This window comes from Nonomuraea aurantiaca (genome assembly GCF_020215705.1).
GTDB lineage: Bacteria > Actinomycetota > Actinomycetes > Streptosporangiales > Streptosporangiaceae > Nonomuraea > Nonomuraea aurantiaca.
The window spans coordinates 1-55,282 of sequence record NZ_JAIWNB010000040.1 but is presented as its reverse complement, the minus strand read 5'-3'; the positions used below and the strand labels follow the sequence as shown (position 1 = coordinate 55,282).

The window sequence follows — 55,282 nt, the reverse complement described above, 5'->3', positions numbered from 1 at the left end:
TTCACGGGCCTTCCGGTCGGCAGCCGCGTGAGAATCGTCAACCGGCTGGGCTCCGGGCGTACCCGCGACGTGATGGCCTTCCGCATCGCGCGCAAGGCCACCGACGACAGCCGCATCCCTGGCACCCTTTCCGCTGACCTACCGGACTGGCACCGCTCGGAGGCCGTCAGGACGCGCGAGTTCTCCTTCCGCACCGGGCGAATGCACGGCGACCACGGATGGCTGATCGGCGGGCTGCCGTTCGACCCCGCCCGCTCCGATGTCACCGTGCGTCTTGGCGATGTCGAGGTGTGGCGGCTGGTCGCCGACGTTCATCACCCCGTCCACCTGCACCTGGTCGGCTTCCGGGTGCTCTCGCGCAGCGGCCGGCCGCCGCTGCCGCACGACGCGGGTCTCAAAGACACCGTCTCACTTCGGCCGGGCGAATCGGTGGAGATCATCACCCGTTTCGACGGCTACCGCGGCCGGTACCTCTTTCACTGCCACAACGCCGAACACGAGGACATGGGCATGATGGCCAACCTCGAGGTCATCTGACTTCGCCACCGGCGGAGATGTCCCGCTGGAGAAGCCGCGGCCCTGCGTCATCATCGCCACCGCCGTACGCCCGGCGAGCGGCCGCGCGAGCCACACCGGGATCCGCATCGGCGGCTTCGCCCCCGCGCACGCCGCCAGGTAGGGCAGCCACTCGCGGGCCGGGGCCGGCTCGTCGTCGACGATGTTGAACACGCCCTTCACCCCGTGCTCCACGGCCAGGAGGGTGGCGCTCGCCGCGTCGTCGAGATGCACCCACGAGCTGTAGCCGGCGCCGTTCCCGACGACCGGGTACTGCCGCTTGCGCACGAGCTCGACCTGATCGTCGGTGGCGCCCGGCCCGTAGAACGCGCCGTAGCGCAGGACCGCGCCGCCGGCCTTGACGACCGCGTCCTCCAGGTGGCGGATCGCCTCCGCCCCCTTGCCCGTGCTGGTCGGGTCCAGCGGGTCTTCCTCGGTCTTCACCCATCCGCCTTCGCGGATGCCGTTCCAAGAGCCATAGCTCTGCGCGACGAATTGGGAGACACCGGTCGCTTCGGCGGCGGCCAGCAGGTGGTCCGTACCCTCGGTACGCAGCCGGTTGGTGGTGGCGAACCAGCGGTCGAAGTGCTTGATATCCGGCTTGCCGGAGATAGCCGTCATCTGGTGCACGATCACGTCCGGCCGGGCCTGGGCCACCGCCTCACCGACCGACACCGCATCCAGCCCGTCCATCACGACCGCCTCGGCGCCCAGCTGCTCCAGCAAGCCCCGCTTGGCCGTGCTCGTCGTCGTCGCCGTCACGGCGTGGCCACGCGCCACCAGCAGCGGCACCAGCCGCCGCCCCAGCACTCCGGCCCCGCCCGCCACGAACACCCGCATGACCATCACCTTCCAGATCCCAGAGCGTGTCTCCGGACCCGAGACGAGACAGCCCCTCCATCTGTGACATGCGGCCAGAAAACAGCGGGGAGCCTAGGACCCCGAGGTCCGCACCCGGCTCGCCCGGGACTCCAGGTAGCGCTGCTCGGCGATACTGGCGGTGGACTTGGCGGCGCGCCGGTAGTCCTCGTACGCCCCCGCCGTGTCGCCGGCCTTCTCCAGCAGATGCGCCCGTACGGACAGCAGCCGGTGATGCCCGGCCATCCGCTCATCACTGTCCAGCGTGGCCAGCAGGGCCAGCCCGGCCGGCGGGCCCTCGGTCTCAGCGAGCGCGATGGCCCGGTTGAGGGTGACCATCGGGTTGGGCGCGATCCGTTCGAGGATCAGGTACAGCGCGTGCACCTGCGCCCAGTCGGTCGCCGCGGCCGTGGCCGCGTCGTCGTGCGTGGCGGCGATGGCGGCCTGCAGCTGGTAGGGCCCCAGCGCCGGGCCGGCCAGTGACGCCTTGACCAGCTCGATGCCCTCGTCGATCAGCGCGCGGTCCCACTTCGTACGATCCTGCTCGTCCAGCGGCACCAGGTCACCGGTCGCCGTCGTACGTGCCTCCCGGCGGGCGTCGGTAAGCAGCATCAGTGCGAGCAGCCCGGTCACCTCGTCGTCCTCGGGCAGCTGCGCGTGCACCATCCTGGCCAGCCGGATCGCCTCGTGCGCGAGGTCGGTGCGGTGCAGCTCGCTGCCCGAGGAGGCGGTGTAGCCCTCGTTGAAAATCAGATAGAGCACATGCAGGACGACCCGCAGCCGCTCCTCGCGCTCCGCGCCCTCCGGCAGGCTGAAGGAGCTGCCGGCGGCCTTGATGCGCTGCTTGGCCCGGCTGATCCTGGCCGCCATCGTGGCCTCCGGCACCAGGAAGGCGCGGGCGATCTCAGCGGTCGTCAGGCCGCCGACCGCACGCAGCGTCAGGGCGGTCTGAGAGGCCGCGGTCAGCGTCGGATGGCAGCACAGGAACAGCAGGACGAGCGTGTCGTCGGTGTCCGGCACGTCCTCCGGCACTACCTCGGTGGCCGTCGCCGACTCGCGTTCGCGGCGCGCGTGGTCGCTGCGCATCTGGTCGATGAGCCGCCGGGACGCGACGGTCATCAGCCAGCCGCGCGGGTTGTCCGGCAGTCCCTCGGCCGGCCACTGCACGGTGGCGGCGAGGACGGCCTCCTGCACGGCGTCCTCGCCGGCTTCCCACTGCCCGTACCGCCGTACCAACGTGCCGAGGACCTGCGGCGTGAGCTCACGCAGCAGGTCCTCGATGGCTGATGTCGTCATGCCTCCAATTGTCCGTCAGCGAACATCACCTGCCGCACCTCTACCCCCAGACCCTCGATCGCGGTGTCCGGGATCTGCGTCGCCAGCTCGATCGCCCGCTCCTTGCTCTCGCAGTCGATCAGGTAGAAGCCGCCCAGATACTCCTTCGCCTCCAGGAAAGGGCCGTCGGTCACCACCGGCTGGCCGTTGCGTACGGACACCACGGCCGCCTGCGACGGATCGACCAGCGCCTGCGTGGTGATCAGCTCGCCGGACTTCTTCAGCGCCTCGATGAACGCGCCGTGGCCGTCGCCGATCGCCGCCTTCTCCTCGTCGGTCAGCGCGTCCAGCACGGCCGGGTTGATGTGCATGCTGATCAGGAACTTCATCTCGTACTCCTCGTGGTCGCGAGCCCCGGCCGGGGGCCCTTCGACCGGTTGGTCGGAGCCGCCGCCGTCGTCTTGACATCCCCCGCCAAAACTTACCCGCGAGTTTTTCACGGTCGCAGCCGCGAGATCCCTTCCGCGGCGATGTCAAGAAGCTCGGGAGCGCTCCGACCAACCGGCGAAACATCGACCGAACAAACAGGGAGTTTCGGATATGCGAGTCAACCGGGCATGGCTGGGACTGCTCGTCCTGGTGCTGCCGACCCTGCTCGTCGCGATGGACATGACGGCGCTGCTCCTCGCGCTCCCACAGCTGAGCGCCGGCCTGGGCGCCACCAACGTGGAGCAGTTGTGGATCAGTGACAGCTACGGATTCATGGTGGCCGGCCTGGTCATCACGATGGGTACGCTCGGCGACCGGATCGGCCGCCGGCGGCTGCTGATGATCGGGGGAGCGGCGTTCGCGGTGCTGTCGGTCGTCGCCGCCTTCTCGGTCAGCCCGCTGATGCTGATCGTGGCGCGGGCGCTGCTGGGCGTCGCTGGCGCGACCCTGATGCCGTCCACACTCGCCTTGATCACCAACATGTTCGATGACCGGCGGCAGCGCGGGCAGGCCATCGCGATCTGGGCGACCTGCCAGTTCACCGGCGGCGCGCTCGGGCCCGTACTCGCCGGCTTCCTGCTCCAGCACTTCTGGTGGGGATCGGTGTTCATGGTCGCCGTGCCGGCGATGGCGTTGCTGCTGCTCGCCGGGCCGGTCCTGCTGCCCGAGTTCCGCACCGAGCGGGCCGGCCGGCTGGACCTGGCCGGCGTCGGGCTGTCGCTCGTGGCGGTGCTGCTGATGGTGTACGGCATCAAACAGCTGCCGGTCGAGAGCGTGCCGGTCGTGCCGGCGGTGGCCCTCGTCGTCGGCGCGGCCATCGGAGTGCTGTTCGTGCGCCGGCAACTGCGGCTGGAGACGCCGCTGCTGGACCTGCGGCTGCTCCGCAACCGCCCGTTCACGGCCGTGCTCGTCGCGCTGGTCTTCGCCGGCATCGCCATGGCGGGTACGGGCCTGCTGGTGACCCAGTACCTGCAGAGCGTGCTGGGCTTCTCGCCGGTCGCCTCGGCGCTGCTGTTCGCGCCCATGGGCCTGGGCACGGCGGTCGGCACCATGGCCGCGCCGGCGCTGGCCCGGCGGATGAGGCAGCCGACCGCCATCGCCGGCGGGCTGGTGGGGTCGGCGCTGGGCGGCCTGCTGCTGGTCGGCGTCGGCGGAGCGAGCGCCCTGCCGCTGGTGATGATCGGCATCACCGTACTGGCGCTGGGCACCGGCCCGCTGTTCGCGCTCGGCACGGGGCTGGTCGTCGGGGCCGTACCGCCGGAGCGCGCCGGTTCGGCGGCGTCGATGTCGGAGACCAGCAACTACTTCGGCGGTTCGCTCGGCTTCGCGCTGCTCGGTGTGGTGGCCGGGGTGGTCTACCGCGCCCGGATGGACGGCACGTCCGACTCCCTGGCCGGCGCGGTCGCCGCCAGCCGGCACCTGCCCGCCGGCCAGGGCGCGGAACTGCTGCACACCGCGCGGGAGGCGTTCACCGCCGCCCTGCACGTCACCGGCGTCATCGCCGCGGTCATCTTCGCCGGGCTGGCGGTGCTGATCCTGGCCATGCGGCCGGCCGCCCGGACCACCCCGGCCGCGCTTCCCGAGTACGAGGCGGCTCGCTCCTAGCGGTAGTTCGTCTCACGAAATTTGTTAGCCTGGGACAGTGAGCAAAAATGTCGAAGGCCAGATCGGGACGGTGGCCGCACTGGTGCGGTCCACGTTCCTGGTGAATGCCGTGTACGCGAATTCCGCCCGCGAGTACGGTCTCACCCAGCAGCAGGGCCAGTTGTTGTGCGTCTTGATGGCGCAGCCGTACGGCATGGGCGAACTGGGCGCGATGCTCGGCCTGGCCAAGTCGAGCCTGACCGGCCTGGTGGACCGCAGCGAGCGCAACGGCCTGGTCCAGCGCCGGCCCGACCCGCAGGACTCCCGCGCGGTGCGAGTGGCGCTCACCCCGCGGGGCGCCAAGCTGGTCGATGAGTTCTACGCCGAGACCTGCCGCCGCGTCGAGGATCTGACCTCGGGATTCGCCCCGGCCGACCGCGAGACGCTCGCCGCGCTGCTCGGCCGGATCGTGGACGACAACAAGGTGCCCACCGTCTTCGTCGAACCGGATCGCACGCGCTGAACCGTGAGAGGAGTTGCAGTTCGTACTACGAACTAATATTGTTCGTGGCACGAACTCAACTCGCTTCGCGGCACCACCACGGTGACTCCGCGTTGACGATCATTCGCAGGGAAAGGCAGCACGTTGTCCGCACATGACATCGTCTTCGGTTTCGGCGCGCATTCCAGCATCGACGACATGCCTGAGCTGTTGCGCATGGTCCAGCAGGCCGACCAGGACGGGCTGGACATCTTCACCTTGTCCGACCATCCCTACATCGGCCAGCGCCTGGACGCCTACGCCGCGCTCGGCTTCATCCTCGGGCGTACGCGGCACATCGCCGGCTTCGCCAACGTCACCAACCTGCCGACCCGGCCGCCCGCCATGCTGGCCAGGACGGTGACCTCGCTGTCGGCGCTGTCGGGCGGCCGGATCGTGCTCGGCATGGGCGCGGGCGGGCTGTGGGATCGCATCGCCGACATGGGAGTGCCGCGGCTGACGCCCGGAGCGGCCGTGGACGCCTTCGAGGAGGCGATCGTCCTGGTCAAGCTGCTGTCGGGCGGCGGCCCTCCGGTCACCTACGAGGGCAAGCACTACCAGGTGCACCAGATCGAGCCCGCCCCCGTCGCCGCGCCGCCCGTTTGGACCGGATCGGTCGGTGCGAAGTCCCTGGCCGCCACCGGCCGGGTGGCCGACGGCTGGATCCCCGGCCACGCGGCCGACTGGCTCAGCGAACGCTACCGGACCTCCCGGCCGATCATCGACGAGGCGGCGGCATCCGTCGGCCGCGATCCGAGCGAGATCCGTACGGTCTTCAACTTCCCCGGACGCATCACCGACCGGCCGCTGCCCGCCACCCGCGACCGCGACGGCCGCTGGCTCGGCGGCTCGGTCGGCCAGTGGGTCGAGGAGCTGACCGGAGCCGTGCTGGAGCACGGCGCCTCGGGCTTCACGCTCTTCTCCGACGGCCACGGCGCCCCTGACCTCACCGTACTGGCCCGCTGGACCCAGGAGATCGTCCCGTCCGTCCGCGAGGCGATCGCGAAGTAGGGGCGCCGTCAACCAATGGTCGCGGGGTCCTCGATCTCGACGCCGACATGGCCGTCCCTCCTCGCCGCCATCTGACGCGGCGCTGAGATCACTGGCCGCCCATGTCGTTGATCCTGGCCCGCATGTCGGCTGTGGTGTTCTCGTGGGGGAACGGCTCGTCCGGGATCGGGAGGTCGAGTGCGGCGCACAAGGGCTGCCAGCCGTCGGCCGGCTGCCATTCCAGCAGCCGGTGCGCGGGTACGGTGGCACGGACCTCGGCGAGGTGCCGCTCGTAGGCCGCGATGACCTTGTCGCGGTCGCGGGGGTCGCCGAACGCACCGCCGAACAGGGCCTGCATTATCTCCCCCATGGCGCGGCCCTGCTCAGGGGTGAGAGTGGCGGGCGTCGGAGGCCGCGTGGAGTCCCCGCCCATCATGCGGCGCGCCCCTTCCAGCACCGTCTGGTCCATGCTCTGGTACCAGCGCTCGACGCTTTCCCGCCGCGACAGCAGCACCAGCGCGTCCGGGAACTCGGCGGACAGTTCCCGCCAGAACCACGACACCGGCCAGTCCACCCCGGCGGCGTATCCGGCGAGGAACCGGTCCCAGTCCGGCATGACGCCGGCGCAGGCGTCGCGCCAGACCACGGCGTCGTCCGGCCGCCCGAACATCTCCCGCATGTGGTAGCAAGGCGCCCCGAGCAGCCGCTCCAACGCCGCCTTCAGCGACGTCGTCCCCGTACGCGGAAACCCCGCCCCTACAACTCGCAACCCCATACCGGCCCTCCTCTCTCGAATCGGCGATCCGAGTCGCCTGCGGCCATGCCTGGTCGTCAAACGCTCAGCGACACGCGGATGACCCCGATCGGTTGCCTCGCAACAGGCGACCGCCCAGGCTCGCGATCCCGAATGCCTTGCTTACCTGTCGGTTGGCAAGATACTTGCCGACCGACAGGTAAGCAAGGGGTTTCAGCCTTCGAGGGTGCTGAGGCTGGGAGCAAGGAAGAACGATGGGGAAGAAGTGAGTCGCGGCCGAGCCGGGCCACCTCACTCGGCCAGGGCGCGGCGGAGGACCGCGCCGAGTTCGGCGATCTGCCGCTGCGACACCTCGGCGGACAGGATCGCCTGTGACCCGTGGAAGGTGCCGGGCCACTGGTGCAGCTCGACCGACACGCCCGCCTGCAGCAGTCGCAGCGCGTACGTGATGTCTTCGTCGCGGTTCGGGCAGAATTCCGCGGTGGCGATGTAGGCCGGTGGCAGGCCGGACAGGTCGTCGGCCCGCGCCGGGGCGGCGTACGGCGTGGCGGGCGTGGAGCCCAGGTAGTGCTGCCAAATTGCGGTGACTTTGTCGCGATTCATCCACGGCGTGTCAGTGAAGTGCCGCGCCGACCAGGTCTCCTGCCGGTCGTCGAGACCGGGCTGGTTGAGCAGCTGGAAGCGGATCGGCGGCCCTTGCTCATCACGCGCCCGCAGCGCCACCGCGGTCGCGAGTCCGGCGCCGGCGCTGTGGCCTCCGACCGCGATCCGTTCCAGGTCGACGCCGAGCTCGGTGGCGTGCTTGGCCGTCCAGGCCAGCGTGGCGTAGACGTCGTCCAGGGCGGCCGGGAACCGGTTCTCGGGGGCCAGACGGTAACCCACCGAGACCACCACCGCCCCGGAGACGTCCGCGAGCCGGGCGGCCCAGGGGTGTTCGGTGTTCAGATCACCCATGACGAATCCGCCGCCGTGCATCCAGACGATGGCGCCCTGCGGATGGTGCGGGCGGTAGATCCGTACCGGCACGTCCGGATCGGCGGGCACGGTGCGGTCCTCGATCCGCAGGTCAGCGGTGTCGGGCGGCGGCAGCGCGGCGGCCAGCTCGGCGAAGTTCTTGCGTTCGGCGACCGGGTCGGTCAGGTCGGCCCGGGGGAACAAAGGGATGAATGCTTCGAGTTCGGGATCCATGTCAGCCATCTTCACGGTCGCCACTCACGGCATCATCCGCCATCCGTCGGATATTTTGCCCGGATTACGCACCGCTCGGCGCGCCTTTTGCCCCACCCGCGCGTACCTGCGGAAAACCGCAGGTACGGGCGGGTGGGCGCCTCATTCCGCGGGGCCATTGGCCCGGCTTAACCTTCGTGGCCATGATCGGAAAGTTGTTCGACGTCCCACGGCGGCTGCTGGCCGGGCCGGCGGCCCTGGTCATCCTGATGGCGGTGATCATGCTGTCCGCCATGGCCGACAGCACCATGCAACCCCTGCCGGCCAACGCGCCGAGCGCGCAGTTCAGCGCCGAACGCGCGCTCGCGCACCTGAAAAGGTTCGCCGCTGAACCGCGGCCCATCGGCAGCCCGGCGAGCGGCCGGGCCAGGGACTACCTGGCCGGGCAGTTGCGCGCGGCAGGGCTTCAGGTCGAGATCCAGCGTTCGGTCGGTGCCCGGTCTGCCGCGGGGCTGGCGACGTTCGGCCAGGTCGACAACATCGTGGGCCGGCTGCCGGGAACGGGCTCGACCGGCACCGTGCTCATCGCCGCGCACTACGACTCCGCGGCCATGGGACCGGGCGCCTCCGACGACGGCGCCGCGGTGGCCGCGATGATCGAGACCGTCCGGGCACTGCGCACCGGTCCCGGCTCACGTAACGACATCGTGCTGCTCATGTCGGACGGCGAGGAGGATGGCGTGCTCGGCGCCGAGGCCTTCATCCGCGACCACCCCCTGGGCAAGGCCGGCGGCGTGCTGCTGAACTGGGAGGCCCGCGGAGTCAGCGGCCCCTCGTTGATGTTCGAGACCACCGTCGGCAACGCCCGCCTGGTCGAGACCTTCGTCAACGCCGTCCCCGCGCCGCGCGGTCACTCCGCCATGGTGGAGCTGTACCGGCTGCTGCCCAACAACACCGACTTCACCCCGCTGGCCAAGGCCGGCTTCACCGGCATGAACTTCGCCTACATCCAGCGTTCCTCGCTCTATCACACCGCCGGTGACTCCATCGCCAACCTCAACCGGGGCAGCCTGCAGCATCACGGCACCAACATGCTGGCGCTGACGCGCGCCCTCGGCGACGCGGACCTGCGGACGCTGACCTCCGATCACGACGTCACCTACTTCCGCGCGTTCGGCACCATGATCACCTACCCGGGCCGGCTCGTCTGGCCGCTGGCGGCGCTGGCCGTCGTCGCGGTGGCGGGCCTGGCGCTGCTGGCCCGCCTCAGGCGACTGCTGAGCCTGCCCCGGCTGATCGCTGCCACGGTCTCGGCCGTGGTGCCGCTGGTGCTGTCGGCCGCCCTGGCGCAGGGATTGTGGGAGCTGCTGGTGGCCTGGCGACCCGCCTACGATCTGATGGGCGGGCTGCTGCACCGCCCTCGGCCGTACCAGGCGGCGATCGCGGTCCTGTGCGCGCTGGCGGTACTCGGCTGGTATCTGGTGCTGCGGCGCCGGCTCGGTCCGGCGGCGCTGGCCGTCGGGGCGCTGACCTGGCTCGCCGGGCTGGGCGTGCTGTGCGCGCAGGTCGCTCCCGGCGCGTCCTTCCTGTTCGCCCTGCCGGCGCTGCTGGGCGCGCTCGGCTACCTGGCCGCCGCCTTGCTGCGCGCCCCCGCGTGGGCGCGGCGGGCCGCGGCGATGCTGGGCCCGATCACGGCCGCGATGCTGCTGCCGTCCCTGGCCGGGGACGTCTTCGACGGGATGGGGCTGGCACTCGGCGGGGTGAGCGCGCTGGTCCTGGCATTGTTCGGACTGATCGCGGTGCCGATCGCGGAAATGTTCCTGCCCGACCCCGCCACCCAGCCGAAGCGGGCCGCCGTCCTGCCCGACCCCGCCATCCGGCCGACACGCGCCGTCGTCCTCCCCGTGTCCCTGACGGCTCTTCTCCTGGCGACGGGACTGGTCGCTACCGGGCTCATGGTGGACGACTTCGACGCCGGCCAGCCGCAGCGTACGCACCTGGCCTACGTCATGGACGCCGACACCCGCACCGCCCACTGGGTCAGCGCCGACACGGACCCGGCACAGTGGACCAGACAGTACGTGTCCGGCCACGACACCGCCGCCCTGCCCGCCGGGTACGCACGAGGCACGCTGTGGACCGGTCCCGCACCGGTGATCGCCGCCGCCAGCCCGCGAGCTGCCGTCCTGGCCCACAGCGAGGGCACGCTCAAACTGCACGTGACAGCGGGGAAGGGCGCGCGCTCGGTGACGCTGAGGCTCGACCAGCCGATCACCCACGTCACCGCGTCGGCCGGCCGGTTCGGGTCGGCGAGCGTGCCCGTGACCGGTACGCGCGCCGGAACCTGGCCTTCAGAGATCCGCTTCCGCGGCATCCCCGCTCAGGGAGTCCAGATCACCCTGCGGATACCGGAAGCGGACCGGATCCGCCTCACCGTCATCGGTGAGACCGACGGGCTGACCGGGGTGCCGGGCTTCGCCCCCAGACCTCCTCACCTGGTCGCGGCCACCAGGGAGGACGGCGACCTCATCGCGGTCACCCGCGGCTACACCTTGACCCCCGAGCGCCTGCCGTCCGGGCCGGGCACGGGCGCGCGATGATCACGGGTCGGATGTCGCGTGTTCGGAACCGTCCATGTCGAGCAGCACCAGTCAAGGGCGGGATGCGGTGACGGCCCAGTCCAGTCACGGTCCTGGGGGATGACCCGGGCCAGATTCTCGCCCTTGTTCGCCCTGCCGCTGACCCCGCCGGACTCGCGCGCTCCTCAACGGTCTGACTCCGCGCCCGTCGCTCACGGGCGCGGAGTCAGACCGTGGAAGATCAGGTCGAGCATGGCGGCCGCCTGCCCCGACGCGTCCGGCTCCGTCTCGGTGACCAGCGCGATGGCGTTCACCAGCTTGAACAGCTGCTCGACCGGTACGCCCGTCCGGACGTCGCCCGCTTCCTGTGCCCGCGCCAGCAGCGCCCGCGCCGCCCCGAACACCGCCGCGCGGCACGACGAGCCGTCCTCACCGAGCGCTGCCAGCAGCGATGCGGCCAGCCCGCGCTCCGTACTGCCCTGCGCGATCACTGCGCCCAGCCACTCTTTTAGCGCCGCGCCCGGCGACGGCGCGGACATCAGGTCTCCGGCCCGGCGGCACAGGGCGTCGATGTGGTCGCGGAAGACCGCCTCCAGCAGCGCCTGCCGGGTGGGGAAGTGCCGGTAGAGCGTGGCGTTGCCGACTCCCGCCCGCTGTGCGATGTCGTCCAGCGGCGCATCGGCCCCTAGCTCGGCGAAGGCGGCCCGAGCACAGGCCACCAGCCGGTCGTAGTTGCGCCGGGCGTCGGCCCGCATCGTCGCCTCCCGGGTTTGCCTAAGTGGGGACTATCCCCGTATCGTACCCGAACAGAAACCGGGGATACTCCCCGGTTAGGAGATGTCATGAACTCCCAACCACCGAAGTACGCCGCCCGGCACGCCGAGCATTTCGCGATGGAGCGCCGCGACGGAGTGCTCCTGCTGCGCACGCACACCGGCGGCGGCCCGGCTGTCATGTCACTCGCGCTGCACTATGCGTGGGGCGAGGTGCTGCGGGAAGCGGGCGCAGACCCGGACAACGAGGTGCTGATCCTCACCGGCACCGGCGGCGCGTGGACCGGCGGGCTCGACCCCGCCCTGCGCGAGCGGCCGCCGGCGCAGCGGGGCGAGGACCGCTACAACCTCTACCGCGACGGCATCGCGCTACTACGCAGCCTCGTCTTCTCCGTTGACGTGCCGACGATCGGCGCGCTCAACGGGCCCGGCTACCACCAGGAGCTGGCCCTGGCCTGCGACCTGACGCTGTGCACCCCCGGCACCGTGTTCGACGACACCCACTTCCGCTCCGGCGCCGTGCCCGGCGATGGCCAGCACCTGGTCTACCAGGAGCTGCTCGGCCTCAAGCGGACCGCGCGGATGCTCTACACCGGGGCCGGCGTCGGCGCCGCCGAGGCGCTGGAGCTGGGCTTGGTCAACGAGGTCGTGCCAGACGAGCGGCTGCAGCCGCGCGCCTGGGAGCTGGCCGCCGAGATCATGGCCGCTCCGCGCGCCACCCGCCGGCTCACCCACGCCATCATCCAGCGCCCCTGGCAGCGCCGCCTGGTCGACGATCTGGCCTTCGGCCGTACCCACCACCTGCTCAACACCTGACCCCGTTCTCGACACCCCGCCATCTGGAGGAAACATGATCACCGTTCTCGTGACCGGCGCCACCGGCACCCAGGGCAGCGCCACGGCCCGCGGCCTGCTGGCCGCCGGGCAGCGGGTCCGCGCTCTCGTCCGCGACCCCGGCACCCCTGCCGCGCGGGCGCTTGCCGCCGCCGGCGCCGAGTTGGTCCGTGGCGACATGGGCGACCGCGCCTCGCTCGACGCGGCCATCCGCGGCGTCGACGGCGTCTTCAGCGTCCAGCCCACCCTCGGCTACCCCGGCACGCCGCCCGGCTTCACCATCGACGACGAGCTCCGCTACGGCCGCAACGTCGCCGACGCCACCGCGGCGGCCGGCGTCCGCAGCTTCGTGTACGCCTCCGTCGGCGCGGCCGACGCCTCGCACGGCATCGCGCGCTGGCAGACCAAGGACACCCTGGAGCGGTACGCCCGCGACCTGGGCCTGCCCCTGACCGCGCTGCGGCCAGTCCGGTTCATGGAGAACCAGGTTCATCCGCAGATTGGCGTGCGCGACGGCGTCCTGGCCGACGTCTTCCTGCCGGACGTGCCGGTCCAGCTCATCGCGGCCACCGACATCGGCGCGTTCGCCACGCTAGCCTTCACCCGTCCGGCCGAATACGCTGGCCGGACGATCGAACTGGCCGGCGACGAACTGACCATGCCGCAGATCGTCCGAGCCATGGAGCGGGCGCTGCGGCAGCCCATCACCTACCGGCATATCCCGCGCGAGGCGCTGGTCGGCCGCGACGCCGACGCCGTGACCGGCTACGACTTCGCCAACCACGGCGGCGGCTGGCACGCCGACATCGACGCGCTGCGCAAGGAGCACCCGGGCCTGATGGACTTCGCCACCTGGCTCGACCGCGAGAGCGCCGCTGCCTTCACGACGGCCCGCGCCTGACGGCCGCAGGCCGCACAACCACGCGGAACCTGGCGTCGCCCGCCTGCACGTCGCTGATCGGGTCCAGTCAGAGCGGGTAGTTGCTGTGCCGGATGTACAGGTCGGGAAGTTGTAGGACTGGGACGATATCCATGAGCTGCTGGCCAGTCCTGCGGCCGGCCGGAACATCGCGGTGCCGTCTCAGCCGCCCGAGGGATGGGGTTTCGCTGTTGCTGCCGTCCGACGCCCTTCCAGGGCTCAGACGTGGAGGTTCCGGTAGATGGTTGCGCGGCCGACGCCCAGCCGGTCCGCGATCTGCTGGACGGTGTACTTGCGTTTTCAGTCCTGGCCCTTCACCTCATACAGCGCCCGGGCCATCTCGACTCCATCGGCGTCCAGTGCCCGCGGCCGCCCACCGACTCGGCCACGAGCTCGCGCGGAGGCGAGGCCTTCGAGCGTGCCCTCGACGATGAGCTCGCGAAGAAACTCATCGAACGCGCCGAACATGTGGAACTGCAGCCTCCCGCTCGGGCGTCGGAGTCGCGCTCGTTTGGGGCTCATGACACGTTTCTTACCGGCACCCCAGATACGATCCGAGCCCACTCTCGACGCCGGGCACCGCGTCGTGCGACTCCGCGACTCACGTCCCATATGTCCAGGTTGCCGCCTATGGCGAAGTGACGTCACCTTGGCGGGGGGCTGGGGGAGCCTTAAGTGACGGCGATGGCGGGAGCCACGCGCGCCGATCCGATGCCGCGGTCGGGCTTGCCGAGCCGGAAACGCACCTTGCCCTTGAGCACGGTGCCCGATTCGGCCTGACCGTCGGTGAGGCCCTCACCGGGGAACAACGTGAACGTCCACCTCGCGTTTGATTCGCAGTCAGGCAGGTCACGCCCGCTTTGCAGGACTCGCGCACCCCAGAGTTGCCGGATCATCAGCGCCCTGGTGTCCGTACCGGCCACCGTGAACGACGCCGCCGGCCCGTCCACGATCTGGTGGTGGCTGCCCAGAGACGGCCCATAAACACCAGTGACCGTGGCGACCATGGTCCACGGCCTGCCGGGCCGGACGCCGAGGGCACCTGCGGGCAACCGCTCGTCGAACACGTCCTTGGTGGGCGCGCCGAGCTGATCCGCTCGCACGGCCGCCGTCATCGGGCGACGGGTGTCCAGCCGGCCAGGGTCGGGTATCAGCAGGATCCCGTACGTCGTCTCCTTCGCGAAGCGAGCCGAGGCGAAGTGGTTCCGAAGCGCGAGCACCGCGCGCTCGGCGACCTCCCACAGATCGTCGGAGAACGTGGCAGCCAGATAGTCAGGCGTCACCGCCGGTAGCCCGGCCCGCGCCACCGCTTCGGCCACGGACTCGCAGCACGACCACCCGGAATCGGCCAGCCTCGCGATCTGCTCGGCCTTGAACGACATCACTCACCCGCAATCATCACAGATCCCCCTCATCGAATACATCCTCATACAGGCCCTGCAGGTCGGTCGTCTCCACGATCTCGGCGAGCCGCTCCAGTGCGTCCGGACGGGTCAGCGCCGCACGCTTGTCCTCAAACTCGGCCAGGGACATGTCCAGCTCAAGTACCGTGATCACCTGCCGGTCGTCGGCGACATTGCGTGAGACGCTGACCTTCGCGGGGTAGCCGTCGGTCTCCTCCGGAACCCAAGCCTCCTTGAACTGGTCATAGGTCACGCCAGCCTTCAAGGTTCGTACGAACACAGCACGCAGCATCGCTACCCCTCGACAAGAGAAATGGGCCGCCGAACGCGCCCGACGCTCACGATACTGACATCGAACTGAAGGTGCCGATCGGCCCAGGATGGGGCATCTGCTACCCCTCCGGTCACAGCGGCACTGTTCGGCGCCTCCGTGGTCGGAACGGCTCGGCGTGCAGTGGGTGCGGTCGTGGAAGTCGTCGGCGGGCTCAAGACGACCATCGTGTTCAAGGGAGCGCCCTGGGGCGGATCACTCCGGCGGGCCGACGAGTCAGAGCGTGATCACGACCTTGCCGTGGACGTGCCGTCCGGCCTGCAGTGCCACGGCGTCACGGATCTGCTCGATGGGGAAGGTCGCGGCGATGGGCACGGTGAGCCTGCCGGCCAGGATCGCGTCGGTGATCCGCGCCAGCTCGGCCGGCCCGGCTTCGCTGCCTCCGGTCGCGCGTGCGCCGCCGGGAGGGTTCGGGCCGGCGGCGATCGTGGAGATCCGCTCAGGCGGTACGCCGAGCGCGAGCGCGGCCTCGGCCGTCTCGGTACCGAACAGATCCGTCGAGGCGGTCACGCCATCGGGAGCCAGCGTCCTCACCCGGTCCGCCAGCCCCGGGCCGTACGTCACGGGCTCGGCGCCCAGCTGCCGCAGGAACTCGAACGTGCTCTCCGAGGCGGTCCCGATCACTCTGGCACCGGCGAGCTTCGCGAGCTGGACGGCGAACACGCCTACGCCGCCGGCGGCCCCGCCGACCAGGACGGTGTCACCGGGCCGCGGGCCGATCGCCTCCAGAGCGGCGGCGGCGGTCAGGCCGGCCACCGGAAGCGTGGCCGCCACCTCGTCGCTGATGCCGTCCGGTGTGTGGAACAGCGCGTCGAGCGCCGACGTCGGCGTCTTCATCACCAGGAAGTCGGCGGCGGCCTTCGCCATCGCGCCTCCGAAGACGCGATCACCCACGGCGAAACCGTCGGCGCCGGCGCCGACCTCGTCGACGACACCGGCGAAGTCGTACCCGAAGCCGGACGGCACGGTGATGCCGAACGTCGCCGCCGTCTCGGGGATCGAGGAGATGGCCCAGTCCATCGGGTTCAGGCCGGCGGCTGTCACCCGGACGCGCACCTCGCCGAGGCCGGCGTGCGGCTCCGAAACGTCTCGCATCTCCAGTACTTCGGGACCTCCGAACGTCTGATAGACGACGGCTCGGCTCATGAGGGGACCTCCAATGTGATGGCACTTGGTCCCATCACCCTACACGAGTGATGGGACCAAGTGCCGTACACTGTTCTCATGGCCCGCTGGCAACCCAACGCATCGGAGCGACTCGTTGCCGCCGCCCTTGAACTGTTCGAGGAGCGGGGCTACGAGCACACGACGGTGATCGAGATCGCGGAGCGCGCCGGGCTGACGAAGAGCACCTTCTTCCGGCACTTCCCGGACAAGCGGGAAGTGCTCTTCGGCGGCGACACGATGGCCGGACTGCTCGCCAAGGGGATCGCCGCGGCGCCGGCGACCGCCACGCCGTTCGAAGCGGTGGCTCACGCCATGGACGCGGTCAGCAGGGAGGCCTTCACACCCGCTCGCCGCGAATTCGGCGCCCGCAGACGGGCAGTGATCGCCGCCCACCCGGAACTGCGGGAACGCGAGGCGCTGAAGGGCCTCGGTCTCACCGCATCGATGACCGAGGCGCTCAAGCGGCGCGGCGTTCCCGATCTGGCCGCGTGCGTGGCCGCGGAACTGGGCGCGCTCGCCCTGAAGATCGCCTACGAGTGCTGGAGCGACACGACCGATGGCGACGACTTCGGCGAAGTCGCGCGGCGAACACTCGGCGATCTGCAGGCGGCGAGTCAGACTCTGGGTCTCAGCGGCAGGTCGGCGCCCTGAAGTACGGCGCCGGGTCGGTAGGTCAGCGCTCCAGCATCCGCGGGCCGGCCTCGGTGTGGGTGTCGCCGGCGGCCGGGGGCAGGCTGCTGAGCGCCGCGAACCGCTCATCCGACAGCTGGATGCTACAGGTCGATGTAGTCGGTGCCCAGCCGCTTCAGCGCCCCCTCGACCGAGGCGCGGATGTTGGCCGGGCTGCCGTCCAGGTTCCAGGGGGCCGCGCCGGCGTGTGCGATCAGGCCGAACTCCCGGCCAAGCGAGAAGGGTCATCACGCTGCTGGCAAAATGATCAAATGCCAGTTGAGAACCGCAGGCGATGGAACCACAACATTCATTACCATCCGCGCATCCTCCACGCGGTCCCCGATGGCGCCCGGCGCGCTCTCGACGTCGGCTGCGGCGAAGGCATGCTCGCCCGCGAACTGCGTCGGACCGTGCCGCAGGTCATCGGTATAGATCTCGACCCGCCCAGCATCGACCAAGCCCGTGAGCAGTCGGACGACGTCGACTACATCCTCGGCGACTTCCTCACCCACCCGTTCGAGCCCGCCTCGTTCGATGTCGTCGCGTCGGTGGCCACCCTGCATCACATGGACGCCGCCAGTGGGCTGGCCCGGATGCGCGATCTGCTGCGCCCCGGTGGCGTTTTGGCCGTCGTCGGCCTCGCCCGCAGCACCATGCCCAAGGACCTGCCGCGCGCCCTCGCCGGCGTCGCGGCCGGCACCTTCCACCGCGCCAGGAAGGGCCTCTGGAGGCATTCGTCCCCTACCGTGTGGCCGCCGCCGGTGACGTATCCGCAGATGCGGGCGTTGGCCGCGGAGATCCTGCCCGGCTCCCAGTTTCGCCGCCACCTCCTGCTGCGTTACAGCATCGTCTGGCGCAAGCCGCAGGGCTGAGCAGGGACCGGGCCCCCTACGGCCTTTCCCGCCGCGCGACGGCGGGCATCAGGGTGAAGGCGAACACCAAGCACAGGATGCCCGTCGCGGCACAGGCCCACCACAGCATCCCCGCCTGGAACAGCACGGCGCCGACGGCCGGCCCGGCGAAGCGGGCGATGGCGGTGGTCCAGCCGTACAGGGCCTGGTAGGTGCCGTGGGCGCCGTCCGGGGTGAGGTCGGCGATCAGCGCCGCCTCGAAGCCCGCCATGCCGATCTCGCCGATCGACCACAGCACCACCGTGAGCACGTAGTGCCAGGGCTGGCTCGCCATCCCGGTCAGGGCCAGGCCGAGGCCCACCACGGTCATGGAGACGCCGAGGACCGGCAGCCGGGGCAGGCGTGACAGCCAGGAGATGAACAGCGGCTGGAAGATCACGACGATCGCGCCGTTGACGGTGATGAGCAGCCCGTACAGGGAGGCCGGGAGCCCGTCGGCGGCCAGGGCCAGGGGCAGCGCGTACGAGGCCTGCGCGTACAGGATCAGGCCGAGCAGCAGGAAGGCCAGCGCGGCCAGCAGCACCCGGTCACGTGCCGCGATCGCGTAGCCGTTGCGCGCGGGTCTGGCGGCGGCCCTGTCGTGACCGCGGGGGATGCCTACGGCCACGATCACGGCGAAGGCGACGCTGGTGGTCACGTCCAGGATGACCAGGAGCCAGAAGCCGTGGGCGAGCAGGAGCCCGGCGACGGCCCCGGCCGCGGCGGTGCCCACGTTGACCGCCCAGTGCATGAGCCCGAAGGCTTTCGCGCGCAGGTGCGGCGGGGTGGTCTCGGCGACCAGCGCCGAGGCGGCCGGCCGGTAGACGTCGCCCGCCAGCCCCATGGCCAGGGCCGCGGTCATCAGCCAGGTCAGGCTGCCGGCCGCCGCGATGAGGATCAGGCAGGCCGCGGTGGCGAGCAGCCCGCCGATGAGGGTGACGCGGCGGCCGAACCGGTCGGCCAGGTAGCCGCCCAGCGGCTGCCCGCCCAGGCCGCCCAGCCCGTACGCGGAGATGACGGCGGCGATCTGCGCGGCCGCGTACCCCCGCCCGGTCAGGTAGAACACGAGGAACGGCAGCACGACCCCGCCGAACCTGTTGACCAGCTGGCCGGAGAACAGCAGCCAGAACACCTTGGGCAGCCCCTGGAACACGGGGGTCGGGGCGGGAGCCGTGATCGTCATGAGTGCATGGTGCGGGCGCCCCCTGTGCGGGGCGACACATTCGGCCTGCGCCGAATCAGTCGTCCAGCAGGGCCTGGGCGCGCGGGGTTCGGACGTACAGCATGGCCCTGCCGACGCGGTGCTTGGTGACCAGGCCCGCGGACAGCAGCAGGGTGAGCTGCTCGGAGACGTTGGCGGGGGACAGCCCGGTGCGCCGGGACAGGTCCGTGGTGGAGGCGGGAGTGTCGAGCTCGGCCAGCAGCAGCGCGCGGGAGCGACCGATGACGGCGGCCAGGGCGTCGGGGGAGGGCGCGGTGCCGCGTTCCCACAATGTGGCGACGGCGCGTACGGGGTAGGTGATGACCGCCTGGCCGGGGGGAGTCGGTGCGGTAGAGCAGTCTGGGCCAGACGAAGATGGAGGGGGCCAGCAGCAGGCCCTCGCCGTTCAGCGTCCGGGACAGCTCCTCCGGACGCTCGTCCAGATAGAGGGTGCGATCTTCCCAGCGGATGGCCGGGTGCAGGTCCGCGAACACGCCGGCGGGGCCGCGTTCGGCGTACTGGCGGGCGCGGTGGAGCAGGTCGCCTTCGAGGAGGTTGCGCATGCGCGGCCAGTGCGGTGCCATGGCGAGCTGCCAGAAGGCCTCGATGGCGTGCGCCAGCCGGTCGAGGCCCTGGGCCGGATCCTGGTACAGCTCCATGGCACAGCCGGTCAGCGAGCCGGGGGCCTCGGCGGCCATGCGGTCGAGGTCCGTACGCCGGGGGCGTACCTGCTTGAACCACGGCAGATGCAGGGGACGTCCGGCGGGGGTGCGCAGCGCTTGGATGCCGGCGGAGACCTCCCTGAGCGGGGAGTACGCGAACCTGATGGAGGTCAGGTCGTAGGCGGAGAACGCCACCGTGAGCATGCCAGAGACCCGTTGGATTCGGCTACGGCCGAATGTACCTCTTCACTCCTCGATCCACGAGGCAGGCGCGGTGGCCGCGTAGCCCTCCAGCATGTCCGCCACCTCTTTGGGGCGGCTGAGCGCGACGCAGTGGCTGCCCGCGATCTCGTCGGGGACGATGCCCAGACGGTCGGGCACCAGCCGGCGAAAGAAGTCGGGCGGGAAGCAACGGTCCTCGGTGCAGAGCACGAACCTCGTCGGCACGTTCGGCCACGCCTCCAACGGCCATGGAGCGGCCATCGCGGTGCTCGACGGATGCGCGCGCTCCTTGCTCATCGCCTCCGCGGCCAGCTCCCGCGGTACATCGTGGTAGAAGCTCACGTAGGGATCGGCGTTGCCGGTCAAGCCGCCATCGCGCTCGGCCTGCTCCGCCACCGCGCTCTGGTAGCCGGTGTTGGCCCACCACTCCTCCGGCGGCTCACCCGGGGACGAGACCATCCCGGCCAGCAGGATCAGCGCATCGACGGGTAGCCGGTCGGCGACCAGGGGTGCGGTGAAGGCACCGAACGAGTGGCCCACGACGACCAGGTTCTGCTTCCCTCCGACGGCCTCGACCACGGCGTCGGCGTAGTCCGTCAGGGTCTTCGACTCGTCGTCGCCCGGAAGGTCGGGAGCCACCACGTCGTGCCCACGAGCTCGTAGCTCGGCTTCCACCAGGTGCCAGTACCAGCCGACGTCTCCTCCGCCGTGGATCAACACGAAGGTGCTCATCGCGTACTCCCTGAGTTTCTCGTCGCTGTCATGTCAGCAACGTTAAGAGCCGATGCGCCATCGTGAAAAGCGATAATTTATGGTCAATTCGATCGCTAACAACGATGTATCGGGCTTACGCACGACCGACGTCGACCTGCGGCACCTGGCCGCGTTGGCCGCCGCCGCTGGCGAAGGCGGCGGCGTTGGCCCGAGGCGGTGGACCGGTTCCAGGCCGGCGACGGCCGGATCGACATCGGCACCTTTCAGAGCACCTCCGCGGTGATCTTGCCGGCCATCGTACGCCGGCTGCGCGATCCGGCTGTCGGAGGAAGAGCCGGAGGCGCCCCAGATCGGCGACCTCGACCTGCTGTTCTACGACCGTCCCCTCGACGGCGACGTCGAGCACGTCAAGCTGCTCGACGATCCGTACCTGCTGGTGGCCAGGCGCGGCGCCTTCTCCGACGAGCCGGTTCCGCTGAAGCAGCTCGACGGCGCACCGTTGGTGACCTGGCCGTCGACCTGCGACCAGCCCCGGATGGAGGAGGCGCTCACCCGCGCCGGCGCGGCCCCGAAGATCGTCTTCCGCACGGCGGGCAACGAGACCCTGCAGATGTGAGACTCACGCTGCGGCCGTGAGGAGTGGCATGGACGCCGCGTGTCGATAGGATCGTGCCATGGCTGGTCGGATATCCGGCGGTTCGCAGCATGTGGTGGTGCTGGTTCTCCCGAACGTCCTCGCGCTGGACCTCGGGATTCCCCTGCAGGTCTTCGGCGGCTGGCAGGACGGGCCGTACACGCTGACGGTGTGCGGTGAAAGGCCGGGGCTCGTCCAGGTGCACGGCGGTCTAGCGGTATCCGTCGAGTACGGGGTCGACTGTCTGGAGTCCGCCGATACCGTCATCGTCCCCGGTCAGGCCGATCCGGTTCCGCCCTCCGCCGCGGTCCTCGACGCGCTGGCGGCGGCGGCAGCCCGGGGTGCCCGCATGGTGTCCATCTGCACAGGCGCGTTCGTCCTTGCCGCGGCCGGCCTGCTCGACGGACGACGCGCCACCACGCACTGGCAGTACGCGGCCTCGCTGGCCAGCCGATATCCGCAGGTCAAGGTGGAGCCGAAGGTGCTGTACGTCGACGAGGGCGAGGTTCTGACCTCGGCCGGAGTCGCCGCAGGGCTGGATCTGTGCCTGCATCTCATCCGCCAGGACGTCGGAGCCCGCGCGGCGAACCAGCGGGCCCGCATGCTCGTCACCGCCCCTCACCGCGCCGGCGGCCAGGCCCAGTACATCGACCTGCCCGTACGGCCCGGACGTTCCGGAAGCCTGACGCAGCTGTATGAGTGGGCACTGCTCAACCTGCACCAGCCACTCACCGTGGACCAATTGGCGCAGCGGGCCGGTTTGTCCCGGCGGACTCTCATCCGCCGCTTCAACGCCGAGACCGGGCAGCCGCCCATGCGGTGGCTGCTGGAGGCCAGGCTCGGCCAGGCGCGGGAGCTGCTGGGGTTCACCGACCTCACGGTGGAAGGCGTGGCGCGGCGTTGCGGCCTCGGCACCTCGGCCAATTTCCGCGCCCTGTTCAAAGAGCACGTCGGCGTCCCGCCCAGCGTCTATCGCGACACGTTCCACCCCGCCACCGGCAGCGGGCATCGCGCCTCCACCGCGGACCGGGTCATTCCGTGACGGAGAAGATCGTGCCCAGCATGCTGCGCGCGGCGGCGAGCTGGGCCTCGGGCAGGTCGCCCACCTTGCTCTTGAGCCGGGTGGCCGCCACGGTGCTGATGCGGTCGATCATGGCGGCCCGGTCGTCGCCGACGTCGACGACGAAGGCGGTCAGGGCGTGCGCCAGGTCGGCGGCCTCGACGTGCGCGGTGAGCACGTTGTCGTTGTAGAGCGTGTGGTAGAAGTCGCCTGTCACGACAAGCCGGACTTCCTCGCGGTCACCGAGCTGGACGGTCCACAGCTCGCCGAATCGGTGGCTCACGCGGCCTCGCCGCGACGCTCGTCGGCGGCCCGCGCGGTGTCGTCGGCGACGATCCGCTCGTCGGCTTCCTGGTCGGCGCTTTCGCCGTACACCTTGGTGCGGGCGGCCGCGCTGTGGGTGGCGGCGATCTCGCGAAGGGCACCGCGCTCCAAGACGGTGGAAACGCTGAGCCCGTTCGCTTCAGCGTGCTTACGTACCGCCTCCAAGATCCACGGCGCGATGCTGACGGATGTTCTCTCCTTGGCCATGGCCCGTATGCTACGGCCGATGCGTGGAGAGTGCTACCCGTCGTAATACTCGGGCTCATACTCTCCCGGCCGACCCCTAGGAGGGCCGGCGGCGGCCCACGAACACATACTCCCGGCTGTCTTCGGTGAACGGCTCGCGGGCGAACCCCCCGTAGAGCGCCTCCAGTTCAAGACCGGCGACATCCAGCAGCCCGAGCCACTCGTTCTTCGTCGCCCACCAGAAGGAGCTCTTCGCACCGTCGTCGAGGACAAGGTCGACGCGGTTGTCTCCGACCGCGTAACGGACTGTGTGCGGGACGGGCTTCTCTTGCCGCGCGCCGTCGAGCTGGACCGCGATCCGATGGTCGAAGGCGATGGCGTTCCAGGCGAACCGCCCCTGCGGCCGGAGCGAGGCGGCGACCTGTTCAAAGGTACGACGACGGTCGGCCCACGTCGGCAGGTGCTGGAGCGATCGGAACGGGCAGTAGATCAGCGCCGCGGGCTCGTCCAGGGCGAAGTCGCGCATGTCGCACTCGCGCAGGTCGAGTTCCACGCCCGCCTCGGCCGCACGGGTACGGGCCCGCGCGAGCATCGCCGGTGAGACGTCGATCCCGACCACCCGCCGGCCGGTCTCCCGCGCCACCGGGATCGCGACCCGCCCGTCCCCGATCGCCAGCTCGACCACCGGACCGTCCGCCTCGCGTGCCAGATCGACGTAGAAGGCCACGTCGGCCGTCATGTGACCCGACCATTCCTGGTACTGGCTTGCGAATGCTTCGTCCCAGGTTGTCGCCATCGCCCAATGATCGCAGCTCGCGGGGTGGCGGATCAGGCCGGCGGCCAGTTTCGGAGAACGGCGTCGAGGGCGTCCAGCGCTCTGAACCACGAAGCGTCCACGTCGCGTGGATGGCGGCGGAACCCGCCCGCCGTCTCCAGGCTCACATAGCCGTGGAACGTACTGTGCAGCATGCGTACCGCATCCGTCTGGTCGGGCTCCGACAGCGCGTATCCGCGCAGTATCGCGCGCGTCATCTCCGCGTGCGGCCGCCCCGCGCCGGTGTCCACTCGCTCCGAGTCGAGTTCGATCTGCATCGCGGCGTACCTGCCCGGATGCTCTTTCGCGTAGCCCCGGTAGGCGTTCGCGAAGGCCACCAGCGCGTCCTTGCCCGCGCGGCCGGCCAGGGCGGCGGCGGCCCTGTCGGCGAGCTCCGCCAGGGCCAGCAACGCCACCCTGGCCCGCAGGTCCCGCACGTCCTTGACGTGGGAGTACAGGGCCGCCGGTTTGACGTCGAAGCTGCGCGCGAGCGCCGAGACGGTCACGTTCTGAAAGCCGATCTCGTCGGCCAGGTCCGCCGCCGCCTGGGTCAGGCGTTCGGTGGTCAATCCCGCGCGGGCCATGGGCCGCCCTTCTCTCCCGCTAGCTTACAGTCTTTAAGTATTTGCATAATACCTGTAAGAAAGCTAGCCTCCCCGCTCATGAGGCCCATCACCGAACGCGACATCCGTACATCATTCGTGAACTGCTCCAAGGGCGAGACCAAGCGTCTGAACGTCCCCAAAGATCTCGCCGACCACCCCTGGGAGGACCTCGACTTCCTGGGGTGGCGAGATCCGGGTGCGCCCGAACGCGCCTTCCTGATCGCCGAACGCGACGGCCCCCTCGTCGGCATCGCGCTGCGGGTGGCATCCGGCGCGGCGCGCGGCTTCACCTCGCGCAGCATGTGCTCGCTGTGCCTGACCACGCACACCAACGGTGGCGTGGCGCTGATGACCGCGCGCCGAACCGGCGAGGCCGGCCGCCAGGGCAACTCGGTCGGGCACTACCTGTGCACCGACCTGGCCTGCTCCCTCTACACGCGCGGGAAGAAGGAAGCGGCAGGGGGTGGAACCATCGACGAGTCCCTCAGCGTGGGGGAGAAGGTCGCCCGCACCCGGGCGAACTTGTACTCCTTCCTGGACAAGGTGGTCGGACAGAAGTAGCGGCCGAGCTGGACGACACAGGTTCTCAGCTGGTGGCGCCCCAGGTGAGAGACAGGCCGGTGGCGGCGCGTTCGGTGCGGATCTCCATCATGCTGCCGAGGATGGTGGCATGGTCGGACACCACGGGCGTGGCGTCGAGCGTGTAGGTGATCCGGGTGCTGACGAGCACCGGGCTGCCCTGCGGCTCGTGGAGGTGGCGGGCGGCGGCGGGGTCGAGCAGGCCGGGCCGGACCACCTCGGCCGCCCGGGCGACCGTCACTCCCGCGTCGGCGAGGGCCGTGTAGAGGGAGACGGTGGTGAAGTCGCGGTCGCGGATCTGGTCGGCCACCGGCCGGCGGACCCAGGACACCTGGTGTACGGCGGGACGTCCGGCGAACTCGCGGACCCGCTCCAGCCGCAGGGCGGTGTCGCCGGGACGCAGCCGCAGGTCCGCGGCGATCCGGGCGGGGGCCCGGCGCACCGCCCGACCGGTCACCGCGGTGCGCACGTCGTGGCCCTGTTTGCGCAGGTCGTCGACCAGGCTGCGGAGCGAGTCGAGCTGGTACGCCAGGTGGGGCGGGGCGACGAACGTGCCCTTGCCGGGCTGCTGCACGATCAGTCTCTCGTCGCTGAGCTCCCGCAACGCCTGGCGCAGCGTCATGAGGGTCACCCCGTAGGAGGTGCTCAGCTCCCGTTGCGGCGGCAGGGCCGCGCCGGGGGCGTAATGTCCCGACCGGATCTTCGCGGCGAGGTCGGCGGCGATGGCGCGGTATCTCGCCTCGTGCCCGGCGTCGGGGGTCATCGTGGTGCGTCACTCCTGGTCGAGGGCCCGGCGTCGGAAGTCATCGTGGTCGAGGGCCTGCCGCAGGGTCGCGAGGAAGGCCCGCAGGTCGTTCGGCCCAGCCCCGTCGAGCACCCGCCGCATGACCGCGGCGCCGACCACCACGCCGTCGGCGTGCCGGCGGGCTTCGCGTGCCTGGTCCGGGGTGGAAATGCCAAATCCTAGCAAGACCGGCCGGTCGGTGACGCGCCTGATCCGTTCGGTGAGCTCCGCCGCCGAAGCGGCGAGGGCGGCCCGCTCGCCGGTGGTGCCCATCAGCGACACCGCGTAGACGAATCCGCGGCTGCGGCCCCCGATCTCCGCCAGTCGCGGCTGCGGCGTCGCCGGCGAGGCGAGCAGCACCAGCTCGATCCCGGTGGCGGCAGCCACGTCCGTCAGCTCGTCCGCCTCGTGCACCGGCAGGTCGGGCACGATCAGGCCGCCGACGCCGGCCCGGCGCAGCGCGTCGCAGAACGTGTCGGGGCCGTCGTGCAGCACGACGTTGTAGTAGGTGCTGACGACCAGCGGCACCCCCAGGTCCGGCAGGCCGGACAGGTCGGCGAGGATCCGGCGGGTGCTCGCCCCCCTGGCCAATGCCATGTCGCCGGCCTGCTGGATGGTGACGCCGTCCAGCGTGGGGTCGGAGAAGGGCAGGCCCACCTCGATCGCGTCCGCCCCGGCTTCGGCGAACGCCCGCAGGTAGTCCGTCCAGCCGGGCGTGATCCCGCCGGTGACGTACGGCATGAGCAGGCCGCGGCCGGTGTCCCGGCGGGCACGCAGGTGGCGTTCGACCGCGCCCGCGGCCAGGATTGGGCTCGTCACAGCAGCTCCTTCAGGGTTGAGACATCCTTGTCGCCCCGGCCGGACAGCGTCATCAGCACCGTCGATCCGGCGGCCAGTTCGCCGCTGCCCGCCGCGCGGATCACCCAGGCGAGGGCGTGCGCCGATTCGAGCGCCGGGACGATGCCTTCGGTACGCGCCAGCCGTAGCGCCGCGGCGACCGCCTCGTCGTCGGTCACCGTGACATAGCGGGCCCGGCCCAGGTCGCGCAGGTGGGCGTGCTCCGGGCCGACTCCCGGGTAGTCGAGCCCGGCGGCGATGGAGTGCGCCTGGGCGATCTGCCCGTCGTCATCTTGCAGGAACAGCGAGCGGCAGCCGTGCAGGACGCCGAGCCGGCCGCGGGCCGCCCCGGCGCCGCCCTCCGCCTCGACACCGACCAGGCGCGCCGGGGTGTCGGCGAATCCGGCGAACGTGCCTGCCGCGTTGGAGCCGCCGCCGACGCACGCGACCACGTGGTCCGGCACGCCGGTCCGCAGCTCGGCGGCGCACTGCCCGCGCGCCTCGTCGCCGATGACCCGCTGGAACTCCCTGACCATCCATGGGTACGGATCCGGCCCGACGACCGAGCCGACGCAGTAGTGGGAGTCGCCGGTCGCGCCCACCCAGTGCCGCATGGCCTCGCTGGTCGCGTCCTTGAGGGTACGGCTGCCCATGGTCACCGGGACCACCTCGGCGCCCAGCATGCGCATCCGGAAGACGTTCAGCGCCTGCCGCTCGATGTCGCGCTCGCCCATGAACACCGTGGCCTCCAGCCCGAGCAGCGCGGCGGCGGTCGCGGTGGCCACGCCGTGCTGGCCCGCTCCCGTCTCGGCGATCAGCCTGCGCCGTCCCATCCGGGTGGCCAGCAGGGCCTGGCCCAGCACGTTGTTGATCTTGTGGGATCCGGTGTGGGTGAGATCCTCGCGCTTGAGGTACAGCCGTACGCCCAGCGCCTCCGACAGCCGGCCGGCCGGTGTGAGCGGGGTCGGCCGCCCGGCGTGCACGGCGAGCAGCCGCGCCAGGGCGCCGCGGAATCCCGGGTCCGCCCAGGCCCCCCGGAACGCCTCCTCCACCTCGCGGCACGCCTCCACCAGGGACTCCGGCGCGTACCGTCCGCCGTAGTCGCCGAACCGGCCCCGCGCTCGGGGCTCGCCCATCGTCGCGTCCAGCGGGACCGGCTCACGCCACGGCATCACGTCTCGCATGCCATTCTCCGATCGTTCTATAACTCTCTAATGAGTTCTATAACAGTGAGTGTGGCATGGGAGGGCGTGGACGCGCCACTACCGGCGCTGGGGGGCATGCGCTCGGCACCGGTCAGATGAAGAGCGTTTCCGGCGCGGCGAGCGCCAGGCCGGCGGCGCCGAGCGCGTGCTGGGCGTCGCTCCAGGGCCGGACGATCACTTGGACGCGGTAGGCCGCGGTGACCCGGCTGGCCCGCATCACGACGGAGAACCCGGGCTCCAGACCCGGCCAGAGAACGTGGTTCTCGCCGATGACCGCGATGGTGGGCGTGCCGAGCAGGTTGACGACGCCGGCGACGGCCCGCCCGAGCATGGCGCCGACCTTGGCGAGCACCCGCGCCAGCGACCGTTCACCGGAGACCCACCGCGAGCGGAGCTCCTCGATGGTGGTGGACGCCTCGGCGAGGCCCTCGCGACGGGCGGCGCGCAGGATCCCGTCGTCGCTGGTGAACGTCTCCAGACAGCCCCGGGCGCCACAGGCGCAGCGCGGGCCGGTGGCGGCGACCGGCGTGTGGCCGAACTCGCCGGACAGCCCACCCGGGCCGCGGTGCACCCGCCGCCGCAGGACCGCGCCGACCCCCACGCCGTCGCCGATGCCGAGCACCAGGAAGTCGTCGTGCTCGAGTCCCGCCCGGTACAGGAGTTCGGCGGTGGTGCTGGCCGTGAGGTCGTTGTCGACGAGCACTGGGATCGGCAGCTCGGCGCGCAGCCGTTCACCAAGAGGAAGGTTGCTCCATCCAAAGCGGGGACAGAACCGGATATAGCCCGCGTCAACGGAAGCCGGCACGGCCACACCCACGGCCTTGAGCCGGGGGCCCATGACGGGGTCGGCCAGCCGCTGGTCGATGACGCTGAGTAGCTGGGGGAGCGGGTCTGCGTGACAGTCGAAGGACGATACATCGGATGTGATCAGCCGTCCATCCAGCCCCGCGACCACGGTGACGAGGTGGTCGGACGCGACGCGCACACCCATGGTCGCGGCGGCTTCCGGCACGACCTGCAGGGGGATGCGCGGCCGGCCGACCACCCCGGCCTGTGGACTGAGAGTCCGCAGATAACCGCAGGCCAGCAGGCGTCGCGTGTGTTCGTGAACGGTCGCGTCGCCGAGCTTGAGCCGGGCCGCGATCTGACGGCGGTCCAGGGCGCCCGCAGTGCCGAGAAGCGCCAGGATCTCGACGCGGGTCAGATCGCCACGACCGGCTGTTCGGCGAGCAGTCATCGGATATTTCCTATCACGAGCTCATTGACATTACGGATTGCTACGCCCTAGTTTCGGATCAATTAACTCGGCCCCGAGCTTATTGAGTGGAGCTGCGATGGGCAGGCAGATGTATAGCGGTCGGAGATCGTTGGCGGTCGCGACAGCGGTGGTCATCGCGGGGGGACTAGCGGCCGGTTGCGGGGGCGACGGCCAGGAATCGGCGGGAGGCAAAAAGGCCGGCAACGGCGCGGTCACGCTCACCTGGGGGATGTGGGCGTCCGGAACGGAAGACCGAAACGCCTGGCAGAAGGTGGCCGACCAGGTCACCCAGAAGTACCCCAACATCAAGATCACGCTCGAGACCTCGCCGTTCAAGGATTACTTCACCAAACTCGGCACCCGCCTTGCCGGTGGCAGCGCTCCGTGCGTCGTCTCCATGCAGAGCCTGCGCACGGGCGGCTACGTCAGCGGCATGCGTCCCTTGGATGACCTGATCAAGAAGAACGGCCTGGACACCGCCGACTTCGACTCTTCGATCATGGCCGGGCTGGCCTCGGGCGGCAAGCAGTACGCGCTGCCGTACGATGTCGGCTCGCTGATCATCACCTACAACAAGGACATGTTCAAGGCGGCCGGCGTGCCGGAGCCGAAGGTCGGCTGGAGCGTGGCGGACTTCGAGTCGGCGGCCAAGAAGCTGACCACCGGCGGCAAGTACGGCTTCGTGGGCTACCCCTCGGCCCTGGGGATGTTCTCGATGATCCTGTCAAAGACGGGCAACGCGGAGCCGATGGACGCCTCCGGCAAGCTCACCCTCACCACTGAGCAGATGAAGGCCGGCTTCCAGTGGTACGCGGACCTGACCGCCAAGCAGGGGGTCTCGCCCAAGATACCCGGCGTGGACAACAACTTCACCGAGACCCAGTTCCTCAACGGCAACGCGGCGATGTCGGTGAACGGGCCCTGGTCCGTTCTGGAGCTCAAGGCCAAGGCCAAGTTCGGTGTGGGCCTGGCCACCATCCCCGCCGGTCCGGACGGGACCAAGAGCTACACGGCCGGGTCGGGCTTCGGCATCTCCCAGTCCTGCCCGTACCCTGACGAGGCTTTCAAGGCGGTCAGCACGATGACCAGCGCCGAGGTGCTCGGGCAGCTCGGCGCGGTCGGGCGCGCCTACCCGGCGCGCAAGTCCGTACAGAACAAGTGGTACGAGAACGCCTTCGAGGGCTCCAAGCCGGTCCTCGACGCCGCCAACGCCTCCTCGAAGCCGTTCCGGACGACCAGCAACTGGGACCCGGTGGAGAAGCTGCTGGCCCAGTACGGCATCCAGGCCTTCAACGGGCAGACCACGGCGGCGGACGCACTCGACCAGGTGCAGCAGCAGTCACCGGCGTAAGGAGCAACGTGTCCGACGACGCCATAGGCCGTCCGGCGGCGGTCGCGGGCAGACGGCGCCCCAGCCGTCTGCGCCGCGACGGAAGGGCCGCCGCCTTCTTCGCGGCGCCCAGCATGATCGGGTTGACGCTCTTCACCCTCTTCCCGATCGTGCTGTCCCTGGTGATGGCCTTCTTCCAATGGCCCGCGGTGGGCGAGCGGACCTTCGCCGGGGTGGAGAACTTCACGACGCTGTTCACCGATCCCGTCTTCCGGCGGGCGCTGTTGAACACCCTGCTGTTCGTGGTGCTCTACCTGCCGCTCAACCTCGTCGTGTCGGTGGGCCTGGCCGTGTGGATGGGCCCGCGCATCAAGGGCCGCAAGGCGCTGCGGGTGGTGTTCTTCCTGCCCGTGGTCACGCCGATGGTGGCCAACGCGATCGTCTGGCGGATGATCTACCAGCCGAACGGGCTGATCGACGGCTCGCTGTACGCCGCCACCGGCACGCACGCGCCGAACTTCCTCGGTGAGCCGGGCTGGGCCATGTTCGCCGTCGTCGCGATGAGCGTGTGGCAAGGGTTCGGCTACAACATGCTGGTCTTCTCGGCCGCGCTGGACGCCATCCCGCGGCACCTGCTGGAGGCGGCGCAGATCGACGGGGCGGGACCGTGGCGGCAGTTCTTCCGCATCATGCTGCCGATGATCTCCCCGGCGCTGTTCTTCGCCTCGACCATGACGCTCATCACGTCGTTCCAGGTCTTCACCCAGCCGTTCCTGATGACCGGCGGAGGGCCGGGCATGGACACCGAGACCCTCATGATGTTCGTCTTCGACAAGGGGTTCTCGATCTACCAGTACGGACTCGCGTCCGCCGGAGCCTGGATCCTGTTCGTGCTGATCCTGGGCGTGACCGCGGTGCAGTTCGTCGGCCAGCGCAGATGGGTGACCTACGATGTCTGATCTCGCCGTCCGCCGCGTCCGGCTGGTCATCTCGCACGTCGCGCTCTATCTGGTGGCCGCCGCGTTCCTGACGCCGCTGGTGTACATGCTGGCCACCTCGCTCAAGCCCGCCGACGAGGTGTTCCAGTCGCCGCCGAGCCTGTTCGGCTCGCTGATCCGGTGGGAGAACTACAGCGAGACGTTCGAGTTCCTGCCGTTCGGGAAGTTCGTCCTCAACGGGCTCGCCGTCGCCATCTGCGGCACGATCGTGGTGCTGGTGGCGTCGGCCATGTCGGCGTACGCCTTCTCGCGGCTGCGCTGGCGCGGTCGCGACGGCTTCTTCCTGGTCTTCCTGGCCACGCTGATGATCCCCCAGGAAGTGCTGGTCGTGCCGATGTTCATGCTGATGCGCTGGTTCGGCTGGGTGGACTCTTTTCAGGCGCTGATCTTTCCCTGGGCCTTCACCGCCTTCGGGACGTTCATGCTGCGCCAGTTCTTCCTGACCATCCCCGAGGAGATCTCCGAGGGCGCCCGCATCGACGGCGCGGGATCGGTGCGAGTCTTCACCAGCATCATGCTGCCGCTGATCAGGCCGGCGCTCGCGGTGCTGGCGGTCTTCACGTTCATCAACTACTGGAACAGCTTCATGTGGCCGCTGATCATCATCAACACGGTGGACGAGAAGGCCACCGTCCCGCTGGGCCTGTCGCTCTTCGTCGGTCAGCAGGGCACCCAGTGGAACCTCATCATGGCCGCCTCGGTGATCTCCATGGCGCCGACCGCGGCGCTCCTCATCCTCCTGCAGAAACATCTCATACGCGGGATCGCTACCAGCGGTCTCGGCGGCCGGTGAAATCTCATTGAAAGGAACATCGTGCACCACGCCTGGTTCTCCGAATCCCGCTTCGGCATGTTCGTCCACTGGGGTCTGTACTCCCTGGCCGCCCGCCACGAGTGGGTGAAGAACCGCGAGCAAATGACCGATGAGCACTACCAGCGCTACTTCGACCATTTCGACCCCGACCTGTACGACCCCGCGGAGTGGGCACGGCTGGCCAAGAACGCCGGCATGCGCTACGTCGTCCTCACGACCAAGCACCACGACGGCTTCTGCCTGTGGGACTCCGCGCAGACCGACTACAAGGTGACGCGCACCCCCTGGGGCAAGGACCTGATCGCGCCGTACGTGGAGGCCCTGCGCGCCGAAGGGCTGAAGGTCGGCTTCTACCACTCGCTGATCGACTGGCACCACCCCGAGTTCCCCGTCGACTCCCTGCACCCGCAGCGCGAGGACGAGGCGTTCAAGGCCGCCGCCAAGGACCGCGACATCTCCAAGTACGCCGACTACCTGCACGCCCAGGTACGCGAGCTGCTCACCGGCTACGGACAGATCGACTACCTGTTCTTCGACTTCTCCTACGCGGGCAGAGCGGGCTACTGGGGCGGCAAGGGCGCCGACGACTGGCGCTCACCGGAGTTGCTGGAGATGGTGCGCGAGCTCCAGCCGGGGATCATCGTCAACGACCGGCTCGCCATCCCCGGCGACTTCGTCACCCCCGAGCAGTACCAGCCCGCCGCCCCGATGACCGTCGACGGCAAAGAGGTGCCGTGGGAGGCCTGCCAGACCCTCAACGGCAGCTGGGGATACGACCGGGACAACCTCGACTACAAGACCCCTGACCTGCTCGTACGCATGCTGATCGACAGCGTCGCCAAGGGCGGCAACCTGCTGCTCAACGTCGGCCCCGACGGACGCGGCCAGATCGACCCGCGCGCCCGCCAGAGCCTGGCCGAGATCGGCGACTGGATGCGGCTGAACTCCCGCTCCATCTACGGCTGCGGCCCCAGCGGTTTCACCGCGCCTCCCGACTGCCGCTACACCCAGCGCGGTGACCGGCTCTATCTGCACGTGTTCGGCTGGCCGTTCCGCCACCTGCACCTGCCAGGGCTGGGCGGGCGCGTGAAGTACGCCCAGTTCCTGCACGACGCCTCGGAGATCCGTACGCGCGTCATCGACCCCTCCCAGACGGCCCAGAACACGGCCATCGGCGCCCTGACCCCGGACACCTTGACCCTCGACCTGCCGGTCCAACGTCCTGACGTCGCCGTCCCGGTCATCGAACTGTTCCTCGCCGACTAGCACTTGGCGCTATGGCCGGGGTTCCGTTCGCCGCGCTCTGCTGGAGCGGGCGCGGCCTCGGGAGGGTGTTCCAGCACCCTCCCGAGGGGTGGAGCCTCAGTCCGGGCTGAACCAGCGGGTGAGGGCCGTTTTCAGGCTGTCGGGGTCCGCCCCTGCCCAGGCGACGTAGCCGTCGGGGCGGATGAGCAGTGCGGGTGCCGGGGCGTCGTCGGCCGTTGCGGTCACGCGGTGCACTCGGTCGTACCAGGGCTCGGGACGCAGACAACGGAACGTCGTGCCGACGGCGGCGCGACCCGTCGGCGTGGTGCCGAACTCGAGGACGCGATCCTCGACGCCGCCTGGGACGTACTGGTCGAGCAGGGATATCACGGCTTCACCTACGAGGCGGTCGCCGCCCGCGCCGGCACGAGTCGTCCCGTGCTCTACCGGCGCTGGCCGCAGCGCGAGGACCTGCTGCTGGCCACCCTCACCAAGTACTGGCAGCTGATCGCGGTGCCCGACACGGGCAGCCTCCGTGACGACGCGATCGGCTTCCTGCGCAACGCTGACGCTGACCGCGCAGGCATGATCACGTTGATGAGCGTGCAGCTGGCGGGCTACTTCCGCGAGACCGGTACCAGCCTCGGCGAGCTACGCGAGACCCTCCTCCCGCCGGGCCAGGCGACGGCCTTCGAGACGATCGTCGCCCGCGCGGTCGAACGCGGCGAGCTGCCCGACGTGCCGCGTTCGTCCCGCGTCGTGAATCTGCCGCTGGACCTGTTGCGCCACGACATGTTCATGACGATGCACGCGGTGCCGGACGAGTCGATCGTCGAGATCGTGGACGAGGTATGGCTGCCGCTGCTGGGGATGCCTGGGAGCCCGTAATGCGGCTGTGGTGCGGAGGAGAGCATCGGGTTGTCCGTGTTCCTGGAGGACCTCCGAACCGCGTTGAAGGGCGGGGAATTTCGGCCCCTGCCGGTGAGGGAACGCAAGATCTCCAAGCCGGGCGGATCTGGAAAGGTGCGGCGTCTCGGGGGCGACGTGCATGCGATCCGAGAGCTCGGCGTTGGGCACGACGGTCGCCGGTAGGCAGGCACCGGTTCCGGCAATGGCGACGCGGTGGTTCGCGGGCGCGGCACGTTCACGATTTCGGTTCATGTTTCTCCCTAGGGATGCCGCCGGCGTTGCGGCGTCACACGCCGATGTGCTTGGGCGGGTCCTCGGCGACAGGGGCCGGGGGGGTTCGCGGGTGTGGCGCGTCGCCCACTGCTCGCGGCCGCCCCGATGACAGAGGCGCAGACGAGCGCGGCACCGATGATCTGCAGCGGCGACAAGTCTTCCGCGAAGACCAGGAACGCCAGCACGCTGGTGACGACCGGCTCGGCGCTGGAGACAGCCGCCGAAGGGGCGGCGCCCAGCAGCCGAAGACCTGCGAAGAAGGCGATGATGGCGACGAGCGTTGAGACGATGGCGGTCGCCACGGCCGCGGACCAACCGGCGAGATCGCCGGGGAAGGACGGAGCGTGGGCCAGGCACGCGCCGGCGTAGACCCCGGTCGCGGCCAGGCAGACGGTGGTGGTCGAGGCGAGCGGGCCGGCCGCGCCCGACAGGTGGCTGCCCGCCAGGATGTAGCCCGTGTAGATGACCGCCGCGGCGACCGCGAGTGCGATGCCGAGAAGATCCCCCTCCAGCGTCGGGCTGGCGACCAGCGCGACACCCAGAGTCGCCATGCCCGTGGCCGCGAGCGTGAGCAAGGGAGGCACGCGGCGGGCCAGGACGGCGCCGCAGATGGCCACCAGCACCGGGTAGGTGTAGAAGAGGACCGCTACCAGACCTGCTGGTATCCGCGTCAACGCGGTGAAATAGGTCAATGATTGCCCGACGTAGCCGACCGCGCCCATCAGCACCAGGAGGCGCAGGTCCCGCCTGCGCGGCCATGGGGTCGATGTGATCGCCATCAGCGCCGTGAGGGCAATCGCCGCGACGCTGAAGCGGATCAGCAGCACACCGTGAACGTCGGCGCCGCTGTCATAGGCGATCCTCGCGAAGATCGCCATGGCGCCGAAGGACACGGCGGAGCCGAGGATGAGAAGCACTCCGGTCGCGGTACGCCGGGGCTGGACCGGGGCGGTCATCGCGCTTCCCCGCCCGGGTGCGCCATCCGGCGTGGTGAGCAGGCGCCTCGCGCCGCCTCAGGCCACGTGCTTCAAGGATCGATACGGCCGTCGGGGCGGCTCTGATTGCGCTGGGTCTTGCGCTCTTCGGCTCTGATGCCGGTGGGGCTGAGCTTCATGGTGGAACCACATCCCGTCTCCTTGAGCTTCCCTCAAATCGGAGTAACCTGTCAAGTAGTGAGAATGGTGACGGCGTAGATGGGGTGTCCTCATGACGAGCGAGCAGAGGCGCAAGCCCGACGTGGCTCCGGATGGCTTGGAGACGCTCCGGCTCTTTCTCAATACGCGAGATCTGGAAGCCGGCCTCGAAGAGTTCGATGAGGCCGGCTCTCTGGCGAGATGGCTCCGCGAACACGAACTTCTCGGCCAGGACGAGACAGTGGGTCATGACGACGTCCGGCGGGCCCGCGAGCTGCGTGAGGCGATCCGCTCCCTGTTGAGCGAGCGCTCCGAGCCCATGCGCGCCTCTCGCGCCGCGCTGTCCTTCAACGCGGCCGCCCAGTCGACCGCCCCGCTGCAGGTCGAGATCTCACCGGACGCGACCGTCACGTTGGTTGCGACCCGCTCTGGGGCGCCTCGCGCGCTGGGCCGCATCGTCGCCGCCGTCGCCGGGCACGCGGGAACCCCTGCCTGGGAACGCCTCAAGATCTGTGACAACCGTGCCTGCCAATGGGCGTTCTACGATCACGCCAGAAACAAGACCGGCCGCTGGTGCGACATGGCCACCTGCGGAAACAAGGCCAAGGCGAGGAGCTATCGGCAGCGGCGATCCGACACGGTGACGGCCGGCGTCGCCTTCGATCCGGGTGGCCGCCCCGGTTCACCCCAGACCGGCTGACCGGCCTGCGCCGGCCTGCCTGTGACCGGCAGACGCCGAGGTGATGCCCGGGCGGCCCCCGCGGCGGGCCCGCGTGGTGGGCCGCGCTTTCCGTACCCGCGTCCTCAGCCGAAGTCGCGGCGGCGCAGGACCAGCAGCCCGCCGCCCACATGATCTGCGCCGACACCGGTCAGCCGAGCATGCGGGCAGCGTACACCTGGTGCGCCTTGTGGACGGCCGGTCCGGCGGCGTGGTCGGCGCGGGGCGGTGGTGTTCGTAGCAGGGTGAGGCCGTCCACAAGGGGCGGCGCCAAAGGTAAAGGAACCGCGATCATGAAGCTTCGGCGACGCGGCCAAGCCCCCGGTCGCCGACCTGGCTTTCGGGCTTACTCCTCGAAGTGGTCGTACAGCTGGCGCCGGAGGGGAAAAGGCACGCGGCCTACAGGCTCCCGAGTTTTTTCAATGCCTGCTCAGATGCCGAACCTGGCTCGGCGGCGTACAGGTCCAGCCCGCAGCACGACGGCTCGTCGGGCAGTGTGATGGGCTCGCCGTGCAGGGTCAGTTCGCCCACGACCGGGTGGTGCAGCACGTACGTCCGAGACCGCAGCCGCGCGACCGGATGCTCGGCCCACATCCGAGCGAAGTCCGCGTTCAGTTCCCGCATGTGGTCGATGTGCGCCGCGAGTCCGGCGTCCCCGCGATACCGCCCGAGCAGAACGCGCAGATGCGCCACGTGCTCGCGCGCTGCCCGCTCCCAGCCGGTGCGGTGCAGCTCGCGCACGGAGGGCTCGGCGAACAGCAGGTGCGAGAGCGTGCGGCGGTTCTCGGGCAACGCGGGGAAGTCGCCGAACACTGCCACGGCGAGGGGGTTCCAGCCGACGATCTGGGTGTGCCGGCCGATCACCAGGGCCGGCGTCGTCACGAACGACGCCAACAAGTAGCGAAAGCTCGGAGGCACCTCCGACGGGTCCGCGGCCCCCGCGCACGGCTGGGGACGCCGGGTCATCCGGTGCAGGTAGGTCAGTTCGTCGGTGTCCAGGCGCAGTGCCGTGCCGATGGCGCCCAGGATCTCGTCCGAGACGCTGTCGCCCTTGCCCTGTTCCAGGCGGGTGTAGTGGGCGATGCTCACGCCCGCCAGCCGGGCCAGCTCCTCACGCCTCAGCCCGGCGACCCGGCGCGCTCCGCCGTAGTCGCGCAGCCCGACATCCTCCGGGCGCAGGCGCGCACGGCGTGACTTGAGGAACTCACTCAGCTCGATCCGGTCGTCCACGCGACAACCCTACGTCTGGACGTGCGGCGGGTGATCACGCCGTGAGTACGCAGAACACGGCTCTGGTCCGGCGGTCGCGATGGCTCCACGCTGTCAGGCGAGCCACCCACGCGCGAGCGGGTACGGCAATGCCGCGCCCGCTCGCCGCCTCCGGCTCCTGTCCCCACATATACGAACCATCGGAGATAAGTCGTGTCCCAAACGCTCGGACTCATCGGCAGCGGAATGATCGGTACTTCCGTTGCCCGCCTGGCCGTCGCGGCCGGCCTTGAGGTTGTCCTCAGTAATTCGCGCGGGCCTGAGACCCTCGCCGACCTCGTCGCCGAGCTGGGCGGGAAGGTCCGAGCGGCCACACCGGCGGAAGCGGCACGCGCCGCGGACCTGGTGGTGGCGGCCATCCCGCTGCAGGCCTACGAGCAGCTCCCCGCCGAAGCGCTGGCCGGCAAGACGGTGCTGGACACGGCGAACTACTACCCCGAGCGGGACGGCCACCTGGCCGAGCTGGACGCGGGCGAGCTGACCTCCAGTGCGCTCATCCAGCGCCACCTGGCGGACTCCCAGGTGGTCAAGGTGTTCAACACCATCACTCCGCACCAGTTGTTCTCCCTCGCTCGGCCCACGGGAGCGCCGGACCGCAGCGCTCTGCCCATCGCCGGCGACGACGCGGCGGCCAAGGCAGAGACCACCCGGCTGTTGGATGTCCTCGGTTATGACGCGGTGGACATCGGCACCCTCGCCGACAGCTGGCGCAGTGAGCCGAACACACCGGCGTACATCCACCCCTACCTCGGCGAAACGCCCGCCATGAACGTTGAGGACTTCCTCCGCTGGACCCTCCAGACACCCGGCATCGCCGTTCCCGCGGCGCAGGTCCGCAAGCTCGTCGAGCTCGCGGTTCGCCAGCCGGCCGGCGAGGCCAGGCTCCCGAGCGATGCCTGAGCCTGCCGGCGTTCCGGCTGGTCACGTGGAGGCGCGGCGAGCCGCGACCGCGGGCAGGACGATCGCGCCGACCACCGCCTGGGCCGACCCGGTGAGCAGGCCTTTGCCGGCGGCGGTGGTGGCGGTGCCGATCGTGGAGCAGATGGACCACCTCACGAATGAACAGGGCGCCGGCGCCGTACAGTGCCTTTTAGGACGCCTGCGCGCCACCACCGCGGCCCTCACCTCCGCCGGCGTCGTCATCGCCGGCGCGCAGGTCGCGCCCCTGCCCGGCACCGGCCCGGCGCTCGCCTTCGCCGACGCCGCTGATGACGACCTCGCGCACGCCGCGTCGGTCCGCGCGGCCCAGTGCCTGCTCACCGCCGTGCAGCGCAAGGGCGGCCAGGACCTGAAGGCCGTCGCCCGCACCGGGCTGGGCGGCACGGACGACATCCTGCTGCGCAACGCCGCCCCCGACTACGAGACCAACCCGCCGACCCCGCTGCACGCCGCCTACGAGCAGGACGAAGAGCGGGCCTCGGCCAAGCTGAACGAGCTTCAGAACCAGCACACCGTCTGGGAGGAGTCGCTCAACGTCCCGCCCCCTGGCGGCCACTGGGGAGATCGCCGAGAGCGAGCGCGACAACGCCGAGCGGCAGAAGAACATCGCCGCCCAGCAGAGGGCCAACACCGCCACCGCCAAGGCCAGAGCCCGAAGCGAACGCGCCAACACCGCCACCGCGCTCAGCGCCCGGCCCGGGCGGCCGTGTCGTACAGGAGCCGCCACAGTGGCGGCAGACGCCGAGCTGGGCGGACACGGCCCTAAGGCCGCCCATGTGACAGATAATGCCAGTTCTGTGTCACAGATGTGGCGGCGCCATGGGCAGAGACTAGGTGGTCGTTCGCAACCGGGCCTCGGCGGCCCAATGAGGTGCGTTCCACCGGTCGGCGATGGTGGCGGCCTGAGCGAAGTGGGCGGCGGCCTCGTCGTCGTGGCCGAGGAAGACGGCCAGCTCGCCGAGGGTGTGGGCGACCGGGCGCAGCTCCACGGACAGGCTCGTGGCGTCCGGCGGGGGGCCGTCGCAGCGCGCAAGCAGCGTCGCGTAGATCTCCTCGGCCGCGGCGCGGTCGTCCAGGGCGATGGCGGCCATCGCGCGGACGGTCGTGAGGAAGGTGAAGAAGTAGTCGGGCCGGATCGGGTCCGAGGTGCGTACCCGGCGGGCTTCGTCGATCAGGCCGTTGGCGTGCAGGGCGAGGACCAGCAGGTCGGAGGTGATCGGGCCGAACGCCTCGTGGAAGGCGCGCACCTCCTCCAGGTGCTCGCCGAGCGTGCCGTTGTTCACCCAGATCGCGGCCAGCGCGAGGCCGAGGAAGCCGACGGCGTGCAGGGATCCGGCGCGCCGCATGCCGTCGGCGGCCTCGGTGTAGAGCCGTTCGGCGTCGGCGAACCGGCCCTCAATGAGGGCCAGGGTCGCCAGCACCACCTCGGCGACGCCGATCGCTTCGGGCAGCCGGTAGGTGCGCGCGAGGTCGAGGGCCTCGGCAGCCGCGCGGCGCATGGTGGCCGGGTCGTTGGCCCCGGCGGCGGCGCTGGCCTGGTTGAGCAGCCCGGTGACGCGATAGACGGGCAGGTCGTGCTCGGTGCCGATCGCCACCAGTTCGCGGCAGAGGTTGTCGCGTTCGGGCAAGCCGCGGTGGCCGCGGGTAAGGACCTGGAGGGCCGCCGCCCGCAGGCGGGGTGAGGTGGCGAGGTCGAGCGCCTCGCGGGCCGCCGCCAGGGCGGTGGGGTCGTCCTCGCCGACCAGTTCTTCGGCGTAGGCGGCGAGGAGGTGACTGCGCGCCTCCGGGGCCAGGTCGGTGCGCTTGAGCAGGCGGCTCAGCCTGTCGACGATGGGCCGGTCCACCGTGCCGTACTCGCGGGACTGCCATGGTGTCGGCTCGGTCCAGGCCGTGAACGCGGCGACCATCAAGTCATCGCGTCCCAGGGACTCGGCGTACTCGACGGCCTGCAGGCGAGTCTGGCGCGCGGCAAGCAAGGCGCCGGCCCGGATCTGCGCCCGCAGCAGCCTGCCATACAGGTCTATGTGCTCCTCCGGGCCGGTCGAGTTCGCGACCGCGTCGGTGAGGAGATCGGCTGCGACGTCGTGGGCGTAGCGTGCTTCGGCCAGTTCGGCGGCCCGGAGGCAGTAGCCGACGGCCTTGGGGGATCCGGCTCGCGCGTAGTGGTGCGCGAGCGCCGGGATGTCGCCGGTGGCTTCCAGTGCGGCGGCGATGCGGGCGTGCATGCGGGATGCCCGCAGGCGGCTGACGCCGGCGATGAGGGTGTCGCGGACGAGGGCGTGGACGAACCGCACCCGTCCGGGGCCGGGCTCGCTCAGCAGCCCGGCGATCACGCCTGCGTCCAGTGCGTTCAGCACGCCTTCCTCGTCGGTGTCGGCGGCGTCCACGAGGACGTCCACCGAGCTCTCCCGGCCTGCGACCGCGGCCAGTCGCAGCACGGCCACGCCTGCCTCGGGCAGCCGTGCGAGGCGCCGCCGCAGCACGTCCCGTACGCCTTCGGGGACCTCGGAGAGGGCGACCAGCGCGCCCTCTCCGTTCAGCAGCCGCGCGCTCTCCCGCACATAGAACGGGTTGCCGCCGGTCCGCTCGGCGATTCCGGCGACGGTCTCGTCATCGGCCTCACACTCATTCCGTACGATCTGCGCGACAGCCGCGTCGTCCAGGCCGGGCAGGGGGAGCCGCAGCGGCGTGGCGCGCGCCAGCGAGGCCAGCGTTTCGGTGAGGTGCCCGCTCTCGTCCGCCCGGTAAGCCGCCACGACCAGAACGGGGGCCCGAATGCCGAGGCAACCGCCGAGCAGCTCCAGCGTGACGGCGTCCGCCCAGTGCAGGTCGTCCAGCACGACGGCGACCGGGCGTTCCGCGGCGACGGCCGCGAGCCACTTCCACACGGCCTGACGCAGGCGGAACCGTCCCGCGGTGGCGTCGACGTTCACCGGCTCGGTGTCGGTGAGCAGCGGCGCGAGGTCGTCCGCGAACTCGCCCGGGGACCTGGTCGCGGCAACGCCTCTCAGCGCCTCAGTCCAGGCCCACGCGGGCGGCGCGCTGTCGACCTCCGAGCAGTGGCCGACGGCGACCAGCCATCCGTCACGTTCGAGCCGCCTGCCGAGGCGTTCCAGAAGCGTCGACTTGCCGAGCCCGGCCTCGCCGGTGACAAGGGCGATGCGCGCTCCGTCGGCGGCGGCCTCGGCAGCGGCCGCGACCAGTGCCGCCAGCTCCTCCTGGCGTCCGACGAACGGCGCCTCGGTGATCGGAACCGTCTGCGGCAGCGGGACAACAGGCGGTGGCAGGAACACGGACGCGTGGAGGACGTCCGTGCGCTGGGTGAGGATCGCCTCCTCCAACGCCGTCAGGTCCGGGCCGGGGTCGAGCCCGAGCTCCTCGGCGAAGATCCCGCGAACGCGGCGGAGCGTCGCCAGCGCGTCGGCTTGGCGGCCACTGCTCCACAAGGCCAGGGCGTGCAGCCGCCAGCCCTCCTCACGCAGAGGCTCGTCGCGGGTGAGCCGCTCAGCCTCGGGAACCACCGCGGCGGGGTCGCCGATGCGCAGACCGGCCGCGACGTGCAGTTCGGTGGCGACCAGGCGCAGCTCGGTCAGCCGGGCCGTCTCCGCGGCGGCCCACGGCTCGTCGGCGACCTCGGCGAACGCCGGTCCCTGCCACAGGCCCAATGCCTCGGCGAGCCGGGCCCGGGCGGCGCGCGGGTCGGTGTCCGTACGGGCCTGGTCGAGCAGGTCCTCGAACCGCCACGCGTCCACCGACTCGCGGGGCAGCCGCAGCGCATAGCCGGGCGCCGCGCTCACCAGCAGCCGGGCCGGCGTGCGTGACGGGCGGCCGGGCTCCAGCAGCCGGCGCAGGTTGGACACGTACGCCTGCAAGGACATCAGCGCCCGCGCGGGCGGCTCCCCGCGCCACAGATCCTCGATCATCCGGTCGACCGGCACGACCTGCCCGCGCGCCGCCACCAGCAGGGCCAGTACGCCGCGCTGCCGCGGCCCGCCGAGGTGGACGGGCTCACCGTTCACCTCGGCGGCGAACGAGCCCAGTACGCGGATGAAGACCATGATCCGGACATAGTACTTGGGCTGTTCCAAACCGGCTCCAAGTCCCCTCCAAACACCCGAGAGCAACCTGAACACGTCGCAACCGATGAAGGGCAGGAACAGATGAGCGTCAATACCCAGGACATGGAGATCGTGCACCGCGTCTTCCGCCGTGAAACACGGCTGCTGGTGGACCTCGTCGCGGCGGTCGCCCCGGGTGACACTGCTCGCGCCAAGGTGATCGCCGACCACTTCCGCATCTACCGGCTGGGCCTGCACCACCATCACGAGGGCGAGGACGAGCTGCTGTGGCCGCCGCTGCTCGCCCGGGTGGACCTGGAGGCCGACATCGTCCTGCGCATGCAGGCCCAGCACGAACGCATCGCGGCCACCCTGACCAGACTGGCCGCCGCGGTCCCCGCCTGGGAGGCCACCGCGGGCGCCGACGAACGCGACACCCTGGTGGCCGCCCTCGCCGAGCACCGCGCGGTCCTGCTGGAACACCTCGACGACGAGGAGGCCACCCTCCTCCCGCTCGCGGCCAAGCACATCACCCAACAGGAGTGGGCCTCCCTGGGCGACCACCTGGTGAACAACACCCCCAAGCTCACCCTGCTCACGCTCTTCGGCGCCGTCCTGGAAGACGCGAACCCGGCCGAGCGCGCCATCGTCCTCAGCGGCCTGCCCGCCCCGGTCCGCGTCATCTGGCACGTCATCGGCCGCCCCCGCTACGCCCGCCACATCCGCCGTGTCCGCGGCTGAACATCAAAGGAGAACAACCATGTCGCAGAAGAAGCTCAACACCGGCCTGGCCGCCGCCGTCGTCCTGTTCACCCTCTACCTCGGGTTGTCCTTCGTCCTGCCCCTCGGGACGTCCTTCCCGGGCCTGCCGAACTGGCCCTCTGGCGACAGCGGCTTTCCTATCGTGAAGGGCAGCCGCGAAATCGCGATGGGCCTGGCCATGGGCATCCTGCTGGTGACGGACCACCGCCGCGCCCTGGGCTGGGTCCTGCTGATGGTGGCCGTCGCCCCGTTCGGCGACATGGTCAACGTCCTGGCCCACCACGGCTCCACGGCCGCCGCGTTCGGCATCCACGGCCTGACCTCGGCGCTGATCGCGGTCACGGGGTTGCTGATCCTCCGCGAGACCAGCAAGGCGCGCAAGGCCCAAGAGACCGCCACCCCGGCGCCCGCCGCGCAGCCCGCCTGACATCCCCGCAGTGCGGCACGGTGTTCCTTCGCATTTTCTGAGAACTCGAAAGGGAGACGACTATGACGATCAACGATTTGCGCGGTGTTCTCAAGGGGCGTGTGCTCCTGCCTGGTGACGACGGCTTTGAACAGGCGACCACCGCGTGGAATCTGACCGTCAGGCAGCCGGTGGCGGCCGTGGTGGAGGCCGCGGATGCCGATGACGTAGCGGCGCTGGTGCGTTACGCGCGGCGGTCGGGTATGACGGTGACCGCGCAGCCGAGCGGGCATGGCGCCTCGGGTGATGTGGAAGGGCTGATCCTGTTGCGTACCGGCTTGCTGAACGAGGTGGAGGTACGCGCCAAGGAGCGTGTGGTCCGGGTGGGGGCGGGCGCCAAGTGGGGGCAGGTGCTGGCGGCGGCGGGTCCGCTGGGTCTGACCGGCCTGGCCGGTAGCGCGCCGGGGGTCAGCGTGACCGGCTACACCCTGGGCGGCGGGGTCGGCTGGTTCAGCCGCACGTACGGCTTGGCCTCCGACAGCGTGCGGGCCATCGACATCGTGAACGCCGATGGCGAGCCGGGCCGGGTGAGCGCCGAGTCCGACCCCGAGCTGTTCTGGGCACTGCGCGGCGGTGGCGGCGACTTCGCGATGGTGACCGCCCTGGAACTCCAGCTGTATCCCGTACCGGCCCTGTACGGCGGACGCGTGATCTGGCCGGAGCACCGGACCAGGCAGGTGTACGAGGCGTTCCTGGAGATCACCGCCGAGGCGCCGCGTGAACTCAGTGTCTGGATCAACCGGCTCCACCCCCCCGGCGCGCCACCGCTGGTCACGCTGGACCTGGCCTACCTGGGAGAGGCCGCTCAAGGGCAGGACCTGCTGGCACGCCTCGACAAGATCGAGGGCGCGATCTCCGACAGCCGCGGCGTCATCCCGATCGCCGACCTGGGGGACATCACCGCCGAACCCACCGATCCGGCCCCGTCCATCGCTCGTGCGGAGCTGCTCACCGGCCTGGAGGAGGACGCGGTGGAGCTCCTGCTGGCCAAGCCGGTCGAACCGCTAATCAACGTGCAGATCAGGCATCTGGGCGGGGCGCTCGCCGAGCCGGGCGGCGGGGCCGGTGCGAGCGGCACGGTGGCCGAGCCGTACCTGCTCGGCCTGCTGGGTCTCGGCCTGCCACACGCGGCCGATGCGACACGCGCCAAGCAGGCCGAGATCGTAGCCGACCTGAAGGCCTACATCAGCGGCCACAAGCCGTACACCCTGCTGTCCCCCGGTGAAACGGCGGCGAAGTCCTTCCCCGGCGGCACGCTCGCGCGGCTGCGGGAGATCAAGCGGGCCCGCGACCCGCACAACGTGTTCCGCGCCAACTACCCGGTGCATGGATAGACCGGTTCCCAGCAGGTCACGGTCCCTCCGCCCACCAGGGCGGCGGGACCGCACCACACCCACGTGACAGATGTCGCCTGCGAGCACTGTGAAAGGCACACCCACAGGAAGGACTCGCACAATGAAAGGTATCCGGTGCACCGTGGCGATCAGCAGATCCGCCGGCGCATCGGTGACCTCCCGCTCCCGCTCCACCAACAGCACGGCCGGCAACGTCACCGCGGACGCCTGCGAACTGCGCGCACGGCACCGCAGATGCGACGGCGACTCGACCGCAGCCCGCGCCCGCCAGGAGCCAGCACCTTCGGTGCCACGTCCGCGAATGCGCCCTCGGGCACCTTGCGGCCGCCGCCCTCGTTCAGCCGCTTCAAGATGGCCACCGCCTCCATCAACTCCGTGGTGCCGGTCCCGGCCTGGAAGTCGATCGCCGCCAGCACCTGGGGGGTGAACTGGCGCAGGTAGGTGTAGGAGGCGTGCAGCGCCGAGAGCCGGCCGTGATCGCGTGGCAGCTTCTTCCAGCCTTCGGTGACGACCTCGCGCAGCTTGCTCATCCCGATCGTGTTGCGCAGCAGCCCGCCGATCTGCTCGTCCGCCAGCAAGATCGGATAGCGGCGCTGCGCCTCGCGGCGTTCCAGCGCCTGGTTCGTCGAGCGGCGGCCCACCGAGGCCAGGAAGCGGCGCCGCTCGGCCCCAGGGCCGACATGTCCAGGGTGCGGGCGTCCATGTTGCGCAGGTAGATGGGCTTTTCGATGGCGGTCTTGACCGAGGTCGCGCTGGCATCGGTGGCCGCCTTGATCAGCCAGGCCAGCCGGGTCATCTTCAACCCGGCGTCATACATCAGCAGCCGGTCCAGATCCCCGCGCCGTTCGCCGGTCAGCAGGTGCGCCACCTTCTCCCAGGTCAGCGCGGTGGCGCCGGTGCGGGCGCTGGCCACCATCTTGGCCAGCGTCGTCACGCCCGGCCGGATCGTCTTGGCCGCCATCAGGTACTCGGTGGCCAGGTTGATCAGCAGCGTCGGCGAGTCGTGCTCCATGGCCCGGTCCAGCAGGAACTGTTCCAGCTCCTTCATCGCCGTGCTCCCGGCCGGTGCGCTCTTCCGGCCCAGATAACCGGCCACCAGTCGCAGGTGATCGCTGCGTGTCTGCTCCCGCTGACCGTACTCGGCGAGAACGTCCGGATCGATTCCCAGCCGCTCGGCCAGCCGAGCCACCGCCACCGGCGGCGCCGCGCTCACCCGATCCGGAACGAACCCTAACCAGGGCAACGTGGCGAGCTGGACGGCAAGGCTCAATCGGACGGCCGGGCCCCGGCCGCGGCCTGGGTCGACGAAGGCGACATCGGCAGGCGTCAGGGTGAAGTACCGGATCAGATCGTCGCGGCCGATGTCGGGGTAGGACCGCAACCGCTCCAACTGGTCTTCGGAGAACATCCGGGTCGACATGGACCACCCCCACACCGCCACCGGTCAGGACCGTACGAACCGTAGCGGAAGTGATCAACAACCGGAACAGGCCCGCGTCAGTGCAGGTCAGGCAAATCCGTTGGAAATTTCCCCGGGACTACAGCGAGGCCCTGACAGAAGCCATACAGCGAGATCGTGGATCCACCACTCAGTGGGACGCTGCCCACATCGCCACCACTACCGCGTCAAGGTTGTTCCGGTGTTCGCGGGACGAGCAGTCCCCGGTTGAACGCCTCGGTAACGGCAGCGGCGCGGTCACCGACGCCGAGCTTGCCGTAGATGTTCAGCAGGTGAGATTTGACCGTGGCCTCGGTGATGAACAGCTGCGCCGCTGCCTCCCGGTTCGTGCCACCGGCCGCCACCAGATGGAGCACTTCGAGCTCCCGCTGGCTGAGCAGCCCCGAGGCGGAGGAGCGTACCCGGCTCATGAGCAGGGCCGCCGCCGACGGTGCGAGAACCGCCTCGCCCCGAGCCGTCGCCCGGACCGCCCGCAGGAGCTCGTCACGGGGAGCGTCTTTGAGCAGGTAGCCGGTGGCGCCCGCCTCGATCGCGGGCAGCACGTGGCTGTCGGTGTTGTACGTGGTGAGCACCAGCACGCGCGCCCCATTCCCGCGCCCGACCAGCTCTCTGGTCGCGCGCACGCCGTCCATGCCGGGCATCCGCAGATCCATGAGGACCACATCCGGCCGTAGGGTCTCGGCGAGCCGGACCGCCTCGGCTCCGTCGGCGGCCTCGCCGACCACCTCGAAGTCCGGATCGCGGGCGAACATGCTGCTCAAGCCGTCTCTGACCACCGGATGGTCGTCGACGACCAGCAGCCTGATCACGCTATCGGAGCGGCTCATGCGGAGGACTCCGCCCGCTCCCCGGGGACGCTCATGCGAAAAACTCCGCCGGCTCGATGGGGACGCGGGCCGAGATCCCCGTGCCGACGCCGGGCTCCGACTCGACCTGCAGCGTGCCTGATAAGCCCTCGATCCGCTGTCGCATCGCGACCAGCCCGAATCCGAGGTGAGCTGTACGCGGACCAACCGCCCCTTCGAAGCTGCCACCGTCCCCGAGCCGGACCGGATCGAAGCCGCCTCCGTCGCTGTCCCTGAGCCGGGCCGGATCGAAGCCATCTCCGTCGTCGTCCCTGAGCAAGGGCGGATCGAAGCCCGCGCCGTCGTCGCGCACGTCCAGAGCCACCTCGTGTTCCATGTACGACAGTGTCACCCCCGCCCGGGTCGCCCGCGCGTGCTTGGCCACGTTCGTCAGCGCCTCCTGCGCGGTTCTGAGCAGCGCGACCTCGACCTCCGGGCGCATCGGCCGTGCCGTGCCGGTCGTCATGACCTGGACCGGGATATCGTGCAGGGCCGACCAGCGTCCGGCCACGCTCGCCAGCGCCTCGCTCAGCCGCGCCATCCGCAGCGGCTCAGGACGCAGCGCGTCGACCGATCGCCGCGCCTCGGACAGGCTCTCCCCGGCCAGCGTGGTCGCGGCCTCGATGTGCCGGCGCCATTCCGCCGGGTCGTCGCCGGCGTGCTCGGCCGCGTGCAGTTGGGTGATGATGCCGGTGAGACCCTGCGCCAGGGTGTCGTGGATCTCCCGTGCCATCCGCCGCCGCTCATCGTGCACGCCGGCCCGCCGGGCCTGCGCCAGTAACTGCTCGTGCAGGGCCGCGTTCTCCGTCAGCGTCGTCTCCAGCCTGCGGTTCGCTTCGCGCGCCTCTGCCAGCGCCCGCTTGCGCTCGTCGTTCTGCTGGGCGCCGCGCCGGGCGAACCAGGCGAAGCCACACATCGGGCTCACATTCGCGGCCATGACGGCGACGTACGTGATCAGCCCCACGGGCGTGGTCTTGTCCACGCCGTACGCCTGCGCCGTGCCTGCCACCATCGCCACCGCCGCGACGCCGACCGGTTCCCACGGCCAGGGCAGGACCCGGAAGGCGTAGACGTACGCGGCGGGGGTGAAGAACCCGAACCACGGGTCCCTGACCACCAGAATCGCCGTGAGCAGGATCAGCACGGTGAAGAACACGGCCATCACCGGCACGCGCTCGCGCCAGGCGGGACGGAGCGTGAAGACCCCCAGCATCCACGCCGCCATCAGCGCGCACAGGACCAGGTCGATGAGCGGAGACTCGCCCGCCGAGCGCTTGATGGCCACGGTGACACCGGCCAGGAGCGCCAGCAACGCGTACGGCCCGACGGTCACCAGCACGGGCCACCGAGCCGCTGGATCGCTCATCTGTGTCCTCCTCATCCGGCGCTGGCTCCCAGCAGGGAATCTAACCTCCACGTCACCACGTCCTGACGCGGCTCAACCGACCTGGGGAGGGTCGATGGCTATGGCGTACCGGAAGGACGTTGCGCGGGTCCCACCGGGCCCTCACCCGTTGAGGGGAATCCAACCTCCACGTCGCCACGCCCTCACGTGGCTCAACCGGCCTGGGGAGGATCGATGGCCAAGGCGTGCCGGAAGACGTTGCGCGGGTCCCACCGGGCCTTCACCCGTTGGAGGCGTGGGTAGTTGTCCTTGTAGTACAGGGTGTGCGCGGGCACGCCTGAGGTGTTGCACGCCGGGTCGGCCAGGTCGGCATCCGGGTAGTTGATGTAGGAGCCGTCGTTGACCTCGCCGGGTACGGGCACGCCGCCGGTCTCGGCGTACACGTCGTGGTAGAAGCCGCGAACCCACGCGAGGTTGGCCTTGTCCTCCTTTTCGTCTTCCCAGATCGTCTGGTAGACCGCCTTCATGACCACGTCTCGCTGGGCGATCGCGGTGGCGCCGGGCGCTACCGCGCGGACCTGGCCGCCGTAGCCGATGAGCAGCATGCCGGCGTTGGGGCCGCCGGTGGAGTTGGTCAGGTTGCGGTGGATGGCCGCGAGCTGGGTCTCGGTGAACGAGCGTCGCAGGTAGCCGGCCTTGATCTTGTAGCGCCGGGTGATCACGTCACCCGGCTCGCCGGTGCCCGGCCAGGTCATCCGGTGCAACCAGGGCATCGTCCGCCGGATGTCGAGCGCCGGGGTGAGGTCGAGGCCGGCGGTCACCGCGGACGCGAAGCCGGTCACCATGCTGTCGGCGTCGGGGAGGTCCGCGTCGATCTGCGCGACCAGCATGACGGTTCCGCCGGCGCGGTGCGACAGCTGGAGGATCCCGTAGAGACCAGCGTACGGAGAGCCGGGCGCGCTGTTGCGCTCGTGCCAGGTCCCGAAGTTGCGCAGCAGTCCGGTGAGCGCCTTTTCGGTTATGTGCTCCCAGGACCAGATGACCACATACTGCAGCATCCGCTGCGGCGCCGTCGGCAGTAACCGGGACGGATCGGTGCCGGTGACGCCGGGGGAGCGCAGCCAGTAGCGGGTGACCACGCCGAAGTTGCCGCCGCCACCGCCGGTGTGCGCCCACCACAGGTCGCGGTGCGGGTCGTCCGGCTCGCGGGTGGCGACCACCGCGCGCGCGGTGCCGTCGCGGTCGACCACCACGACCTCCACGCCGTACAGGTGATCCACCACCGAGCCGTAGCGCCGGGACAGCGGCCCGTATCCGCCGCCCGCGAAGTGCCCACCGGCACCCACCTCCGGGCAACCGCCCCCAGGGATCGTCACGCCCCAGCCCTTGAGCAGCGTCCGGTACACATGACCGAGGGTGGCTCCGGGTTGCACGGAGAACGCCCGCCGACCGGCGTCATAGCCGACCGCGTCCATCGGTGAGAGGTCCAGCAGCACCCGCACCGCCGGATCGGCGGTGAAGTTCTCGAAGCAGTGCCCGCCACTGCGCACCGCGACCCGCCGGCCGGACCGCACCGCCTCCGACACCGCGCGCACCACCTGATCGGTCGATCCGACCACGCGGATCTCCTCCGGTCGGCCGACGAACCGGAAGTTGTTGCCACGCAACAGGTTGTCGTAGCGAAAGTCGCCCGGGCGGACGGTCACCGGTCCGAATGCGTCCGCGTCCGCTCCCGCCGCAACCGACTCCGCCGCGTCCGATTGCGCCGCGTCCGATTGCGCCAACGCCACATCGGCGCCCCACGTGCCGGCCGCCACGGTGCCCGCCGCCGTGCCCGCCGCGGTTATCGCCACGGCACCCGCACCGGCGAGCAGCCCACGACGACTCACCGCTACGCCGTCCGGCGGGCTCGTACGCCCGTCGCTCACTTCTGGCATGTGGCTCGCCCCTTTCCGATTGGAGGTCGTCAGGCTCTCAAGCCGGCGGCAGGGCACGCATCAACCCGTGGCATGAATCAGCGGCTCAACCCTCCGGCCCACCGAACGGCTGATCCACCCCACCGATCGGCTGACCTGCAGCCGACGGCTTCAGACGCCTATGTCCAGGGGTGGGGCGCGCGCAGCCAGGGGTGGGGCGCGCGTGGCCAGGAGCTCGGACGCACGCAGCGAGGAGGCCGGGCGCACCAGGCCAGGAGCTCAGACGCGCGTGCCCAGGAGGCCGGGCGCGCGCAGGCGAGGGTGAGGTACCGCCTGTGGGCTGGAGGTGGGGCAGGCACGGGCCAGGGTGAGTCGCCGCCTGTCGATAGGCCGCTCGGGTTACCAAGGATGGCGCCGCCGATCCCGCCGAGCGATCCGGCCTGAGAACACGCCTCACCTCTTCGCGTACGTGACCTCGAAGTCGGACTTCCAGGTCTCTCCGTCGTCGGAGGCGTCCCATCGGCCGGTGACAAGGCGGCCGTCGCTACGGATCGTCGCCTCGAAGCGCTGGTGAAAGCCCGGCCCTGCCTGCCCCCACATCTCCCAGTGACCGTCCTCGAGGCTCATCCGGTAGATCCTGCAGACGCCCCGCGCATCGGCGTAGAGCATGGCGAAGGTGTCGCTGTGGTCGTCGAGCCCGATGGCGGCATCGATCGGAAGCGGCGAACTCTCCTGCCATTGCCGCGCGATCGCCTGAGGTTGATCGACGTGCATGATGAGGAATCCCCGGCTGTCGTGCCAGGTGAACGTCGCCGTGGACCGGCCCATCGACTGCCCGTCGATCGATGCCTCCATGTCCCATTCCCCGACGAGCACATCCAGGCTCCGCAACCGCTGGTTTGCTGGGTGTCGCGCTGCTGTCACGGCTACCTCCCGTTGACGTGTGGTCGGAAGGGTAGACCGGCTCGGTGCCGCGAACTCATCGCCAGACAGCTGGCCGTCAACGGGTCGGCAGGTCGCGACCGAGGAAGGCCAGCAGTTGACGGTGTGCGGGGGCGTCGGCGGGGGCGGGGAGCGCGGGGCCGAACATGTCAGGACGGCGGAAGGCGTCGAAGTCCATGCCCCGCATGATCGCGAGCAGCTCGCCGCACGACCGCTCGTCGACCAGGTGCTCCTGACCGGTGGCGAGCGCCAGGTCGACGCCGTGGACGAGGATTTCGGTGAGGTGGATGAGGGCGGCCATCGGCCCCGGTACGGCCCCGAATCCCAGGCGTACGGTGGTGTCGAGGGCGCCCGGGCGATGCCAGGCGGCGCGGTCGAGGTCGGCTGCGATGACGAAGGCGGCCTGCGGGTCGGTGCCGAGCCAGTCGTCCTCGTGCTCGCCGCCCGCGTCGGTCGCGGTGAGTTCGGCGGCGAAGACGCGCATGCCGCCGACCATGTGGTTGAGCTCTGTACGCACGTCCCAGTCGGCGCAGGGGGTGGGGGCGTGGAGCCGGCTGTCGGTGATGCCTTTGACGATGGCGGCGGTCATGTCGAGAGCACGGTCGATCATGGCGATGGTCATGTCGTTCTCCAGGAAGGGGCAGGGAATCAGGCGGTCGTGCTGAACACGTCGTCGAGCCAGTCGTAGACGCGCGCGAAGGCCAGTCGCTGGGCGCCGGACTGGCAGTGGGCGTCGGCGCCCTGGTCGGCGGTGAACTCCAGGAGCGTCTTGGGGCAGGTCAGGTGCTCGTACAGCAGCTCGGGCTGGCCCTTGAAGAACCCGTCGTCGGCCCCGGCGCAGACCAGGGTCGGGCAGGCGATCTTCTCGGCGATGCCGTCGCGCAGGTGGTAGTCCAGGTAGGCGGCGCCGAACGCGCGCGGGGTGTCGGTGCCCATGGCGTACATGCCGTGCTCGATGGCCCAGCGCAGCATGGGGGTGGCGGCCATGGCCGAAGTCATGATGGCGTCCAGCTCCGGATCGTGCTCGGCGCGCAGCCGGCGCTCGGCCTCGGCGCGGGCGAAGGGGAGGGGCGCGGTGGAGATGTCGCCCAGATCGTAGACCCCGTCAAGGGCGATGAGCGCGGCGACGCGCTGGTCGAAGGCGGCGGCTCGGGGCGCGAGCTGGCCGCCCATGCTGCAGCCGAGCAGCGCGATGCGGGCGCCGTCGACTTCGGGGCGGGTCAGGGCGTAGTCCAGTACGGGCCCGACCACGTTCTCCCAGTCGGGACGGAACATCAGGCCCTGGTGATGGCGGGTGCCCGGCTGGCCGGGACCGTCGAAGGCCAGCACGTTGTAGCCGCGCTCGACGGCCGCGGCCGCGCCGAAGAAGTGCATCTCCTCCACCGTGCCGTCGAACCCGTTGTGCATGACCACGGTCGGCCTGACTGCGGCGGAGCCGTCGGCACGGTACAGGTAGCCGGGCAGGACGGTGCCCTCGTACGGGATCTCCACCGGCTCGACGGCCGGGGTGAACAGCGCCGCCGCCTGGCGGAAAGAGTCCACTGAGGCGTCGTACGCGTGCCGGATGCGCGGGTCGGCGGCGTTGCCGTGCAGGAAGAACTCGGCGCAGCGGTAGTAGTTGGAGGCGCGCAGGAAGGCGTCGCGGGCGCTGACGCGGTGGCCGGCCGTCAGCGCCCCACGCCCTTCGGCGGCCACCCGGTCGGCGGTGGACAGCCACTCGTCGTGCCAGCTGTCGTAGTCACCGGCGGTGATCCGCTGACAGGTGGTCACGACCTCGCCGAAGTCGGCGCCGCCGTAGGCGATGTGCCCGAAGGTGCGCAGGGTCTCGTACCAGAACTGAGGGTTGTCGGGAAAGAACAGCGGGCGCATGGTCGCTCCTAAAGCAGTAGATGACTGCGTTAGGAGGACTGTAGGACGCCATTACTCACAAACGCAAGTCGTGACTGCGTTAAGATGGCGGGCATGGTGGAACAGCAGCCGGCTCGCCGGCCCGGCGGACGAAGCGCCCGCGTCCGCGCCGCGGTGCATCGCGCGGTCACCGACCTGATCGCCGAACGCGGCCACGGCAACTTCACCGTGGGCGACGTCGCCTCCCGCGCCGGGGTGGCCGACACCAGCGTCTATCGCCGCTGGGGCACCCTGGAGGCCCTGGTCACGGACGTGGCGATCACCTGGCTCACCGCCACCTCGCCCATACCGGATACCGGCAGCCTGGAAGGTGACCTGCGCGCGTACGCCGCCGGTGTGGCGCGCGACGTGACCGGACCCGAGGGGCTGGCGGTGCTGCGTCTGGTCATCGCGCTGTCCACCGCGGGAGAGGCCGGGGTACGGGCAAGAGACGCGTTCGTGGCCGAACGTGGACGCCAACTGCAGGGCATGCTGGACCGCGCCCGGGATCGCGGCGAACATCCACCCGAGGGCCTGGACATCCTCGACCACCTCCTGGCCCCGATGTACGTCCGCATCCTGTTCGGCACGGGCCCGCTCACCCCCGACTACGTCAACGCCCTGGTCGACCGCCTTCTGGTCCGCCCCGGGCCGGACTGAATATCCCCACCCGGAACGCGGTCACCCCATGGCGATCGGGCCGAGGTAGGTCCCGCCCGAGACGTCGATGGTCTGGCCGGTCACCCATCGGCCCTGGGGGCCGGCCAGGAAGCCGACGACGTCCGCGACGTCCTCGGGCTCGCCGAGCCGTCCGAGCGCGGTGATCGCTTCGATCCCGGCGACCACCTCGGGGATGGAGGAGTAGCCCGCGGTCATGTCGGTACGCACCGCGCCGGGCGCGACCGTGTTCACCGTGATTCCGCGCCTGCCGAGCTCGTTGGCCAGGGACGGGGCCATCGACTCCAGCGCCGCCTTGCTGATGGTGTAGCCGATCTGCGTGGAGACCGCGAAGCGGCTGGCCGTCGAGCCCATGTTGATGATGCGGCCGCCGTCGTTCAGCAGCGGCAGCGCGCGCTGGATCACGAAGAACGGCGTGCTGACGTTGATGGTGAGCAGCCTGCCGAACTCCTCCGGCGTGACCTGCGCGATCGGGCTGCCCGAGCCGATGCCAGCGTTGTTGACCAGGATGTCCAGGCCGTCGCCCGCCAGTCCCTCCGCCAGACCCTCGAACAGGCGGTCCACCGCGCCATCGTCACCGAACCGGGCCTGGACGGCGAACGCCCGGCCGCCGGCCTGCTCGATCCGCGCCACGGTCTGCTTGGCCGCGTCGTCGTTGCCGCCGTAATGGACGGCCACCAGAGCGCCTTCGGCGGCCAGTCGCAACGCCACCGCCCGGCCGATTCCCCGCGATCCTCCGGTCACCAGCGCGGTCTTGCCGGTCAGACTGTTCATCTCTGCTCCTCGTTCAGCGGCCGGTCCTCGGCGGATCCGGCGATGGCTCAACAGTGGCGGCGGCGGCTCACCGCACGCTCACCGATGGCTCACCGGCCGAGCAGCGCTCCGGGTGGGACCGCGTACCGCTGAGCGGTCCCACCCGACGACCCGGCTTAGAAGTCCATGTCCCCGCCGGGCATACCGGCGGGGGCGGCAGGGGTCTTCTCGGGCTTCTCGGCGATGACCGCCTCGGTGGTGAGGAAGAGCGCCGCGATGGAAGCGGCGTTCTGCAGCGCCGAGCGCGTCACCTTGGCCGGGT

At 70.4% G+C, this 55,282-nt stretch carries 56 protein-coding genes and 3 pseudogenes (1 of these 59 cut by a window edge); 24 read left to right on the top strand and 35 right to left on the bottom strand.

From position 1 onward, the window contains the following. Nucleotides 1-537: the 3' end of a multicopper oxidase family protein gene (locus LDL49_RS50460; protein ID WP_225302099.1), read on the top strand. It extends 1,053 nt beyond the left edge of the window; only the last 537 of its 1,590 coding nucleotides appear in the window; its start codon lies off the left edge, out of view; the stop codon is at nt 535-537. Nucleotides 538-729: 192 nt separating this feature from the next. Here the strand turns inward: LDL49_RS50460 and LDL49_RS50455 are convergent. The 3 genes and pseudogenes from LDL49_RS50455 to LDL49_RS50445 form a co-directional block, all read right to left on the bottom strand. Further along, nucleotides 730-1,395: pseudogene (locus tag LDL49_RS50455) on the bottom strand (NAD-dependent epimerase/dehydratase family protein); the annotation flags it as partial. Between the two features lie 93 nt (nt 1,396-1,488). Then, nucleotides 1,489-2,709 (bottom strand): RNA polymerase sigma factor, encoded by a 1,221-nt coding sequence (locus LDL49_RS50450; protein WP_225302098.1) that lies wholly within the window; start codon nt 2,707-2,709, stop codon nt 1,489-1,491. Continuing rightward, entirely contained in the window at nt 2,706-3,077 is a 372-nt protein-coding gene (locus LDL49_RS50445) for a YciI family protein (RefSeq protein ID WP_225302097.1), read from the bottom strand. Before LDL49_RS50445 ends, LDL49_RS50450 begins: the two co-directional genes overlap by 4 nt. A 163-nt stretch (nt 3,078-3,240) precedes the next feature. On the opposite strand from LDL49_RS50445, the pseudogene LDL49_RS50440 reads away from it, so the two are divergent. The 3 genes and pseudogenes from LDL49_RS50440 to LDL49_RS50430 form a co-directional block, all read left to right on the top strand. Beyond that, nucleotides 3,241-4,782, top strand: a pseudogene (locus tag LDL49_RS50440) (MFS transporter); the annotation flags it as partial. 37 nt (nt 4,783-4,819) lie between these two features. Beyond that, nucleotides 4,820-5,284, top strand: a complete 465-nt coding sequence (locus LDL49_RS50435; RefSeq protein WP_225302095.1) for a MarR family winged helix-turn-helix transcriptional regulator — start codon at nt 4,820-4,822, stop codon at nt 5,282-5,284. 123 nt (nt 5,285-5,407) lie between these two features. Then, nucleotides 5,408-6,313 carry an LLM class flavin-dependent oxidoreductase gene (locus LDL49_RS50430; RefSeq protein ID WP_372470702.1) on the top strand — a complete coding sequence of 302 codons (906 nt, stop codon included), beginning with the start codon at nt 5,408-5,410 and terminating at the stop codon, nt 6,311-6,313. 88 nt (nt 6,314-6,401) lie between these two features. On the opposite strand, the gene LDL49_RS50425 is transcribed toward LDL49_RS50430, so the two are convergent. Continuing rightward, a complete protein-coding gene (locus tag LDL49_RS50425; RefSeq protein ID WP_225302093.1) occupies nt 6,402-7,067 on the bottom strand; it encodes a sulfotransferase family protein in 666 nt (221 codons plus the stop codon). Nucleotides 7,068-7,337: 270 nt separating this feature from the next. After that, nucleotides 7,338-8,234, bottom strand: a complete 897-nt coding sequence (locus tag LDL49_RS50420; protein WP_225302092.1) for an alpha/beta hydrolase — start codon at nt 8,232-8,234, stop codon at nt 7,338-7,340. A gap of 182 nt (nt 8,235-8,416) precedes the next feature. Here LDL49_RS50420 and LDL49_RS50415 point away from each other — a divergent pair, with 182 nt between their 5' ends. Further along, nucleotides 8,417-10,813 (top strand): M28 family peptidase, encoded by a 2,397-nt coding sequence (locus LDL49_RS50415; protein ID WP_225302091.1) that lies wholly within the window; start codon nt 8,417-8,419, stop codon nt 10,811-10,813. 191 nt (nt 10,814-11,004) lie between these two features. Here the strand turns inward: LDL49_RS50415 and LDL49_RS50410 are convergent, their stop codons facing one another. Next, nucleotides 11,005-11,547: a TetR/AcrR family transcriptional regulator gene (locus LDL49_RS50410; protein ID WP_225302090.1), complete on the bottom strand. Its 543-nt coding sequence runs from the start codon at nt 11,545-11,547 to the stop codon at nt 11,005-11,007. A gap of 87 nt (nt 11,548-11,634) precedes the next feature. Between LDL49_RS50410 and LDL49_RS50405 the strand changes: the two genes are divergently transcribed. Next, a complete protein-coding gene (locus LDL49_RS50405; RefSeq protein ID WP_225302089.1) occupies nt 11,635-12,381 on the top strand; it encodes an enoyl-CoA hydratase/isomerase family protein in 747 nt (248 codons plus the stop codon). A gap of 34 nt (nt 12,382-12,415) precedes the next feature. Next, on the top strand, nt 12,416-13,300 hold the full coding sequence (locus LDL49_RS50400; RefSeq protein WP_225302088.1) for an NmrA/HSCARG family protein: 885 nt from the start codon (nt 12,416-12,418) through the stop codon (nt 13,298-13,300). Between the two features lie 237 nt (nt 13,301-13,537). Here LDL49_RS50400 and LDL49_RS59535 read toward each other — a convergent pair. The 5 genes and pseudogenes from LDL49_RS59535 to LDL49_RS50375 all read right to left on the bottom strand — a co-directional run. Continuing rightward, a pseudogene (locus LDL49_RS59535) lies at nt 13,538-13,606 on the bottom strand (helix-turn-helix domain-containing protein); the annotation flags it as partial. A 12-nt stretch (nt 13,607-13,618) separates the two neighbouring features. Continuing rightward, complete coding sequence (locus LDL49_RS58865; RefSeq protein WP_308016292.1) at nt 13,619-13,840, bottom strand: recombinase family protein; 222 nt, start codon at nt 13,838-13,840, stop codon at nt 13,619-13,621. 149 nt (nt 13,841-13,989) lie between these two features. After that, nucleotides 13,990-14,700, bottom strand: coding sequence for a hypothetical protein (locus LDL49_RS50385; protein ID WP_225302087.1), 711 nt, complete (start codon nt 14,698-14,700; stop codon nt 13,990-13,992). 16 nt (nt 14,701-14,716) lie between these two features. Continuing rightward, nucleotides 14,717-15,013 (bottom strand): hypothetical protein, encoded by a 297-nt coding sequence (locus LDL49_RS50380; RefSeq protein WP_225302086.1) that lies wholly within the window; start codon nt 15,011-15,013, stop codon nt 14,717-14,719. A gap of 255 nt (nt 15,014-15,268) precedes the next feature. Further along, nucleotides 15,269-16,198: an NADP-dependent oxidoreductase gene (locus LDL49_RS50375; RefSeq protein WP_225302085.1), complete on the bottom strand. Its 930-nt coding sequence runs from the start codon at nt 16,196-16,198 to the stop codon at nt 15,269-15,271. Nucleotides 16,199-16,276: 78 nt separating this feature from the next. Here LDL49_RS50375 and LDL49_RS50370 point away from each other — a divergent pair, with 78 nt between their 5' ends. Both LDL49_RS50370 and LDL49_RS50365 read left to right on the top strand, forming a co-directional pair. Beyond that, entirely contained in the window at nt 16,277-16,870 is a 594-nt protein-coding gene (locus tag LDL49_RS50370) for a TetR/AcrR family transcriptional regulator (RefSeq protein WP_225302084.1), read from the top strand. A gap of 290 nt (nt 16,871-17,160) precedes the next feature. Beyond that, the gene (locus LDL49_RS50365) at nt 17,161-17,763 is read left to right on the top strand and encodes a class I SAM-dependent methyltransferase (RefSeq protein WP_263656550.1); all 603 of its coding nucleotides are present in this window, start codon (nt 17,161-17,163) and stop codon (nt 17,761-17,763) included. A 16-nt stretch (nt 17,764-17,779) separates the two neighbouring features. Here LDL49_RS50365 and LDL49_RS50360 read toward each other — a convergent pair whose 3' ends face one another. From LDL49_RS50360 to LDL49_RS50350, 3 genes are all read right to left on the bottom strand, one after another. Beyond that, entirely contained in the window at nt 17,780-18,964 is a 1,185-nt protein-coding gene (locus LDL49_RS50360; protein WP_225302082.1) for an MFS transporter, read from the bottom strand. A 55-nt stretch (nt 18,965-19,019) separates the two neighbouring features. Then, nucleotides 19,020-19,274, bottom strand: a complete 255-nt coding sequence (locus LDL49_RS50355; protein WP_225302081.1) for an ArsR/SmtB family transcription factor — start codon at nt 19,272-19,274, stop codon at nt 19,020-19,022. 616 nt (nt 19,275-19,890) lie between these two features. Next, nucleotides 19,891-20,598 (bottom strand): alpha/beta hydrolase, encoded by a 708-nt coding sequence (locus tag LDL49_RS50350; protein WP_225302080.1) that lies wholly within the window; start codon nt 20,596-20,598, stop codon nt 19,891-19,893. A 295-nt stretch (nt 20,599-20,893) separates the two neighbouring features. Between LDL49_RS50350 and LDL49_RS50345 the strand changes: the two genes are divergently transcribed. Both LDL49_RS50345 and LDL49_RS50340 read left to right on the top strand, forming a co-directional pair. Beyond that, a complete protein-coding gene (locus LDL49_RS50345; RefSeq protein ID WP_308016293.1) occupies nt 20,894-21,196 on the top strand; it encodes a LysR substrate-binding domain-containing protein in 303 nt (100 codons plus the stop codon). 58 nt (nt 21,197-21,254) lie between these two features. After that, nucleotides 21,255-22,256, top strand: coding sequence for a GlxA family transcriptional regulator (locus LDL49_RS50340; RefSeq protein WP_225302079.1), 1,002 nt, complete (start codon nt 21,255-21,257; stop codon nt 22,254-22,256). On the opposite strand, the gene LDL49_RS50335 is transcribed toward LDL49_RS50340, so the two are convergent. The 4 genes from LDL49_RS50335 to LDL49_RS50320 form a co-directional block, all read right to left on the bottom strand. Continuing rightward, nucleotides 22,246-22,557, bottom strand: a complete 312-nt coding sequence (locus LDL49_RS50335; RefSeq protein WP_225302078.1) for a putative type II toxin-antitoxin system PemK/MazF family toxin — start codon at nt 22,555-22,557, stop codon at nt 22,246-22,248. The two genes, LDL49_RS50340 and LDL49_RS50335, sit on opposite strands and share 11 nt — an antisense overlap. After that, nucleotides 22,554-22,805 (bottom strand): hypothetical protein, encoded by a 252-nt coding sequence (locus LDL49_RS50330; protein WP_225302077.1) that lies wholly within the window; start codon nt 22,803-22,805, stop codon nt 22,554-22,556. The genes LDL49_RS50335 and LDL49_RS50330 overlap by 4 nt, the downstream gene beginning before the upstream one ends. Before the next feature lie 76 nt (nt 22,806-22,881). Further along, on the bottom strand, nt 22,882-23,580 hold the full coding sequence (locus tag LDL49_RS50325) for a class I SAM-dependent methyltransferase (protein ID WP_225302076.1): 699 nt from the start codon (nt 23,578-23,580) through the stop codon (nt 22,882-22,884). Nucleotides 23,581-23,612: 32 nt separating this feature from the next. Next, nucleotides 23,613-24,182: a TetR/AcrR family transcriptional regulator gene (locus LDL49_RS50320; RefSeq protein WP_225302075.1), complete on the bottom strand. Its 570-nt coding sequence runs from the start codon at nt 24,180-24,182 to the stop codon at nt 23,613-23,615. Between the two features lie 78 nt (nt 24,183-24,260). On the opposite strand from LDL49_RS50320, the gene LDL49_RS50315 reads away from it, so the two are divergent. After that, complete coding sequence (locus LDL49_RS50315; RefSeq protein WP_225302074.1) at nt 24,261-24,764, top strand: FBP domain-containing protein; 504 nt, start codon at nt 24,261-24,263, stop codon at nt 24,762-24,764. Nucleotides 24,765-24,789: 25 nt separating this feature from the next. Here LDL49_RS50315 and LDL49_RS50310 read toward each other — a convergent pair whose 3' ends face one another. From LDL49_RS50310 to LDL49_RS50295, 4 genes are all read right to left on the bottom strand, one after another. After that, the gene (locus LDL49_RS50310; protein ID WP_225302073.1) at nt 24,790-25,545 is read right to left on the bottom strand and encodes a GntR family transcriptional regulator; all 756 of its coding nucleotides are present in this window, start codon (nt 25,543-25,545) and stop codon (nt 24,790-24,792) included. Between the two features lie 9 nt (nt 25,546-25,554). Continuing rightward, nucleotides 25,555-26,385, bottom strand: coding sequence for a tryptophan synthase subunit alpha (trpA, locus tag LDL49_RS50305; protein WP_225302072.1), 831 nt, complete (start codon nt 26,383-26,385; stop codon nt 25,555-25,557). After that, nucleotides 26,382-27,587 (bottom strand): tryptophan synthase subunit beta, encoded by a 1,206-nt coding sequence (gene trpB, locus LDL49_RS50300; RefSeq protein WP_225302071.1) that lies wholly within the window; start codon nt 27,585-27,587, stop codon nt 26,382-26,384. Before trpB ends, trpA begins: the two co-directional genes overlap by 4 nt. Nucleotides 27,588-27,699: 112 nt before the next feature. Further along, complete coding sequence (locus tag LDL49_RS50295) at nt 27,700-28,845, bottom strand: ROK family protein (protein ID WP_225302070.1); 1,146 nt, start codon at nt 28,843-28,845, stop codon at nt 27,700-27,702. Between the two features lie 130 nt (nt 28,846-28,975). Here LDL49_RS50295 and LDL49_RS50290 point away from each other — a divergent pair, with 130 nt between their 5' ends. From LDL49_RS50290 to LDL49_RS50275, 4 genes are read left to right on the top strand one after another with little or no spacing between them, the layout of a single operon-like run. Further along, on the top strand, nt 28,976-30,217 hold the full coding sequence (locus LDL49_RS50290) for an ABC transporter substrate-binding protein (RefSeq protein ID WP_225302069.1): 1,242 nt from the start codon (nt 28,976-28,978) through the stop codon (nt 30,215-30,217). Between the two features lie 8 nt (nt 30,218-30,225). Next, nucleotides 30,226-31,155 carry a carbohydrate ABC transporter permease gene (locus LDL49_RS50285; RefSeq protein WP_225302068.1) on the top strand — a complete coding sequence of 310 codons (930 nt, stop codon included), beginning with the start codon at nt 30,226-30,228 and terminating at the stop codon, nt 31,153-31,155. Next, complete coding sequence (locus LDL49_RS50280; RefSeq protein ID WP_225302067.1) at nt 31,148-31,987, top strand: carbohydrate ABC transporter permease; 840 nt, start codon at nt 31,148-31,150, stop codon at nt 31,985-31,987. The genes LDL49_RS50285 and LDL49_RS50280 overlap by 8 nt, the downstream gene beginning before the upstream one ends. Before the next feature lie 21 nt (nt 31,988-32,008). Beyond that, nucleotides 32,009-33,274 carry an alpha-L-fucosidase gene (locus LDL49_RS50275; protein WP_225302066.1) on the top strand — a complete coding sequence of 422 codons (1,266 nt, stop codon included), beginning with the start codon at nt 32,009-32,011 and terminating at the stop codon, nt 33,272-33,274. Between the two features lie 96 nt (nt 33,275-33,370). Here the strand turns inward: LDL49_RS50275 and LDL49_RS58860 are convergent, their stop codons facing one another. Further along, nucleotides 33,371-33,499, bottom strand: a complete 129-nt coding sequence (locus LDL49_RS58860) for an aromatic-ring hydroxylase C-terminal domain-containing protein (RefSeq protein WP_308016291.1) — start codon at nt 33,497-33,499, stop codon at nt 33,371-33,373. Between the two features lie 3 nt (nt 33,500-33,502). On the opposite strand from LDL49_RS58860, the gene LDL49_RS50270 reads away from it, so the two are divergent. Then, nucleotides 33,503-34,141, top strand: a complete 639-nt coding sequence (locus tag LDL49_RS50270) for a TetR/AcrR family transcriptional regulator (protein WP_225302065.1) — start codon at nt 33,503-33,505, stop codon at nt 34,139-34,141. Nucleotides 34,142-34,422: 281 nt separating this feature from the next. Here LDL49_RS50270 and LDL49_RS50265 read toward each other — a convergent pair whose 3' ends face one another. Then, the gene (locus LDL49_RS50265; RefSeq protein ID WP_225302064.1) at nt 34,423-35,391 is read right to left on the bottom strand and encodes a DMT family transporter; all 969 of its coding nucleotides are present in this window, start codon (nt 35,389-35,391) and stop codon (nt 34,423-34,425) included. A 250-nt stretch (nt 35,392-35,641) separates the two neighbouring features. Here LDL49_RS50265 and LDL49_RS50260 point away from each other — a divergent pair, with 250 nt between their 5' ends. Next, on the top strand, nt 35,642-36,268 hold the full coding sequence (locus LDL49_RS50260) for a CGNR zinc finger domain-containing protein (protein WP_225302063.1): 627 nt from the start codon (nt 35,642-35,644) through the stop codon (nt 36,266-36,268). A 417-nt stretch (nt 36,269-36,685) separates the two neighbouring features. Here LDL49_RS50260 and LDL49_RS50255 read toward each other — a convergent pair whose 3' ends face one another. Next, nucleotides 36,686-37,516, bottom strand: a complete 831-nt coding sequence (locus LDL49_RS50255) for a helix-turn-helix domain-containing protein (protein WP_225302062.1) — start codon at nt 37,514-37,516, stop codon at nt 36,686-36,688. Nucleotides 37,517-37,708: 192 nt separating this feature from the next. Between LDL49_RS50255 and LDL49_RS50250 the strand changes: the two genes are divergently transcribed. After that, the gene (locus LDL49_RS50250) at nt 37,709-38,455 is read left to right on the top strand and encodes an NADPH-dependent F420 reductase (RefSeq protein ID WP_225302061.1); all 747 of its coding nucleotides are present in this window, start codon (nt 37,709-37,711) and stop codon (nt 38,453-38,455) included. After that, nucleotides 38,448-39,260 carry a hypothetical protein gene (locus tag LDL49_RS50245; RefSeq protein WP_225302060.1) on the top strand — a complete coding sequence of 271 codons (813 nt, stop codon included), beginning with the start codon at nt 38,448-38,450 and terminating at the stop codon, nt 39,258-39,260. Before LDL49_RS50250 ends, LDL49_RS50245 begins: the two co-directional genes overlap by 8 nt. 64 nt (nt 39,261-39,324) lie before the next feature. Here LDL49_RS50245 and LDL49_RS50240 read toward each other — a convergent pair whose 3' ends face one another. After that, the gene (locus LDL49_RS50240; protein WP_225302059.1) at nt 39,325-42,582 is read right to left on the bottom strand and encodes an ATP-binding protein; all 3,258 of its coding nucleotides are present in this window, start codon (nt 42,580-42,582) and stop codon (nt 39,325-39,327) included. Nucleotides 42,583-42,654: 72 nt separating this feature from the next. On the opposite strand from LDL49_RS50240, the gene LDL49_RS50235 reads away from it, so the two are divergent. The 3 genes from LDL49_RS50235 (at nt 42,655) to LDL49_RS50225 (ending at nt 45,114) form a co-directional block, all read left to right on the top strand. Further along, a complete protein-coding gene (locus LDL49_RS50235; RefSeq protein ID WP_225302058.1) occupies nt 42,655-43,293 on the top strand; it encodes a hemerythrin domain-containing protein in 639 nt (212 codons plus the stop codon). A 19-nt stretch (nt 43,294-43,312) separates the two neighbouring features. Continuing rightward, nucleotides 43,313-43,741: a DUF4267 domain-containing protein gene (locus tag LDL49_RS50230; protein WP_225302057.1), complete on the top strand. Its 429-nt coding sequence runs from the start codon at nt 43,313-43,315 to the stop codon at nt 43,739-43,741. 62 nt (nt 43,742-43,803) lie between these two features. After that, nucleotides 43,804-45,114: an FAD-binding oxidoreductase gene (locus LDL49_RS50225; protein ID WP_225302056.1), complete on the top strand. Its 1,311-nt coding sequence runs from the start codon at nt 43,804-43,806 to the stop codon at nt 45,112-45,114. A 215-nt stretch (nt 45,115-45,329) separates the two neighbouring features. On the opposite strand, the gene LDL49_RS50220 is transcribed toward LDL49_RS50225, so the two are convergent. The 8 genes from LDL49_RS50220 to LDL49_RS50185 all read right to left on the bottom strand — a co-directional run bounded on the left by LDL49_RS50220 (nt 45,330) and on the right by LDL49_RS50185 (nt 53,511). Continuing rightward, on the bottom strand, nt 45,330-45,713 hold the full coding sequence (locus tag LDL49_RS50220) for a hypothetical protein (RefSeq protein WP_225302055.1): 384 nt from the start codon (nt 45,711-45,713) through the stop codon (nt 45,330-45,332). Further along, nucleotides 45,662-46,555 (bottom strand): DUF4158 domain-containing protein, encoded by an 894-nt coding sequence (locus tag LDL49_RS50215; protein ID WP_225302054.1) that lies wholly within the window; start codon nt 46,553-46,555, stop codon nt 45,662-45,664. The genes LDL49_RS50220 and LDL49_RS50215 overlap by 52 nt, the downstream gene beginning before the upstream one ends. A 206-nt stretch (nt 46,556-46,761) precedes the next feature. Then, nucleotides 46,762-47,421 (bottom strand): response regulator transcription factor, encoded by a 660-nt coding sequence (locus LDL49_RS50210; protein ID WP_263656548.1) that lies wholly within the window; start codon nt 47,419-47,421, stop codon nt 46,762-46,764. Between the two features lie 31 nt (nt 47,422-47,452). Beyond that, the gene (locus LDL49_RS50205; RefSeq protein WP_225302053.1) at nt 47,453-48,805 is read right to left on the bottom strand and encodes a sensor histidine kinase; all 1,353 of its coding nucleotides are present in this window, start codon (nt 48,803-48,805) and stop codon (nt 47,453-47,455) included. Between the two features lie 191 nt (nt 48,806-48,996). Further along, the gene (locus LDL49_RS50200) at nt 48,997-50,721 is read right to left on the bottom strand and encodes an FAD-binding oxidoreductase (protein WP_225302052.1); all 1,725 of its coding nucleotides are present in this window, start codon (nt 50,719-50,721) and stop codon (nt 48,997-48,999) included. Between the two features lie 432 nt (nt 50,722-51,153). Next, the gene (locus LDL49_RS50195) at nt 51,154-51,555 is read right to left on the bottom strand and encodes a hypothetical protein (protein WP_225302051.1); all 402 of its coding nucleotides are present in this window, start codon (nt 51,553-51,555) and stop codon (nt 51,154-51,156) included. A 145-nt stretch (nt 51,556-51,700) separates the two neighbouring features. Next, nucleotides 51,701-52,264 carry a TIGR03086 family metal-binding protein gene (locus LDL49_RS50190; protein WP_225302050.1) on the bottom strand — a complete coding sequence of 188 codons (564 nt, stop codon included), beginning with the start codon at nt 52,262-52,264 and terminating at the stop codon, nt 51,701-51,703. A 26-nt stretch (nt 52,265-52,290) separates the two neighbouring features. Further along, nucleotides 52,291-53,511: an alpha/beta hydrolase family protein gene (locus LDL49_RS50185; protein ID WP_225302049.1), complete on the bottom strand. Its 1,221-nt coding sequence runs from the start codon at nt 53,509-53,511 to the stop codon at nt 52,291-52,293. 93 nt (nt 53,512-53,604) lie between these two features. Between LDL49_RS50185 and LDL49_RS50180 the strand changes: the two genes are divergently transcribed. Next, on the top strand, nt 53,605-54,189 hold the full coding sequence (locus LDL49_RS50180) for a TetR/AcrR family transcriptional regulator (protein WP_263656547.1): 585 nt from the start codon (nt 53,605-53,607) through the stop codon (nt 54,187-54,189). Nucleotides 54,190-54,210: 21 nt separating this feature from the next. Here the strand turns inward: LDL49_RS50180 and LDL49_RS50175 are convergent, their stop codons facing one another. Further along, on the bottom strand, nt 54,211-54,981 hold the full coding sequence (locus tag LDL49_RS50175; RefSeq protein WP_225302048.1) for an SDR family oxidoreductase: 771 nt from the start codon (nt 54,979-54,981) through the stop codon (nt 54,211-54,213). Between the last annotated feature and the right edge of the window lie 301 nt (nt 54,982-55,282).

Coding starts and splice junctions, on each gene's coding strand:
- LDL49_RS50245 (WP_225302060.1), top strand. CDS start 38,448: ATGCCTGAGCCTGCCGGCGTTCCGGCTGGTCACGTGGAGGCGCGGCGA.
- LDL49_RS50375 (WP_225302085.1), bottom strand. CDS start 16,198: ATGAGCCGAGCCGTCGTCTATCAGACGTTCGGAGGTCCCGAAGTACTG.
- LDL49_RS50450 (WP_225302098.1), bottom strand. CDS start 2,709: ATGACGACATCAGCCATCGAGGACCTGCTGCGTGAGCTCACGCCGCAG.
- LDL49_RS50235 (WP_225302058.1), top strand. CDS start 42,655: ATGAGCGTCAATACCCAGGACATGGAGATCGTGCACCGCGTCTTCCGC.
- LDL49_RS50225 (WP_225302056.1), top strand. CDS start 43,804: ATGACGATCAACGATTTGCGCGGTGTTCTCAAGGGGCGTGTGCTCCTG.
- LDL49_RS50410 (WP_225302090.1), bottom strand. CDS start 11,547: ATGCGGGCCGACGCCCGGCGCAACTACGACCGGCTGGTGGCCTGTGCT.
- LDL49_RS50175 (WP_225302048.1), bottom strand. CDS start 54,981: ATGAACAGTCTGACCGGCAAGACCGCGCTGGTGACCGGAGGATCGCGG.
- LDL49_RS50280 (WP_225302067.1), top strand. CDS start 31,148: ATGTCTGATCTCGCCGTCCGCCGCGTCCGGCTGGTCATCTCGCACGTC.
- LDL49_RS50260 (WP_225302063.1), top strand. CDS start 35,642: ATGACGAGCGAGCAGAGGCGCAAGCCCGACGTGGCTCCGGATGGCTTG.
- LDL49_RS50310 (WP_225302073.1), bottom strand. CDS start 25,545: ATGACCCCCGACGCCGGGCACGAGGCGAGATACCGCGCCATCGCCGCC.
- LDL49_RS50425 (WP_225302093.1), bottom strand. CDS start 7,067: ATGGGGTTGCGAGTTGTAGGGGCGGGGTTTCCGCGTACGGGGACGACG.
- LDL49_RS50340 (WP_225302079.1), top strand. CDS start 21,255: ATGGCTGGTCGGATATCCGGCGGTTCGCAGCATGTGGTGGTGCTGGTT.
- LDL49_RS50380 (WP_225302086.1), bottom strand. CDS start 15,013: ATGCTGCGTGCTGTGTTCGTACGAACCTTGAAGGCTGGCGTGACCTAT.
- LDL49_RS50315 (WP_225302074.1), top strand. CDS start 24,261: ATGAGGCCCATCACCGAACGCGACATCCGTACATCATTCGTGAACTGC.
- LDL49_RS50370 (WP_225302084.1), top strand. CDS start 16,277: ATGGCCCGCTGGCAACCCAACGCATCGGAGCGACTCGTTGCCGCCGCC.
- LDL49_RS50400 (WP_225302088.1), top strand. CDS start 12,416: ATGATCACCGTTCTCGTGACCGGCGCCACCGGCACCCAGGGCAGCGCC.
- LDL49_RS50195 (WP_225302051.1), bottom strand. CDS start 51,555: ATGGAGGCATCGATCGACGGGCAGTCGATGGGCCGGTCCACGGCGACG.
- LDL49_RS50415 (WP_225302091.1), top strand. CDS start 8,417: ATGATCGGAAAGTTGTTCGACGTCCCACGGCGGCTGCTGGCCGGGCCG.
- LDL49_RS50330 (WP_225302077.1), bottom strand. CDS start 22,805: ATGGCCAAGGAGAGAACATCCGTCAGCATCGCGCCGTGGATCTTGGAG.
- LDL49_RS50230 (WP_225302057.1), top strand. CDS start 43,313: ATGTCGCAGAAGAAGCTCAACACCGGCCTGGCCGCCGCCGTCGTCCTG.
- LDL49_RS50420 (WP_225302092.1), bottom strand. CDS start 8,234: ATGGATCCCGAACTCGAAGCATTCATCCCTTTGTTCCCCCGGGCCGAC.
- LDL49_RS50210 (WP_263656548.1), bottom strand. CDS start 47,421: ATGAGCCGCTCCGATAGCGTGATCAGGCTGCTGGTCGTCGACGACCAT.
- LDL49_RS50360 (WP_225302082.1), bottom strand. CDS start 18,964: ATGACGATCACGGCTCCCGCCCCGACCCCCGTGTTCCAGGGGCTGCCC.
- LDL49_RS50350 (WP_225302080.1), bottom strand. CDS start 20,598: ATGAGCACCTTCGTGTTGATCCACGGCGGAGGAGACGTCGGCTGGTAC.
- LDL49_RS50295 (WP_225302070.1), bottom strand. CDS start 28,845: ATGACTGCTCGCCGAACAGCCGGTCGTGGCGATCTGACCCGCGTCGAG.
- LDL49_RS50205 (WP_225302053.1), bottom strand. CDS start 48,805: ATGAGCGATCCAGCGGCTCGGTGGCCCGTGCTGGTGACCGTCGGGCCG.
- trpB (WP_225302071.1), bottom strand. CDS start 27,587: ATGCGAGACGTGATGCCGTGGCGTGAGCCGGTCCCGCTGGACGCGACG.
- LDL49_RS50265 (WP_225302064.1), bottom strand. CDS start 35,391: ATGACCGCCCCGGTCCAGCCCCGGCGTACCGCGACCGGAGTGCTTCTC.
- LDL49_RS50200 (WP_225302052.1), bottom strand. CDS start 50,721: ATGCCAGAAGTGAGCGACGGGCGTACGAGCCCGCCGGACGGCGTAGCG.
- LDL49_RS50185 (WP_225302049.1), bottom strand. CDS start 53,511: ATGCGCCCGCTGTTCTTTCCCGACAACCCTCAGTTCTGGTACGAGACC.
- LDL49_RS50445 (WP_225302097.1), bottom strand. CDS start 3,077: ATGAAGTTCCTGATCAGCATGCACATCAACCCGGCCGTGCTGGACGCG.
- LDL49_RS50405 (WP_225302089.1), top strand. CDS start 11,635: ATGAACTCCCAACCACCGAAGTACGCCGCCCGGCACGCCGAGCATTTC.
- LDL49_RS50215 (WP_225302054.1), bottom strand. CDS start 46,555: ATGTCGACCCGGATGTTCTCCGAAGACCAGTTGGAGCGGTTGCGGTCC.
- LDL49_RS50190 (WP_225302050.1), bottom strand. CDS start 52,264: ATGACCATCGCCATGATCGACCGTGCTCTCGACATGACCGCCGCCATC.
- LDL49_RS50385 (WP_225302087.1), bottom strand. CDS start 14,700: ATGTCGTTCAAGGCCGAGCAGATCGCGAGGCTGGCCGATTCCGGGTGG.
- LDL49_RS50320 (WP_225302075.1), bottom strand. CDS start 24,182: ATGGCCCGCGCGGGATTGACCACCGAACGCCTGACCCAGGCGGCGGCG.
- LDL49_RS50180 (WP_263656547.1), top strand. CDS start 53,605: ATGGTGGAACAGCAGCCGGCTCGCCGGCCCGGCGGACGAAGCGCCCGC.
- LDL49_RS58865 (WP_308016292.1), bottom strand. CDS start 13,840: ATGAGCCCCAAACGAGCGCGACTCCGACGCCCGAGCGGGAGGCTGCAG.
- LDL49_RS50365 (WP_263656550.1), top strand. CDS start 17,161: ATGCCAGTTGAGAACCGCAGGCGATGGAACCACAACATTCATTACCAT.
- LDL49_RS50325 (WP_225302076.1), bottom strand. CDS start 23,580: ATGGCGACAACCTGGGACGAAGCATTCGCAAGCCAGTACCAGGAATGG.